Origin of the sequence: Psychrobacillus sp. PGGUH221, assembly GCF_042055255.1 — a bacterium.
Taxonomy (GTDB): domain Bacteria; phylum Bacillota; class Bacilli; order Bacillales_A; family Planococcaceae; genus Psychrobacillus.
Window position 1 is genome coordinate 114,085 of sequence record NZ_JAQMHQ010000006.1, and the last position, 57,671, is coordinate 171,755.

61 protein-coding genes and 1 riboswitch (1 of these 62 running past the window's edge) are annotated in these 57,671 nt (G+C 35.5%); of the genes, 9 read left to right on the forward strand and 52 right to left on the reverse strand.

All coding sequences use genetic code 11. The features are described from left to right. The first annotated feature begins 174 nt into the window (after positions 1 to 174). Positions 175 to 372 carry a hypothetical protein gene (locus PGC35_RS11505; protein ID WP_275785644.1) on the forward strand — a complete coding sequence of 66 codons (198 nt, stop codon included), beginning with the start codon at positions 175 to 177 and terminating at the stop codon, positions 370 to 372. 297 nt (positions 373 to 669) lie between these two features. Here PGC35_RS11505 and PGC35_RS11510 read toward each other — a convergent pair whose 3' ends face one another. The 9 genes from PGC35_RS11510 to PGC35_RS11550 form a co-directional block, all read right to left on the reverse strand. After that, complete coding sequence (locus tag PGC35_RS11510; RefSeq protein WP_375219290.1) at positions 670 to 2,076, reverse strand: YfcC family protein; 1,407 nt, start codon at positions 2,074 to 2,076, stop codon at positions 670 to 672. A 65-nt stretch (positions 2,077 to 2,141) separates the two neighbouring features. After that, positions 2,142 to 3,317, reverse strand: a complete 1,176-nt coding sequence (locus tag PGC35_RS11515; protein WP_375219291.1) for an amidohydrolase — start codon at positions 3,315 to 3,317, stop codon at positions 2,142 to 2,144. 156 nt (positions 3,318 to 3,473) lie between these two features. After that, complete coding sequence (locus PGC35_RS11520) at positions 3,474 to 4,739, reverse strand: helix-turn-helix domain-containing protein (protein ID WP_375219388.1); 1,266 nt, start codon at positions 4,737 to 4,739, stop codon at positions 3,474 to 3,476. 449 nt (positions 4,740 to 5,188) lie between these two features. Next, positions 5,189 to 6,487, reverse strand: a complete 1,299-nt coding sequence (locus PGC35_RS11525; RefSeq protein WP_375219292.1) for a dihydrolipoamide acetyltransferase family protein — start codon at positions 6,485 to 6,487, stop codon at positions 5,189 to 5,191. A gap of 18 nt (positions 6,488 to 6,505) precedes the next feature. Further along, positions 6,506 to 7,489, reverse strand: a complete 984-nt coding sequence (locus tag PGC35_RS11530; protein WP_053588931.1) for an alpha-ketoacid dehydrogenase subunit beta — start codon at positions 7,487 to 7,489, stop codon at positions 6,506 to 6,508. Then, on the reverse strand, positions 7,489 to 8,499 hold the full coding sequence (locus PGC35_RS11535; RefSeq protein WP_053588930.1) for a thiamine pyrophosphate-dependent dehydrogenase E1 component subunit alpha: 1,011 nt from the start codon (positions 8,497 to 8,499) through the stop codon (positions 7,489 to 7,491). The genes PGC35_RS11530 and PGC35_RS11535 overlap by 1 nt, the downstream gene beginning before the upstream one ends. Before the next feature lie 14 nt (positions 8,500 to 8,513). Continuing rightward, positions 8,514 to 9,944: a dihydrolipoyl dehydrogenase gene (gene lpdA, locus PGC35_RS11540; RefSeq protein WP_375219293.1), complete on the reverse strand. Its 1,431-nt coding sequence runs from the start codon at positions 9,942 to 9,944 to the stop codon at positions 8,514 to 8,516. A gap of 91 nt (positions 9,945 to 10,035) precedes the next feature. Continuing rightward, positions 10,036 to 11,130 carry a Leu/Phe/Val dehydrogenase gene (locus PGC35_RS11545; RefSeq protein ID WP_053588928.1) on the reverse strand — a complete coding sequence of 365 codons (1,095 nt, stop codon included), beginning with the start codon at positions 11,128 to 11,130 and terminating at the stop codon, positions 10,036 to 10,038. A gap of 144 nt (positions 11,131 to 11,274) precedes the next feature. After that, positions 11,275 to 13,296 carry a sigma-54-dependent Fis family transcriptional regulator gene (locus tag PGC35_RS11550; protein WP_053588927.1) on the reverse strand — a complete coding sequence of 674 codons (2,022 nt, stop codon included), beginning with the start codon at positions 13,294 to 13,296 and terminating at the stop codon, positions 11,275 to 11,277. A 194-nt stretch (positions 13,297 to 13,490) separates the two neighbouring features. Between PGC35_RS11550 and PGC35_RS11555 the strand changes: the two genes are divergently transcribed. Then, on the forward strand, positions 13,491 to 13,733 hold the full coding sequence (locus PGC35_RS11555) for a DUF2627 domain-containing protein (protein ID WP_053588926.1): 243 nt from the start codon (positions 13,491 to 13,493) through the stop codon (positions 13,731 to 13,733). 29 nt (positions 13,734 to 13,762) lie between these two features. On the opposite strand, the gene PGC35_RS11560 is transcribed toward PGC35_RS11555, so the two are convergent. The 26 genes from PGC35_RS11560 to PGC35_RS11685 all read right to left on the reverse strand — a co-directional run bounded on the left by PGC35_RS11560 (position 13,763) and on the right by PGC35_RS11685 (position 38,971). Continuing rightward, positions 13,763 to 14,482 (reverse strand): glycerophosphodiester phosphodiesterase, encoded by a 720-nt coding sequence (locus tag PGC35_RS11560; protein ID WP_375219294.1) that lies wholly within the window; start codon positions 14,480 to 14,482, stop codon positions 13,763 to 13,765. After that, positions 14,475 to 16,046 (reverse strand): flagellar assembly protein A, encoded by a 1,572-nt coding sequence (locus PGC35_RS11565; RefSeq protein ID WP_375219295.1) that lies wholly within the window; start codon positions 16,044 to 16,046, stop codon positions 14,475 to 14,477. The genes PGC35_RS11560 and PGC35_RS11565 overlap by 8 nt, the downstream gene beginning before the upstream one ends. 136 nt (positions 16,047 to 16,182) lie before the next feature. Then, a complete protein-coding gene (spo0A, locus tag PGC35_RS11570; RefSeq protein WP_053588923.1) occupies positions 16,183 to 16,974 on the reverse strand; it encodes a sporulation transcription factor Spo0A in 792 nt (263 codons plus the stop codon). 228 nt (positions 16,975 to 17,202) lie between these two features. Then, the gene (locus PGC35_RS11575) at positions 17,203 to 18,165 is read right to left on the reverse strand and encodes a SpoIVB peptidase S55 domain-containing protein (RefSeq protein ID WP_375219296.1); all 963 of its coding nucleotides are present in this window, start codon (positions 18,163 to 18,165) and stop codon (positions 17,203 to 17,205) included. A gap of 94 nt (positions 18,166 to 18,259) precedes the next feature. Beyond that, the gene (recN, locus tag PGC35_RS11580) at positions 18,260 to 19,963 is read right to left on the reverse strand and encodes a DNA repair protein RecN (protein ID WP_375219297.1); all 1,704 of its coding nucleotides are present in this window, start codon (positions 19,961 to 19,963) and stop codon (positions 18,260 to 18,262) included. A gap of 79 nt (positions 19,964 to 20,042) precedes the next feature. Further along, positions 20,043 to 20,492, reverse strand: a complete 450-nt coding sequence (gene ahrC / locus PGC35_RS11585; RefSeq protein ID WP_375219298.1) for a transcriptional regulator AhrC/ArgR — start codon at positions 20,490 to 20,492, stop codon at positions 20,043 to 20,045. A gap of 103 nt (positions 20,493 to 20,595) precedes the next feature. Then, positions 20,596 to 21,411, reverse strand: coding sequence for a TlyA family RNA methyltransferase (locus PGC35_RS11590; protein WP_375219299.1), 816 nt, complete (start codon positions 21,409 to 21,411; stop codon positions 20,596 to 20,598). Next, positions 21,408 to 23,303, reverse strand: coding sequence for a 1-deoxy-D-xylulose-5-phosphate synthase (gene dxs, locus PGC35_RS11595; RefSeq protein ID WP_056832104.1), 1,896 nt, complete (start codon positions 23,301 to 23,303; stop codon positions 21,408 to 21,410). The genes PGC35_RS11590 and dxs overlap by 4 nt, the downstream gene beginning before the upstream one ends. Positions 23,304 to 23,392: 89 nt before the next feature. Continuing rightward, positions 23,393 to 24,277, reverse strand: a complete 885-nt coding sequence (locus tag PGC35_RS11600; protein WP_375219300.1) for a polyprenyl synthetase family protein — start codon at positions 24,275 to 24,277, stop codon at positions 23,393 to 23,395. After that, a complete protein-coding gene (gene xseB / locus PGC35_RS11605; RefSeq protein ID WP_053588917.1) occupies positions 24,270 to 24,491 on the reverse strand; it encodes an exodeoxyribonuclease VII small subunit in 222 nt (73 codons plus the stop codon). Before xseB ends, PGC35_RS11600 begins: the two co-directional genes overlap by 8 nt. Positions 24,492 to 24,496: 5 nt before the next feature. After that, the gene (xseA, locus tag PGC35_RS11610) at positions 24,497 to 25,855 is read right to left on the reverse strand and encodes an exodeoxyribonuclease VII large subunit (protein WP_375219301.1); all 1,359 of its coding nucleotides are present in this window, start codon (positions 25,853 to 25,855) and stop codon (positions 24,497 to 24,499) included. A gap of 162 nt (positions 25,856 to 26,017) precedes the next feature. Further along, positions 26,018 to 26,872 carry a bifunctional methylenetetrahydrofolate dehydrogenase/methenyltetrahydrofolate cyclohydrolase FolD gene (gene folD / locus PGC35_RS11615; protein ID WP_375219302.1) on the reverse strand — a complete coding sequence of 285 codons (855 nt, stop codon included), beginning with the start codon at positions 26,870 to 26,872 and terminating at the stop codon, positions 26,018 to 26,020. Between the two features lie 26 nt (positions 26,873 to 26,898). Continuing rightward, positions 26,899 to 27,276, reverse strand: a complete 378-nt coding sequence (gene nusB / locus PGC35_RS11620; RefSeq protein ID WP_275785604.1) for a transcription antitermination factor NusB — start codon at positions 27,274 to 27,276, stop codon at positions 26,899 to 26,901. Positions 27,277 to 27,424: 148 nt separating this feature from the next. Then, positions 27,425 to 27,817 (reverse strand): Asp23/Gls24 family envelope stress response protein, encoded by a 393-nt coding sequence (locus tag PGC35_RS11625; RefSeq protein ID WP_053588913.1) that lies wholly within the window; start codon positions 27,815 to 27,817, stop codon positions 27,425 to 27,427. Positions 27,818 to 27,831: 14 nt separating this feature from the next. After that, positions 27,832 to 29,181, reverse strand: coding sequence for an acetyl-CoA carboxylase biotin carboxylase subunit (gene accC, locus PGC35_RS11630; RefSeq protein ID WP_375219303.1), 1,350 nt, complete (start codon positions 29,179 to 29,181; stop codon positions 27,832 to 27,834). A gap of 82 nt (positions 29,182 to 29,263) precedes the next feature. Then, positions 29,264 to 29,761 (reverse strand): acetyl-CoA carboxylase biotin carboxyl carrier protein, encoded by a 498-nt coding sequence (gene accB / locus PGC35_RS11635; RefSeq protein WP_053588911.1) that lies wholly within the window; start codon positions 29,759 to 29,761, stop codon positions 29,264 to 29,266. A 155-nt stretch (positions 29,762 to 29,916) separates the two neighbouring features. Beyond that, on the reverse strand, positions 29,917 to 30,450 hold the full coding sequence (locus PGC35_RS11640; RefSeq protein ID WP_053588910.1) for a SpoIIIAH-like family protein: 534 nt from the start codon (positions 30,448 to 30,450) through the stop codon (positions 29,917 to 29,919). A 4-nt stretch (positions 30,451 to 30,454) separates the two neighbouring features. After that, the gene (locus tag PGC35_RS11645) at positions 30,455 to 30,787 is read right to left on the reverse strand and encodes a hypothetical protein (RefSeq protein WP_056831738.1); all 333 of its coding nucleotides are present in this window, start codon (positions 30,785 to 30,787) and stop codon (positions 30,455 to 30,457) included. A gap of 300 nt (positions 30,788 to 31,087) precedes the next feature. Next, complete coding sequence (locus PGC35_RS11650) at positions 31,088 to 31,999, reverse strand: stage III sporulation protein AE (protein WP_056831736.1); 912 nt, start codon at positions 31,997 to 31,999, stop codon at positions 31,088 to 31,090. A 14-nt stretch (positions 32,000 to 32,013) separates the two neighbouring features. Next, complete coding sequence (locus PGC35_RS11655) at positions 32,014 to 32,397, reverse strand: hypothetical protein (RefSeq protein WP_053588907.1); 384 nt, start codon at positions 32,395 to 32,397, stop codon at positions 32,014 to 32,016. 3 nt (positions 32,398 to 32,400) lie between these two features. Next, positions 32,401 to 32,610 carry a SpoIIIAC/SpoIIIAD family protein gene (locus PGC35_RS11660; protein ID WP_053588906.1) on the reverse strand — a complete coding sequence of 70 codons (210 nt, stop codon included), beginning with the start codon at positions 32,608 to 32,610 and terminating at the stop codon, positions 32,401 to 32,403. Positions 32,611 to 33,137: 527 nt separating this feature from the next. Beyond that, positions 33,138 to 33,695 carry an elongation factor P gene (gene efp, locus PGC35_RS11665; RefSeq protein WP_056831734.1) on the reverse strand — a complete coding sequence of 186 codons (558 nt, stop codon included), beginning with the start codon at positions 33,693 to 33,695 and terminating at the stop codon, positions 33,138 to 33,140. Between the two features lie 17 nt (positions 33,696 to 33,712). Continuing rightward, a complete protein-coding gene (locus PGC35_RS11670; protein ID WP_082461017.1) occupies positions 33,713 to 34,777 on the reverse strand; it encodes a M24 family metallopeptidase in 1,065 nt (354 codons plus the stop codon). A 70-nt stretch (positions 34,778 to 34,847) separates the two neighbouring features. Further along, positions 34,848 to 35,276, reverse strand: coding sequence for a hypothetical protein (locus tag PGC35_RS11675; RefSeq protein ID WP_375219304.1), 429 nt, complete (start codon positions 35,274 to 35,276; stop codon positions 34,848 to 34,850). A gap of 134 nt (positions 35,277 to 35,410) precedes the next feature. Then, positions 35,411 to 37,975, reverse strand: coding sequence for a vitamin B12-dependent ribonucleotide reductase (locus tag PGC35_RS11680; protein ID WP_053588902.1), 2,565 nt, complete (start codon positions 37,973 to 37,975; stop codon positions 35,411 to 35,413). A 159-nt stretch (positions 37,976 to 38,134) separates the two neighbouring features. Beyond that, positions 38,135 to 38,971 carry a lipoate--protein ligase family protein gene (locus PGC35_RS11685; RefSeq protein ID WP_056831729.1) on the reverse strand — a complete coding sequence of 279 codons (837 nt, stop codon included), beginning with the start codon at positions 38,969 to 38,971 and terminating at the stop codon, positions 38,135 to 38,137. Between the two features lie 111 nt (positions 38,972 to 39,082). Here PGC35_RS11685 and PGC35_RS11690 point away from each other — a divergent pair, with 111 nt between their 5' ends. Together PGC35_RS11690 and PGC35_RS11695 are read left to right on the forward strand one after the other, a co-directional pair. Continuing rightward, complete coding sequence (locus tag PGC35_RS11690; RefSeq protein ID WP_375219389.1) at positions 39,083 to 39,457, forward strand: rhodanese-like domain-containing protein; 375 nt, start codon at positions 39,083 to 39,085, stop codon at positions 39,455 to 39,457. A 73-nt stretch (positions 39,458 to 39,530) separates the two neighbouring features. After that, positions 39,531 to 40,799, forward strand: a complete 1,269-nt coding sequence (locus tag PGC35_RS11695) for an AAA family ATPase (RefSeq protein WP_375219305.1) — start codon at positions 39,531 to 39,533, stop codon at positions 40,797 to 40,799. Positions 40,800 to 41,514: 715 nt separating this feature from the next. Here PGC35_RS11695 and gcvPB read toward each other — a convergent pair. The 11 genes from gcvPB to comGA form a co-directional block, all read right to left on the reverse strand. Then, on the reverse strand, positions 41,515 to 42,975 hold the full coding sequence (gcvPB, locus tag PGC35_RS11700) for an aminomethyl-transferring glycine dehydrogenase subunit GcvPB (RefSeq protein ID WP_375219306.1): 1,461 nt from the start codon (positions 42,973 to 42,975) through the stop codon (positions 41,515 to 41,517). After that, complete coding sequence (gene gcvPA, locus PGC35_RS11705; RefSeq protein WP_375219390.1) at positions 42,968 to 44,314, reverse strand: aminomethyl-transferring glycine dehydrogenase subunit GcvPA; 1,347 nt, start codon at positions 44,312 to 44,314, stop codon at positions 42,968 to 42,970. The genes gcvPB and gcvPA overlap by 8 nt, the downstream gene beginning before the upstream one ends. 24 nt (positions 44,315 to 44,338) lie before the next feature. Then, on the reverse strand, positions 44,339 to 45,442 hold the full coding sequence (gene gcvT / locus PGC35_RS11710; protein WP_053588897.1) for a glycine cleavage system aminomethyltransferase GcvT: 1,104 nt from the start codon (positions 45,440 to 45,442) through the stop codon (positions 44,339 to 44,341). Positions 45,443 to 45,599: 157 nt separating this feature from the next. After that, a riboswitch (glycine riboswitch) is annotated at positions 45,600 to 45,694 on the reverse strand. A gap of 117 nt (positions 45,695 to 45,811) precedes the next feature. Next, the gene (locus PGC35_RS11715; protein WP_375219307.1) at positions 45,812 to 46,324 is read right to left on the reverse strand and encodes a shikimate kinase; all 513 of its coding nucleotides are present in this window, start codon (positions 46,322 to 46,324) and stop codon (positions 45,812 to 45,814) included. Positions 46,325 to 46,350: 26 nt separating this feature from the next. Beyond that, complete coding sequence (locus PGC35_RS11720; protein ID WP_375219308.1) at positions 46,351 to 46,509, reverse strand: hypothetical protein; 159 nt, start codon at positions 46,507 to 46,509, stop codon at positions 46,351 to 46,353. Between the two features lie 13 nt (positions 46,510 to 46,522). Beyond that, positions 46,523 to 46,978, reverse strand: coding sequence for a competence type IV pilus minor pilin ComGF (comGF, locus tag PGC35_RS11725; RefSeq protein WP_375219309.1), 456 nt, complete (start codon positions 46,976 to 46,978; stop codon positions 46,523 to 46,525). Beyond that, positions 46,957 to 47,265 (reverse strand): hypothetical protein, encoded by a 309-nt coding sequence (locus PGC35_RS11730; protein ID WP_375219310.1) that lies wholly within the window; start codon positions 47,263 to 47,265, stop codon positions 46,957 to 46,959. The genes comGF and PGC35_RS11730 overlap by 22 nt, the downstream gene beginning before the upstream one ends. After that, positions 47,258 to 47,695, reverse strand: coding sequence for a competence type IV pilus minor pilin ComGD (comGD, locus tag PGC35_RS11735; RefSeq protein ID WP_375219311.1), 438 nt, complete (start codon positions 47,693 to 47,695; stop codon positions 47,258 to 47,260). Before comGD ends, PGC35_RS11730 begins: the two co-directional genes overlap by 8 nt. Beyond that, a complete protein-coding gene (gene comGC / locus PGC35_RS11740) occupies positions 47,673 to 48,020 on the reverse strand; it encodes a competence type IV pilus major pilin ComGC (protein WP_375219391.1) in 348 nt (115 codons plus the stop codon). The genes comGD and comGC overlap by 23 nt, the downstream gene beginning before the upstream one ends. A gap of 18 nt (positions 48,021 to 48,038) precedes the next feature. Then, entirely contained in the window at positions 48,039 to 49,109 is a 1,071-nt protein-coding gene (comGB, locus tag PGC35_RS11745; RefSeq protein WP_375219312.1) for a competence type IV pilus assembly protein ComGB, read from the reverse strand. After that, positions 49,084 to 50,100, reverse strand: a complete 1,017-nt coding sequence (comGA, locus tag PGC35_RS11750) for a competence type IV pilus ATPase ComGA (RefSeq protein WP_056831708.1) — start codon at positions 50,098 to 50,100, stop codon at positions 49,084 to 49,086. Before comGA ends, comGB begins: the two co-directional genes overlap by 26 nt. Before the next feature lie 192 nt (positions 50,101 to 50,292). Between comGA and PGC35_RS11755 the strand changes: the two genes are divergently transcribed. Both PGC35_RS11755 and PGC35_RS11760 read left to right on the forward strand, forming a co-directional pair. Next, positions 50,293 to 50,973 (forward strand): helix-turn-helix transcriptional regulator, encoded by a 681-nt coding sequence (locus tag PGC35_RS11755; RefSeq protein ID WP_375219313.1) that lies wholly within the window; start codon positions 50,293 to 50,295, stop codon positions 50,971 to 50,973. 187 nt (positions 50,974 to 51,160) lie between these two features. After that, the gene (locus PGC35_RS11760; protein ID WP_053588888.1) at positions 51,161 to 51,403 is read left to right on the forward strand and encodes a DUF2626 domain-containing protein; all 243 of its coding nucleotides are present in this window, start codon (positions 51,161 to 51,163) and stop codon (positions 51,401 to 51,403) included. Between the two features lie 248 nt (positions 51,404 to 51,651). Here PGC35_RS11760 and PGC35_RS11765 read toward each other — a convergent pair whose 3' ends face one another. Beyond that, positions 51,652 to 52,290 (reverse strand): MBL fold metallo-hydrolase, encoded by a 639-nt coding sequence (locus PGC35_RS11765; protein ID WP_375219392.1) that lies wholly within the window; start codon positions 52,288 to 52,290, stop codon positions 51,652 to 51,654. Positions 52,291 to 52,442: 152 nt separating this feature from the next. Between PGC35_RS11765 and PGC35_RS11770 the strand changes: the two genes are divergently transcribed. Beyond that, positions 52,443 to 52,622 (forward strand): DUF2759 domain-containing protein, encoded by a 180-nt coding sequence (locus PGC35_RS11770; RefSeq protein WP_053588887.1) that lies wholly within the window; start codon positions 52,443 to 52,445, stop codon positions 52,620 to 52,622. 46 nt (positions 52,623 to 52,668) lie between these two features. On the opposite strand, the gene PGC35_RS11775 is transcribed toward PGC35_RS11770, so the two are convergent. From PGC35_RS11775 to rpmG, 5 genes are all read right to left on the reverse strand, one after another. After that, positions 52,669 to 53,778, reverse strand: a complete 1,110-nt coding sequence (locus tag PGC35_RS11775; protein WP_375219314.1) for a YqgU-like beta propeller domain-containing protein — start codon at positions 53,776 to 53,778, stop codon at positions 52,669 to 52,671. Positions 53,779 to 53,873: 95 nt separating this feature from the next. Continuing rightward, positions 53,874 to 55,778, reverse strand: a complete 1,905-nt coding sequence (locus PGC35_RS11780) for an LTA synthase family protein (RefSeq protein WP_375219315.1) — start codon at positions 55,776 to 55,778, stop codon at positions 53,874 to 53,876. A gap of 223 nt (positions 55,779 to 56,001) precedes the next feature. Then, the gene (locus tag PGC35_RS11785) at positions 56,002 to 56,193 is read right to left on the reverse strand and encodes a YqgQ family protein (RefSeq protein WP_053588884.1); all 192 of its coding nucleotides are present in this window, start codon (positions 56,191 to 56,193) and stop codon (positions 56,002 to 56,004) included. Then, positions 56,177 to 56,779: a 5-formyltetrahydrofolate cyclo-ligase gene (locus PGC35_RS11790; RefSeq protein WP_375219316.1), complete on the reverse strand. Its 603-nt coding sequence runs from the start codon at positions 56,777 to 56,779 to the stop codon at positions 56,177 to 56,179. Before PGC35_RS11790 ends, PGC35_RS11785 begins: the two co-directional genes overlap by 17 nt. A 63-nt stretch (positions 56,780 to 56,842) precedes the next feature. Beyond that, positions 56,843 to 56,992, reverse strand: a complete 150-nt coding sequence (rpmG, locus tag PGC35_RS11795) for a 50S ribosomal protein L33 (RefSeq protein ID WP_053588882.1) — start codon at positions 56,990 to 56,992, stop codon at positions 56,843 to 56,845. A gap of 176 nt (positions 56,993 to 57,168) precedes the next feature. On the opposite strand from rpmG, the gene PGC35_RS11800 reads away from it, so the two are divergent. Beyond that, the gene (locus PGC35_RS11800) at positions 57,169 to 57,519 is read left to right on the forward strand and encodes a hypothetical protein (RefSeq protein ID WP_053588881.1); all 351 of its coding nucleotides are present in this window, start codon (positions 57,169 to 57,171) and stop codon (positions 57,517 to 57,519) included. A gap of 1 nt (position 57,520) precedes the next feature. Continuing rightward, positions 57,521 to 57,671, forward strand: partial view of a hypothetical protein gene (locus tag PGC35_RS11805; RefSeq protein WP_375219317.1) — the beginning only. It continues 341 nt past the right edge of the window; only the first 151 of its 492 coding nucleotides appear in the window; the start codon lies at positions 57,521 to 57,523; the stop codon falls past the right edge of the window.

Here is a 57,671-nt window from a genome sequence, read left to right on the forward strand (position 1 = left end):
AGCAAGAGATTCTTAATTCATTAAAAATGCTTATTTTAAACGGTAATAATCTATTATACATGATATTACACTTCTAATTAATCTATTTATTCTTTAATTACACTCAATATAAGTTTATAAAATTATTAATGAGGTAGATAAATAGAAAGAACCTAATATTAGGAGGGATAAACAATGAAAAAAAGAACGATTGCATTACCATTAGCACTGTCTTCTATCTTCTTACTCGGAGCATGTGGAGAGGATGACAAAGATGTAGAAGAAATTGAAGTAAACGATCCTTTATTAGAAGATGACGGCCAAAATGACAGTGGTGTTCCAGATGAGAACAAAAAAAATGAGGATTCTGATACGGAAGACTCTGGATCATAATTTATATAAAGCAGAATCATCTCCCCGGTCTGTTACACTAACATTAGAGTAGCAAACGGGGATTTTTCTTTCTTTTTATTTTCAATATACCATTTAGAATGAACTAAATTGCATTAAATTTAACTTTGTAATTAGTTTTTGGACCATTACATTTTATAATTATTTTTTCTTCCAATATGTAAAAAAACTCAAAATCATTTCTAAAATGATTTTGAGTACTTTTTCTAAATTCATTTTTTCTACAGTTTTACCACTTTACTTGTACCATTAAGAAGCATCAATTGTTAAACTAGTATATTAAAATGGTCCCCAATTTATTGAAACCCCAATAATTAACGTTATTACAGCAATCACTACCCAGATAAGGAATAGTGGGAACATCCATTTAAACCATTTTGTATAAGGAATTCCAGCTATCGCAAGACTTGCCATTAACGGCCCCGATGTTGGAATTATACTATTGGTAAATCCATCACCAAACAAATAGGTTTGAACTGCAACCTGTCTCGTAATTCCTATCATATCTGCTAATGGCGTAATGATTGGCATTATAATGACAGCTTGACCACTTCCGGATGGAACTACGATACTTATGATAGTATTGGCAAGGAACATAGCCATTGTAGCCATTATTGGTGAAAGATCTGTAAATAAATTAGATAATCCGTACACAATTGTATCTAAAATTTGACCTTGTTCCAATACAACTAGTATTGCACGTGCTGCACCTACAACAAGAGCTCCATAAACCAACTTTTCAGCACCTTTTATAAAATGAATAATAAACTGGTTGTAATGAATTTTTCCTATTATACCAACCAATATAGAGATACCCAAGAAGTAGGCAGACATGTGATCGAGCGTCCACTTAAACTGTAAAGTCCCATAAACCATAAAAGTAAAAGCAAGTCCAATAAAAATCAAAATAGCCTTATGTTTTTTAGTAAATTCGCTTTGAAGTTCGCTTTCATCTTCATTTTCATCAAAATTTGGATTAGTTAGAATGCTATTATTAGGATCTTTTAATACTTTTTTTGCATAGCGCCATGTGTACCAGATAGTAACAGCAACAATTACAATAAATACAATGATACGGAAGAGTAGACCAGAGAATAACGGTAACTCTGTTATTTTATGAGCTATCCCAACAGAATATGGATTGATAAATCCAACATTAAAACCTGCGAAGGTGGCACCGAATGTGATAGCCACTGCTACAATTGGATCCAATCTTAAAGCCTTCGCTATAATCATTCCAATAGAAACAAATGCAATGACAGAGTTCGCAACGGCCCCAACTGCTCCACCTAAAGCGAAAAGAATAGTAATAACTGCAATTAAAATAAATTCATTTCCTTTTGTTTTATCAATCGCCTTCATTACCCCTGCTTTAATAGAACCAGTCGCCTCAATTACTTCCATTAATCCCCCGATAAACAAAACTAAGAAGATAATACTTCCAGATTCTACCATACCTTTTTGTAAGGATAGAAGAATATCCATCACTCCAACTGTACTTCCCTCTACACTTTGATAAGTCCCTGGTACTACCATCGTTAATCCATCGGCTACTTTTCTCTCAAACTGACCTGAAGGTACTAGGTATGTAGCAAGTGCTGCAAGTAGTAGGATTATAAAGAGTAAAACATAGGTGTCTGGCATTTTTAAAGCAAATCTTTTTAACTTTTGTGTTTTATTTTTCATACGCTCCTCCTTATTTCTAGTTAATCATTTTGATACAATAAACAGTCACATAACTTATATTTTCGTTAATTCAAAAGTTTAAAAGCTGCATGAACAAACATATTAATCCCGTTAGATAAAGCGTTTTCATCAATATTAAAACGAGGATGATGATGTGGATAGTCGGTTCCCTTTTCCTTATTACCAGACCCTGTAAAAAAATAGGTACCCGGAGCCTTTATCTGAAAAGCAGAGAAATCTTCCGCACCCATACTAGGTTTCATCAAAGCTAAAGCTTCGTCTCCCCATAGTTCACAAACTGTCTCTTCAATTACACGAGTCACTTCTTTATCATTAACTACAGGATGAACACCTTCATTATATGTAAGAACATACGAAGCACCATGAGCTTCCACTATCCCTTTTACAATCCGTTCCATGAGTCCATGAATGGTCGGTCGAAGTTCGGTTTTAAAAAGACGAACTGTCCCAGCAATTTCAACGGAACCCGAAATTATATTCATTGCGGAACCACCAGCAAATTTAGTAATTGAAAGAACTAACGTATCTAGTGGATCAACATTTCGAGATACAATGTACTGTAAGTTACTCACAACTTGAGCACCAATAGCAATGGCATCAACAGTTTGATGTGGAAGACCCGCATGTCCACCTTGGCCAGTGATATTAATTGAAAATGTATCTGGAGAGGCCATCACCGGTCCAGTTGCAACACCTATTTTTCCAATTTCGAGAGGTGACCAAAGATGAGTTCCAATGATCATATCTACTCCTTCCATCACACCCGCCTGTACCATTTCAACCGCACCACCAGGGGCTAACTCTTCGGCATGTTGAAATAGGAAGCGAACTTCGCCTTTTATTTGGTCTTGCAAAGTAGATAGAATTTGAGCTGTTCCTAGCAAAATAGCCGTATGACCATCATGGCCGCATGCATGCATGACACCTGGATATATAGAGGAAAACGAAAGTGAATTTTCTTCTTGTATCGGCAATGCATCGATGTCTGCTCGAATTGCTAGTGTTTTACCTGGATGTTTTCCAATTAGACGTGCCATCACACTTGTTTTAGTGGGACGTAAAACTTCTAAATTTTCGAAAGACTGCAGTGTTTCATAAATGAACTGAGCTGTACTTTCTTCTTGAAAAGACAATTCGGGGTATTTGTGAAGATGTCTTCTCCAAGCTATTACATCCTCCTGAATCTCCTTTACTAAATTACTAAACTCAGAATTTTTCATAACTATTTAATCCTCCTAATCTATATATGAACAATTAAAAATATAGATTATATTTTAGGTTCATTTACGGCTATGTCCAAAATTATATATTAATTTAGATATTTTAATCAAGTCCTAATTTTCAAATATTAAAAAATAGAAAAAAAAAAAACAAGATTACTTAGTATCTTGTTTTAAAATGATTTGATATATTTTTCTTGGTCTCCCTCTAGGATGAGGATTATCTTCACCTATGACTTGTGCCAAGCCTTTAGACTCTAATTCTGTCAAGATTCTTCTGGCACTACGCGGCATAATCCTCATATGTTGTGCAAGGTCATGGGCATTTATTTCTGTCTTTCCAGTTTTTCTTAATATTGACTCCAGTTTACTTAAGGTTGCTACACTAAGTGAGGTTTGCTCACTTAGTAATTGGAGATGCTCTGAAGCAAATCCATATTTAATTTGCTCGTGCTGTCCTAGCGGTCCTACAATCGTCTTATCATCAAAAACAACCATCGTAGAACCTTTGCCGAATTCTTTTGAATGGAGCAATGCGTTTCCAGCATTGATTTCAGCCTCATAGGCAGTTTGTCCAATCCCAATACCGCATGTGACTGCGTCATGACCTTTCAACTGAAGAATTGCATAATCAGGAACCATGGTAAAATCTTTGGTCATCTCTCGAAGAATTCCATGTGTAGTAAATATAACATAACGTCCAGGTCCCGCAGATTTAAGGGAACCGTTGATTTTTTTCGTGTATTCAAGCAGCTTTTCAGTCATTTTGATTTCGATTTTATAGATTTCATCAGTTGAAAAGGTATCTTTCGTTAAACTAGAAAAAGAATCGAATTCTATCATCTGTACTGCGATTTGTGTTTCCTTAAAATGCAGAGTTTCATGTGTCTGACGTATGAGTGCCAAAGTAGATACTACGGCTGATTGTGCTGGAAGGACTCGAAAAGCCGGTACGCCAAGCCTGTTAAGTTCATGCTGAGCATTTTTAAGACAAGTTACAGCTGCCATTGTCTTGCCACTTTTCCATAGTTCATAATGATAACGGACTACTTCATCTGTATGGATTTCCTCTTCATAGTGTTTTAAATACAAGGGCCTAGAAGCTATCTCCGATTCAAGAAAAACTCGTTCAAGTTCAGAAGGGTGAAACGTATCGAAGCTTATCTGATCGAAAGGTATCTTTTGATTGTAGGAGATATGCAACAACGTTTTATATAAACTAGATCCAGAAGAAGGAACATAAAACATCGGCTGGGAGATTCCTGCCCATTTTTTTGCAAAACCATACGGAATCTGACCAGAAAAAAGCCACATGTCCACGTCTTTCATGTGCATCGTCAATTTTTCTACAATCTCATCATCATCCCAGTATGAAATAGGTATGCAGCTGAATTCATGGTATTGCAATACTACTGATTCCATTATTTCGATAGAATCTTCCGCACCAAACAAGCCCAATCGAATTTTCTTCAATTTTTCTAATCTGCCTTTCTTTTAATAGTATCCGGTATTGTTATTTTTACATTAATCCATTCATGACATAAGTCTTCTCTACATAGATTGACTTCGGTTAAGCTCAACAACTGAATCCTGTATGATAAATAGTATCCCCGGTACAAATCACAACATTAATTCATTCTAGTTCTGAATTAACAAAGTTTTGTCGGACTTATTTCTCATTCTTACCAAAGTCAAATACTTTTAAGAAGAATATTCCTAGCCCTTATTATACCGATATTATAGATTTTTGCATTGAATCTCACGATTTTTTTAACAGAGCCATTTGTTCGTAAGTTATCTGATTTTATAAATTAGCTTTTGTTACATTAAAAAACTCAAAATCGTATCTTACCGATTTTGAGCCTCTTTTGTTAATAAACAGATGTATTTTCTTTAGAAATATTTTCTAAAATTTCTTTTACTCTAGCTAGGAAGCGACCACAAACTAGACCGTCAAGTACTCGATGATCTAAAGAAAGACAAAGGTTTACCATATCACGCGCTGCAATCATACCGCCATCCATTATTACTGGACGTTTCACGATAGATTCTACTTGAAGAATGGCTGCTTGCGGGTAGTTGATGATTCCCATCGACTGAACAGAACCAAATGACCCTGTGTTGTTTACAGTGAATGTACCACCTTGCATTTCCTCTGATTTTAATTTGCCAGAACGAACTTTTGATGCAAGCTCGTTTACTTCACGAGCTATACCTTTAATCGTTTTTTCATCTGCATTTTTAATAACAGGAACGAAAAGAGCATCTTCAGTTGCTACGGCAATTGATATGTTGATATCTTTTTTCTGTACAATTTTATCTCCTGCCCACATTGAATTCATCATAGGGAATTCTTTTAGCGCTTGTGCAACTGCTTTTACGAAGAACGCAAAATAGGTAACGTTAAAGCCTTCTTTTTGCTTGAACTCATTTTTAATGGAGTCTCGGTAGTTAACTAAACTTGTCACATCCACTTCAATCATTGTCCAAGCATGTGGAGCTTCGTGTTTACTACGAAGCATATTTGCAGCAATAGCTTTACGAACGCCTGTAACAGGAATCTCTATATCACCAACTGCTACAGGAATATTAGCTGGAGCAGATTTTGGTGCTGAAGTAGTTTGCACTGTTTCATGTACCTTTTCTTCTTTAGAGATTTCAGGAGCTGCAACTGGGATTTCTCCACTCTCAATAATTTTCAGTAAATCTTTACGAGTTATACGACCTTCATTACCAGTACCATTTACTAGTGAGAGATCAATACCATGTTCTTGAGATAGTTTTAAAACAGCAGGTGAATAGCGTGCTTTTGCACCTTTTTCCCGTTGAACTGGTGCAGGAGTATCAAGCTTTTGTAATTCAGCCGGTTTAACTGTTTCAGCAGTAGGCTGTTCAGGAGCTGCTTCATTTACTTCTTCTGAAGAGCCACCTTCTGTTTCAATTGTACAGACTACTTCTCCAACAGCAAGTGTATCTCCCTCGTTGGCGATAAGCTCTTTAATAACACCTGTAAAGGAAGAAGGTACTTCAGCTGTTACTTTGTCTGTATTTACTTCTGCAAGTGCATCGTATTTGTTTACGTGATCCCCTGGCTTTACTAACCACTTTTCAATCGTTCCCTCGGTCACACTCTCACCAAGCTGGGGCATTTTAATTTGTTCTAGAGCCATATGAATTACTCCTTCCTGTTAATATTCCGCTAGCTCGCGCATTGCTTTTTCGACTTTGTCTGGATTGATCATGAAGAATTTTTCCATCGTTGGTGCATATGGCATAGCAGGAACATCAGGACCAGCAAGACGCATAATCGGAGCATCTAAATCAAATAAGCAGTTTTCTGCAATGATTGCAGCAACCTCACTGATGATACTACCTTCTTTGTTATCTTCCGTAACAAGTAATACTTTTCCTGTTTTAGATGCGGCTTCTATAATCGCTTCTTTATCTAAAGGATAAATCGTACGTAAATCTAGAATATGAGCAGAAATTCCGTCTTTTTCTAATCGTTCAGCTGCTTGGAGTGCAAAGTGAACAGCTAGACCATACGTAATAACCGTAATATCTTCCCCTTCACGTTTTACATCTGCTTTACCAATTTCAATTGTATAATCGTCTTCTGGCACTTCACCTTTAATTAGACGATATGCACGCTTATGCTCAAAGAACATAACTGGGTCCTCATCACGAATAGCTGCTTTTAGTAATCCCTTTGCATCATATGGAGTAGAAGGAATTACAATTTTTAAACCAGGTTGGTTTGCAAAAACTGCCTCTACTGATTGAGAATGATAGAGTGCACCATGAATACCGCCACCAAAAGGAGCACGAATAACAATTGGACAGGTCCAATCATTATTAGAACGGTAACGAATACGGGATGCTTCGGAAATAATTTGGTTCACTGCTGGCATGATAAAGTCAGCAAATTGCATTTCTGCAATCGGACGTAAACCATACATAGCGGCACCTATTCCAACTCCAGCAATCGCAGATTCAGCAAGTGGTGTATCAAGGACACGGTATTCCCCAAACTCATCATATAGTCCATTTGTTGCTTTGAATACGCCACCTTTACGACCTACGTCTTCACCTAAGATGAAGACACGCTCATCACGAGTCATTTCTTCTTTCATTGCAAGTGTGATTGCATCGATATAAGACATAACTGCCATTATGCATTCCCCCCATCTTTTTCAGCATATACATGCTTCAATGCATCTTCGGGAGCAGCATAAGGCGCATTTTCTGCATAGTCAGTAGCTTCATTTACTTCTTTCATCACACGGTCGTTTATTTCTTTTTCTAAATCCGTTGATAAAATATCAAGATCTCTTAAATATTTAGCAAATGTAATAAGTGGGTCTAGGGCTTTACCTTCTGCTATATCTTCTGCTGTACGATATTGGCGATCATCATCATCTGAAGAATGGGCTGTCAAACGGTATGTTACCGCTTCAATTAAGCTAGGCCCTCCACCATTACGAGCACGATCCGCTGCTTCTTTTACTACTTTATACACTTCAATAGGATCTTTACCATCTACTGTAACACCAGGCATTCCATAACTAATAGCACGGTCTGCTACATTTTTACTTGCCACTTGGCGTTCAAATGGGACAGAAATTGCATATTTGTTGTTCTCAACCATAGTTATGCAAGGTAATTGGTGTACTCCTGCAAAGTTTAACCCTTCGTGAAAGTCTCCTTGGTTCGAAGAGCCTTCTCCAAGAGTTACGAATGTAATAAAATCTTTTTTCTCAATTTTAGCAGCTAATGCTACGCCTACCGCATGTGGTAATTGAGTAGTAACCGGTGATGAGCCAGTTAAAATTCTATTTTTCTTTTGACCAAAATGACCTGGCATCTGACGACCACCAGAGTTTGGATCCTCTGCTTTTGCAAAAGCAGATAACATCAAATCTCTAGGTGTCATACCAAAGTGTAATACTACACCCATATCACGATAATATGGTGCGATATAGTCTTTTGTATTATCAAGCGCATACGCAGCGCCTACTTGTGCAGCTTCTTGACCTTGGCAGGAAATAACGAATGGAATTTTCCCTGCTCGGTTTAATAACCACATACGTTCATCAATACGACGAGCCATTAACATCGTTTCAAACATTTTTAGCACATCTTCATTTGTTAAACCTAATTCTTCATGACGATTTGTTGTCATCAGAACTCCTCCTTTTACATATGAATAGCTTTTCCGTCAACAGCTAATGCCGCTTCACCAATTACTTCGCTAAGCGTTGGGTGTGGATGAATCGTATGTGCTATTTCCCATGGTGTTGCATCAAGAACCATAGCAAGACCAGCTTCAGATATCATATCCGTCACGTGTGGACCAATCATATGAACTCCTAAAATATCATTAGTTTCTTTATCCGCAACAATTTTAACGAAACCATCTGATTCCCCATAAACTAGTGCTTTTCCAATTGCTTTAAATGAGAATTTTCCTATTTTAACATCAAAGCCTTGTTCCTTTGCTTGTTGTTCTGTAATACCAACACTTGAAGCCTCTGGACTAGAATAGATACAACGCGAAACTAATTTATAGTCGATAGGTAATGTGTGGTTACCGGCAATATGTTCAATTGCATTAATACCTTCATGACTTGCAACATGAGCCAGCTGAAGCCCACCAATTACATCACCAATCGCATAAATATGAGATTCTTTCGTTTGAAAAGTTTCAGATACTTGAATAAATCCATTTTCAACAATTATATCCGTATTCTCAATTCCGATGCCCTCAACATTTGCTTGACGTCCGACTGAGACGAGCATTTTTTCAGCAGTAAAAGTTTTAGTTTCTCCATTTAGTTCAGCAGAAATAGTCACCTGATTATCCGCTGTTTGAAGTGTCTCTGGAAGAACCTTAGCACTTGTGGCAAAGGTTACCCCTTTTTTAGATAGAAGTTTTTGCATTTCTTTTGAAATATCTTTATCTTCTGTAGGAATAATACGATCGGCATATTCGATAACCGTCACTTCTACACCAAAATCATTTAACATAGAAGCCCACTCGATTCCAATTACTCCTCCACCAACTATTAAAATTGACTTCGGCAATTCTGTCATAGCTAATGCTTCATCAGAGCTCATAACATATTCCCCATCAATTGTTAATCCTGGTAGGGTACGCGGTCTAGAGCCAGTAGCTATTACTACATTTTTAGGGATAAGCATCTCATTTTCATCGCCGCTATTCATCTCCACTGAGATAGTTCCGCCTGGAGAAGGTGAGAAAATAGATGGCCCTAGCATTCTTCCTGTACCCTCATAGACATCAATTTTCCCTTTTTTCATCAAGCCTTGCACACCTTGATGTAATTGGCTAACAATCGATTCTTTTCTAGATTGAACTCGATTAAAATCAAGCGTAACTTCTGAGGTTTTTACACCAAATTCTGCAGCATGATTTTTCGTTGTAGCGTATACTTCAGCACTTCGGAGTAAAGCTTTACTTGGTATACATCCTTTGTGCAAGCAAGTACCACCTAAATTTCCTTTTTCTACAATTGCTGTTTTCAAACCTAATTGAGCTGAACGAATAGCGGCTACATAACCACCTGTACCGCCACCAATAATGACTACATCATATTCTTTTGCCAACTTTTACATCCCCTTATTAATCCATCTTGAAGGCCGCTTCACTGTTAAGAAAAACGGCCATTCTGTTATTGGATGAATTTAGTTGTTCGACTTATCTTCCTGTGATGATATGTTTTCCGTTTTGTAAGAATTGGCTACGTGATTTGCTTACGCGTGCAATACGCTCTTCTGCTAAACGGTCAGCCGCAACGTAAGTTGGAATACCATCACGTTTAGAAATTTCAAAAATTCGTTCGATTTTATCATAAATACCTGCAACTCGGTTCATTGCACGGTCATGATTATAACCATATAATTCATCTGCAACATTAATCACTCCACCAGAGTTGATAACATAATCAGGTGCATAAGCAATTCCCATTTCGTGGATCAAATCACCGTGCTTTGTATCTTTTAATTGGTTATTTGCAGAACCTGCAATAACTTTAGCTTTTAGCTGTGGAATTGTAGAATCGTTAATAATTGCTCCAAGTGCACATGGTGCAAAAATATCTGCTTCTTGTGAATATATCTCATCCACGCCAACTTGAACTGCTCCAAATGCATTTACAGCACGATCAACCGAAGCTTGGTTGATGTCCGCTATAATTAGTTTAGCACCTTCATTGTGTAAATACTCACATAAAGTGTATGCTACGTTTCCTACACCTTGTACCGCAACTGTTTTTCCTGCTAATGAATCTGAACCAAATGCTTCTTTTGCTGCAGCTTTCATTCCAACATACACACCATAAGCTGTAACTGGAGAAGGATTACCTGACGAACCAAACGCTTCAGAAATTCCAGTCACATAGTTTGTTTCTTCATGAATTAAATCCATATCTGCTACTGTTGTACCAACATCTTCCGCAGTAATATATCGTCCGTTTAAACCTTGAATGAATCGACCAAATGCACGGAACATTTCTTCATTTTTATCTTTCAATGGATCTCCAATAATAACAGTTTTTCCGCCACCTAAGTTTAAGCCCGCTGCTGCATTTTTATAAGTCATTCCCTTTGCCAAACGTAGTGCATCTTCAATCGCTTCTTCTTCTGTTGCGTAGTTCCACATGCGAGTACCTCCAAGTGCAGGTCCTAATGTAGTATCATGAATAGCGATAATCGCTTTTAATCCGGATGTTTTGTCTTGGCAAAATACCAATTGCTCATAATCGTAAGTCTCCATATATTTAAAAATTTCCATCTGTAGTTCCTCCTAGTAGTTAAGTTATTATTTATTTTTTCGAAAATATTATTTTCGTAAAATACATCCCCATGTAATTTTATGTTTGAAACCCCTTTGAAAAAATATCAATGGACATTCCTTTGATTTTACATCCCCATGTCATTAATCTAAATTATATTTTTCTAATTTGTAATATAAAGTACGCAATGAAATATTCAGCTTTTTTGCAGTTTGAGATTTATTTCCTCCACAAACTCGGAGAGCATTAAGTAGTACTTTTTTCTCCATAACATCCATTTGCTCTGCAAGTGTACCTATCTGTACTTCATCTTGTGCGTCATCTGAAATAGACAATATCGATTTAGGTAAATGATGTTCTTCTATTATTCGATCTTGCGCTTCCAGAAAAATCATTGCTCGACTAATAACATTTTCAAGCTCACGTATATTTCCTGGCCAATCATATAACAACAAGCTTTCCATTGCGGATTTTGTAAATCCTTCGATATTTCGACCGAATTCCTTATTTAATTTCACAAGTAAATGATCCGCAATATCTGGTAGGTCTTGTTTTCTCTCTCTTAAAGATGGCACATGGATCGGCATGCGGCTTAACTGAAAATAAAAGTCCTCTCGAAATGTACTTTCACGCATTAACTTTTCCAGATTAAAATAACTCGCTGCTATTATTCGGACATCGACTGGAATAGGTGTGGTACCACCTACTCTTACAATTGCATTTTCTCTAAGTACACGGAGTAACTTCGCTTGTGTTCTAATAGTTAACTCACCGACTTCGTCTAAGAAAATGGTACCCATATTTGCTTCGTCAAAAAGGCCAGGATAGCTAACTTCACCATCATCATAACCAAATAATTCACGCTCTAATAAGTGTTCTTCCTGAGAGCTACAATTTACTCGGATGAATTGCTTAAATTTTCTATTACTGGCACTATGAATTGCATGTGCGAACAATTCTTTACCCGAACCGACTTCTCCCCTTAAAAGCACGGTTACCGGAACACTTGCAGCAAGCTTTGCTTGATTGACTGCAAATTGAATGATTTCAGATTTACCGACAATATCTTCAAATGAAAAGCTAAACTCCAAGTTTCGAATGAGTGTACGTGCTTGATCGAGCTCTTTCATGAGAGATCTCATTTCGGTCATATCGTGTATAACACCTACACTACCTTTAAGTCGGTCATTGACAACAATTGGAGCAACGTTCACAATAACATCTTTTTTCTCCTTACCTACTCTTATATTAACTCCTCGAATAGGCTTGCGTGTTTGGAGAACTTTTAAATGTATACTCTCTCCTTCAGAAATATCCGCTGTCGCAGGTTTCCCTATTACTTCTTCTTCCTTCAATCCAGTAATCCGCGAATATGCAGGATTAATAAGTATCCCTTTTCCATCCTCATCTACTACGGAAATAGCATCATCGCTAGACTGGATAATTGCTTCCAACATCGTTTGTATTTCTGTTAAATTGGTGATTTCTTCTGCAAGTTGGACAACTTCTGTTATATCTTTAAAAACAGCAAATGCACCAATCTTTTGTCCTTCCTCATTAATCATCGGATATCTTGAGGTGACTATTTTGGTACCGCTTTCAAGAATTAGTTCTTTATTTAACTCAGTCTGTCCTGTATCGAATACTCTTGGTAACTCACTTTGAGAAATAACATTATAAATATGCTCTCCTATGGCATCCTCTATAGAGACATTAGTCATTTTTGAGGCGCTTTTATTAAAAAAGTTCACGATGCCATTTTCATCAATACCAATCATACCTTCTTCAACTGAATTAAAAATTAGTTCTTGTATTGTATTTTTGTTATCTAAAATTTGAATAAATTTATTTTTCTCTTCTAATAATGTGACGATTAAATTTGCAATTTCACCTGGAATTAAAACTGCCGTTGCCGGTCTATCTGCTAGAAGTTCTAAAAAAACTTCTTTTTTTCCAGTGACGTCAATAATTATTTGGATATCACCTTTTATAAGATCCTTCCAATCGGTATATGTAGGAATTTGCTGTTTTTTTGCATATTGCATGCCTAGAGCATTTTCGTCAATATCAACTACTGCTTTCACTTGAAGGTAGTCTGCCTCTTCAAATAACTTCAAAAGTGCATATCCGCCTTTACCTGCTCCAACGATTAATATGTTTTGCAAAAATATGCACACCCCCATTTAAACTCTGCAAGTAATTGCACTTCTTCATAATCATAACGTAAGTTCCATGAGTTGACAATAATTTTCTCACATGTAATATTAAATTATAAGTAGAAATGCGGAAGGCGTCTGTCTTAAGGCGACTTTAAATTTTGGACGGCGCATGAAGCTTATAAGATACAGGAGTGATAATGTTGGCTCGTTTAGCTGCTTTGATCGTATTATTGATTCCTGGAATTTTAGCTGCATTTGGGATTAAATTAATGAGAGATACCTTTTTCGGAATACATATTCTCCCTTTTGGTGCTTTATGGTTTCAATTTATTTGCGGAATAGTTTTTACTGTTTTAGGTCTTGGTTTCTTCGCAGGCTTTTTGTTGAACAGAGATCGAAAAAATGGAAAAGTAGCTCCTCGCTTTGAGAAGAAGAAGGACTAGCAATACAAAAAAGACGATGATTAAACAAATCATCGTCTTTTTTGTATGTTTAATACTTTTTCTGGATAGTCAGTAATCCAACCAATAACACATTCATGTGGATTTTGTAAGTATTTTTCATTTCCTTTTATATTGTAAAACCGCATAGGATAACCTGCATTCCAAATGGTGTTCATCAACTTAGTTCCATAAAACTTTTTATTCAAATGAATTGCATTGAACTTTTTTATAGAAAGGACATAATCCCAATCAGAATTTTTTTTCCCAATAAAAGCAGTTTGCACATCTAAATTCATAGCGTGTATCGTTTCTAAAATACTAAATTCAAAAGATGAAAAATGAACATCATTTACTGCCATGCTCTTTTCGACAACTTCACGAATCTTTTCACTTTTTCCTAGAAAGGATTCTTTCAATTCAATATTTAGCTTCATGCCTGTCGGAATGATAAATTGTAGGAATTGATCAAACGTTAAGACTCTACTTCCGAAAAACTTTCGAAAAAAACTACTTCCTAGTTTCAGTTGTAAAACCTCTTCTGCAAGCATGTCCGTAATTCTTCGTTTATTGCCAGCTAAACGGAAAAAATCGATATCATGCGTAACAAATGCAACGCCGTCAGCAGATAATTGCAAATCTAACTCAATGCCATCTACACGAACATCTACAGCTTTTTTAAAAGCATTCAAAGAATTTTCTACTGATTTATTGGAAACACCTCTATGCGCATAAACCGGTATGTTATACATTTAATTCCCCATTTTCAAGCTTAAATTTACCTTTTGTTGATTTTGTTAATAACGATGACTTATTGCTAATTTGAATAATAGTACCTGGACTTGCTTCTTTTGTAATATTAATAAAATAGTCAGTTGTTTGACGAAGCATCTTCAATATACGCTGAATCTCTATATCCAAATCCTTCATATTTGCTTGCAACACATTGTACTTTTGTTTTGTCTGTTCATAGACAGCAATTTGCTCTTTAGACATTGTATCTTTAAATTGTTGTAGCTGACTAACGGTAGCATTTAATTTTGTGGACTCATTTTGTAGCTTCATTAACTCTTCTGCTTTTATCTTTGCATTTTCTGTTAATATTTTTCGATCTATCCCTTGCACAATAAGTTCCGTTTTTCTTTCTAAATTGTTTCCTGAGTATGCAGTAGTGATGGAATTAATAGCAATTGCTTTTCCACCAATAATTTTGCCTTTTCTCTCGTCTAAAATAATTTCATTCCCGAAAACAGTGGAACCTAAACTATAAAGTCCAATATGAACGTTTTCCTTTGCTTCTAAAGAACATTCATTTGCATGTTTGATGAATATATTTCTAAAAGCCTCTACTTTCGTGACATCTTTTCCAAAAATACCACCTTTGATAAAGACATCACCTTCAGTAGACTTAATAAGCTCTGCGGCATTTACCCCATCTTTTGCTTCAATAGAAATATCTCCGGAAGCGACAATCGAATAACCCGGCATCACAGTTCCTTTCACCTGAATCGAACCATCAAATTTTAAGTTTCCGGTTTCTAAACCGACATCTCCATCAATAACTAGATGCTTCTGAACGGTGAGTGCTCCATTTACTTCTCCAATTACTCCATTTGTTTTGGAACGCAAAACGGTCTTCCCAACTTCTTCGACTTCATATGCAGTTTGCGGATCGTATTTTAATGGTAGATCTTCACCCATACTCGCAGCTATTTCTTGTCCAAATATATTTATACCATCTATACCTTTACGTGGTGGAATTTTTTCTCCTAGCCATGATCCTTCTTTTATTTCGACTAAAAAGTTCATATCAAAGTAATCTGCTTTTCCGTCTTCCTTTATTTCAGGTTTCTTTTCTGCCTGTTGTAAGTATGTTATTTGCGCATCAGCACCTTTTTTGGGGTGCAAGCCTGTTGCAACTATGTAAGGTTTTCCTGTCATAACTTTTTGAAAATCAATTGGTACTTGTCCATAAATAATTTGATGATCAGCTAGAAGTTTACGAATTATCGTTTGAATTTCTTGTGTATGCTCTTGAATATAACTTTGGGATTCATAAATTGTTACCAATGCTTGCATTTTATCAGGACTTATTTCCAGTTCAACACTATCAATCCAACTACCAATTTCTATCTGTTCGAGTGACTTTTTATCAACTGCTTTTTTTAAGGCCATAAAATTTGAAATTCTTAATCGAGCATATTTACGAGTCATTTGATCAAACTTTTTCAAATTAAAACTATTATTTTTAATTTCAATGAAAACCCTTCCATTTTCTTCTGAAAGAATAATTTCATCCGTTTCTTCTATTATCATAAATGCTTCACATCCTTCCTCTTACTATTATACTCACTTTTCAAAATATAAGGGCAACAATATAAAAAGTATCTTCATTTATTATAGCAAAGGAAGATACTTTGTAATGTATAACTTTTCAGTTAATTTATGAATTTCAGCTAGCCATATTCTCCATACGAATCTTGTCTGCAATCATTGCGATGAATTCGCTATTAGTTGGCTTGCTTTTCAGATGATGTACCGTATAACCAAACATTTTAGAAATAGTTTCGTAATTTCCGCGGTTCCATGCTACTTCGATGGCATGACGAATCGCTCTTTCTACACGAGATGGCGTTGTTTGGAACTTTTTCGCGATTTCTGGATAAAGAACTTTTGTAATAGAACCAAGTAACTCAATATCCGTGTATACCATTTGAATTGCCTCTCTTAAATATGAATAACCTTTTATATGTGCAGGAACACCAATTTCTTTTATAACATTTGTGATGATGTTGTCAATAACTCGTTTATTTTGCATTGCTTCTCTTTCTGGATTTGCTTTTGCTGGTACTTCTTGTATGCTTTCTTTTCTACCAGCCACTTGTTTGATCTGTGTAACTAAACGGTCAAATTCAAAAGGCTTTAGCATAAAATAAGATGCTCCAAGTTCAGCTGCTTGTTTCATTACATCCTCTTGACCAAAGGCAGTTAACATAATGACTTGAAGATTATTGATTTTGTCATTTTTTTGCAAACTATCCAATACAGCAATACCATCTAAATGAGGCATTATTATATCTAATAGTAGTACGTCAGGTTCAACTGTTTCGAGTAATTCTAAACAAAGTTTCCCATTGACAGCTGTACCAACTACTTCTATTTCCGAATGTTTGTCAAAATATGAATCCATTGTCCGAATTAAATCTTTGTTGTCATCCACTATTACAATTTTTATTTTTTCCATTTTGCCTCATCCACCTTTTGTAATTTTTCACTTAGATAGTATGTATTCGCTCTTTTTTGACTTCTTCCTTTATTTTTGTTAAAAATAAGTCTTTACTAATACGATTTCTTTGAATTACGACAATATGGTAATGGTTTCTACCCTTTTGTCGAATTTTCTTTATTTCATTGTATATGTTGTCATCAAAAAAGGCTACACCTAATTACGGTGTAGCCTTTTACATTTTTATCATGGATTTTTTTTCATCATTTCTTTTATGGACAAAGCTGCACCGTTTTTTGGTTTATCTACATACATATGCGTGACAACACCGATTAGCTTATCTTGCTGTATAATAGGACTTCCACTCATGCCTTGGAGAATTCCTCCTGTTTTTTCTATGAGCGTTTTATCAATTACTGTAAACTGAAAAAGATAGTCCTCAACAGTTGTAATTTCTATTGAAAAGTCCTGTACTTTTTCGCCATCGATTGAAGTTCGCATAATTGCTTTACCTGTCGTTATTGCTTCCTTGTCAGCTACTTCTACTTCTTGCATCGGAATATTTTCAATCGCATTTTTTTCAAGTTTTCCAAAAATACCGTACACATTGTTTTCATTTACTCCTCCGATGGGAGAAGTGTTATTTTGATGTGAGGTAATTTTGTATCCTGGCTTGCCTGGAATACTTTTCTTTATTTGAAGTATGGAAGACAAGTATATCGATCCTTCCGAAAAACTAGGTGTTAAACCGGATGGATGATCCACAATTTGATGTCCTAAGGCACCAAATTCATTCGTTTCCAAATCAAAATACGTTAATGTACCGATTCCTTCTGTAGCATCTTTCAAAAATGGAAGAAGTTTCAGTATTTGGTCAGAAGTGATTTCTTTTGTATACATTTTTTTATTTCGCTCATAATGAATAGTGATTTGTTCTTTCTCTTTTATATGGGTTTTAACGTCTTCCATCGTTCGAACATTTTCGGAATTGACCTGTTTAATTGCGTCACCTGTTCGCAACCAATAATCATCGGTTAGTAAGACATCATTGCCAAGTACCACAGCTCCGTACTGTAGGTCAATTTGAATGGATTGTCCTAATGGGACAACTGAGGAAGTAGTATTTTGTGCAAAAGTGGAGTTGACTGCAAAGAATAAAGTAAAGAAAAGTATTGTAATTAGCGACCATATACGATAGCTTGGCTTCATATTTCACCTCCTATACAAATACTATATCCTGTTGAATAAAGTCTATGTGAGGTAAATAATTGATAAAAAAAGAAGACCTCTATTCGCAAGGTCTTCACGCATGTCTTAACAATTTTTTTCTTTCTTTTGCCAATTTCAGCAGTTCTTTTGAATGCTGCAATGTAGTGCTTGTAATTTCAGCTCCTGACATCATGCGACTTAATTCCTCCGCTCGCTGATCATCAACTACTTCTTCCAGATTCGTGTATGTTCTGTTTTTTGAAACAATCTTTTTTATCATTAAATGCTGATCGGCCATTGCTGCAACTTGTGGTAAATGCGAAATGCATAATACTTGTGAATCTGTTGCAATTCCTGCAATCTTTTCTGCAATTGCTTGGGCTACTCGTCCACTTACCCCAGTATCTACCTCATCAAATATAATGGACGTTATACCTTGATGCTTGGAAAAAATGCTTTTTAATGCAAGCATCATCCTCGATAATTCTCCACCAGATGCGATTTTAGTTAACGCTTTAAGAGGTTCACCTACATTTGTTGATATATAAAATGATAAATCGTCTATACCATTTTCGTTATATGTTGTATTGGCATGCTCATGAAACATAACAGAAAAAGTCGCTTTTTCCATATAGAGTTCTTTTAATTGTTCCATAATAGCTTTACTTAGTTGTTTTGCAGCTATTTTTCGTTTATCCGTTAAATCTTTAGCTTCTAATTCTAAATCTTTTTCTATTTGTTTTATCTTTTCTGCAGTTTTTTGAATTTGCTCATCTCTGTTGACTAACTGCTCGAGACTATTTGATATTTTATTTTTATATTCTAAAATATCTTCAATCGATTGGCCATACTTCCTTTTTAAGGATTGAATAAATGCTAGTCGGTCTTCTACAATTTGAAGTTGATTGCTGTCGTACTCCATTTCGTCTAATTCACTTTTTAATTGGTATGCAGCATCTTGTAAAATGTAAAATGCGGATGATACATTTTCACTTAACTCGAGCATCTTTTTATCAATATCGGAAATATCCTGTAAGTCTGCCATTGCAGTTCCGATATAATCTAACCCTTTAGATTCGGATAGTATCGCTTCATAAGCGCTACTCATTTTGTCAAATACCTTATGAAAATTTTGGAGCTTCTTTTTTTCTTCTTGAAGTTGTTCCTCTTCCCCAACAATTAAATTGGCATCATTTATTTCATCTACTTGAAATGTAAACAGGTCTATTTTATGAGCGATTTGCTGTTCATTCTCAGTTAAAGTCGCTAAATCTTTTTTCAACTTTTTATATTTTGTAAAAAGTTCTTTATATGACTCTTTTACAAGTCTTATTTTTTCCCCTGCAAACTGGTCTAGTAAATAAATATGTGCTTTTTCATCCATTAATTCTTGGCTCTCGTGCTGACCATGTATATCAATGAGAGAGGCTCCAATCTCACGTAATATACCAATGGTTACTAATTTACCGTTTATTCGACATACACTTTTTCCTGAGTCATTAATATCTCTTCTTAAAATGATGGTTTCTTCATCTAAATCTATACCTACATCCGCCATTTTGTTAAAAACTACATGTTTAGGATTCGTGATTATGAATAACCCTTCTAATTCTGCTTTCTTTGTTCCATGTCTTATAAATTCTTGCGAACCTCTTCCACCACACAACAAATGTACAGCATCAATTATTATCGATTTTCCTGCACCTGTCTCTCCAGTTAACACTGTAAGTCCTTCTTCAAAGCTAACTGTTAATTCGTCTATAATTGCAAAATTTTTAATCGACAATTCTTTTAACACTAGCTTTCACCTCATTATAAAATTAACTTTAGGAAACTCCCTCATATTAAAAAATACGAGCTACGCTAAAGACATTATATTATAGCATTTCAAGTAATCGGTTTTTTACTTCTTCGGACTCCGATTCTTGTCTACATAAGATTAAACACGTGTCATCCCCACAAATTGTACCTAATATTTCAGACCAATCCAAATAATCGATCAAAGATCCGATAGCATGTGCATTACCTGGTAACGTTTTCATTACTAAAAAATGACTTGCTCCATCAATACTGACAAATGCATCCGTTAATGCACGACGTAATTTTTGAGTAGGATTGAATCTTTGATCAGCTGGTAAACTGTACTTATAACTTCCATTAGGTAGAGGTACTTTCACTAAATGCAATTCTTTAATATCTCTTGAGACAGTTGCTTGTGTGACATTGTATCCAGCATTCTTCAAAGAATCGACTAAATCATCTTGCGTTTCTATTTCATTATTAGCAATAATATCGCGTATTCTAATATGTCTTTGTCCTTTATTCATTTCTTTCACCTCTTCGTATAATTATACCGGTTAATTAATACATTAGCATTTCATTCCAAAAGGCACAAGAAAAAACGCGACTCTAATTATGAGTCGCGCTTACCTATAATAGAGAATGCGCTTCGTTCACTAGCTGTTTAAAATCTATTTGATGAGGAATTACTTCGCCTTCATTAACATTTACTAAATGAAACAGGAATTCAATATTTCCTTCTCCACCGGTTATAGGAGAATAGGAAGCGTCTTTAAGTTGGTAATGCTGACTTTCTGCAAAATCTGCAATATCGTTCAACACATCAATATGAACTGATTTGTCACGAACGACCCCTTTTTTACCAACTCGATCTTTTCCAGCTTCAAACTGAGGCTTGACTAACGCAATAACATCACCATTTGGAACAAGAATAGTTTTTAAAGTAGGAAAGATTAGTTTAAGAGAGATAAAAGAAACATCGATCGATGCAAATGAAGGTAACCCTTCATGAAAATCAGCAGGCGTTGAATACCGGAAATTTGTCTTTTCCATTACAGTAACTCGTGAATCTTGACGAATTTTCCATGCAAGTTGGTTACTACCAACATCAAGTGCATATGCATGTTTAACACCATTTTGTAATCCACAATCAGTAAAACCACCTGTAGAAGAGCCAATATCTAACATGATTTTGTCTTGAATTATCAGTTCAAATTGTTCTAATGCCTTCTCAAGCTTCAGACCGCCTCTACTGACATATTTCAATACTTGACCCTTCACAGATAAAATAGAGTTAACATCTATTTTTTCGCCTGGCTTATCTATACGTTCTTCTTTAAGATAAATTTGCCCGGCCATTATGGCGCGCTTTGCTTTTTCTCGAGTTTCAAATAAGCCTTGTTCAACTAATAATATATCTACTCGTTCTTTTGAAGACTTCGTCATGATGATATATACCTGTTATTTGACGCGACTGATTTTTCTACTAATTCAACTATATCATCACTCGTGATATTAATTTCTTCTAATAATTGATTGACGTCACCGTGTTCGATAAACATATCTGGAATACCAATACGATTAACATTTGCTTGTAAATTGTTGTCATTGAAGAATTCAAGAACTGCACTTCCGAAACCACCTTCGAGCATGCTTTCTTCTACAGTAATAATTGGTATATTACGTTGTTGTAAAGAACGAAGCATCTCTTCATCTAAAGGCTTAATGAAACGAGCATTGATCACTTCTACTGAAATATTTGCTTGTTCAAGTCGTTCTGCAGCTTGAAGCGCCATTGGAATTGTTGTACCAAAAGTTAAAATCGAAGCTTGAGTGCCTTCTTTCAATACTTCCCAAGTACCTATAGGAATAGACTTTAAATCCTCATCCATTGGTACTCCTAGTCCATTTCCTCGAGGATATCGAAGCGCTATTGGTCCATCTGCATATTCAAATGCAGTTTTAACCATATGCTGCCCTTCATTTTCGTCTTTTGGCATCATTAATACCATATTAGGCATATGACGTAAAAATGGAATATCAAATACACCTTGATGGGTCTCTCCATCTGCACCGACTAATCCTGCCCGATCAATACCAATGACCACATTTAAGTTTTGGCGACAAATATCGTGCAGTACTTGATCGTAAGCACGTTGTAGAAACGTGGAGTAAATGACTAAGAACGGTTTCATACCGTCTACTGCAAGACCCGCAGCCATTGTAGTTGCATGTTGTTCTGCAATACCTACATCAATCATACGATCAGGAAATTCCGAAGCAAATCCCTCGAGTTTAGATCCTACTGGCATCGCAGGTGTAATAGCAACGATACGCTTATCATCCCTTGCCAATTTACGTGCGGTCTCAGCGATTAAACCACTCCAAGATGGTGCTTTTGATGAGGATTTGATAAGGTCACCTGTTTCCATTTTATATGGACCAGTTCCATGCCAAGTTCCTATCTTATCATTTTCAGCTGGTTTGTAGCCTTTACCTTTTTTCGTTATCACATGAAGAAGGACAGGGCCTTTCATCTTTTTGGCATTTTTAAGATTTTCTTCTAATGCTTCAAAGTTATGCCCGTCTATTGGACCTAGATACGTAAATCCTAGTTCTTCAAAAAAGACACCAGATACAAGTAAATATTTTAAACTATCTTTTACACGTTCTGCTGTTCCTGCTAGCTTTCCACCTACTGCAGGTATTTTCTTTAATAAATATTCTAAATCATCTTTAGCTCTGTTATACGTACCATGGGTGCGTAATTTTCCAAGTATATTATGAAGCGCCCCAACGTTTGGAGCTATAGACATTTCATTATCATTTAAAATAACAATCATATCTGTTTTTTCATGCCCAATGTGGTTTAGCGCTTCAAGAGCCATGCCACCAGTAAGTGCTCCGTCCCCAATAATCGGAATAACGAAATTAGATTTTTTTTGTAAATCACGGGACTTTGCCATTCCCATTGCAGCAGAAAGAGACGTAGAACTATGACCTGCTTCCCACACGTCATGTTCGCTTTCTATACGCTTTGGAAATCCACACAATCCTTTAAATTGGCGTAGTGTATCAAACTGATCTGCTCTGCCAGTTAAAATTTTGTGCACATACGCTTGATGTCCTACATCCCACAATAGTTTATCAACCGGACTGTTAAATGCACGATGAAGTGCAATGGTGAGCTCTACTACTCCAAGATTTGGGCCGATATGTCCACCTGTTACAGATAACTTTTCTATTAAAAACGATCGGATGTCTTCACTTAATTCCTTTAATTGTTCGTTATTTAAACTTTTCAAAAAGGATGGGCTAGAAATTGAAGTTAAATCCATTGCCATCACACACCTTCTTTTAGATTTCCTTCGTAATACGTTAGGTAATATCATACCAATAAACTGTTATAAAACAAAATTATTCGCTATCAATTGGCCCTTTTCGTTATATAATTTGCGAGTTCCACTAATAGACCTTGATGTAAATTAATTTCCTGAAGAGCTTGAAAAGCCATATTATATTGGTTTTGCAACTCTTCTTTTGCCCCTTCTAGTGTTAAGATAGATGGGTATGTATTTTTCTCACTCAAAATATCTTTTCCAGCAGTTTTGCCTAATTGTTCAGAAGTTCCTTCTATATCCAGAATATCGTCTTGTATTTGAAATGCTAATCCTATATGGTATGCATATTTCATTAATGCTTCCATTATTTCATCGCTTGCATTAGCTATGATGCCTCCTGCTAAAATACTTATTGTAAGGAGTGCACCAGTTTTATTTACATGAACTTTTTCTAATTCCGCTAGTGTTAAAGATCTTCCTTCTCCTAGCATATCTAGCACCTGCCCACCGACCATTCCTTCTGCACCAGCTGAAAAACTTAACTTGTCAATCAATTTTACTTTTTGTTCTGCAGTAAGATTCGGTAGTCGTGCAATTATCCCGAAAGAAAATGTCACAAGTGCGTCACCTGCTAATATTGCAAGTGCTTCTCCAAAGACTACATGATTCGTCGGTTTACCACGGCGAAGATCATCGTTGTCCATTGCCGGTAGATCATCGTGTATCAGTGAATAAGTATGAATCATTTCAATCGCACTGGCAACAACAAGCGCATCCTCATTATTTGTTTGCAGTTCTTTTAAAACTGCTAATGTGAATAACGGTCTTATTCTTTTACCCCCTGCTTGTAAAGAGTAATCCATTGCATCTTTCAGTTCCTGGGGTGCTTTAAGGTCATTTATTAATATAGACATCTTTTGCTCAATAGTTGGTAAATTTGAATCGATAAAAGAATGCAATAAATTATTCATTACTATTACCTTCTTTTTCCGTATTATCCCCTATATAAGAGACTAGCTGTTTTTCAGCACTTTGTAATTTTTCACTACATAATTTTGATAACTCCATCCCTTTTTGATAGAGTTCGATTGCATTTTCAAGTGGTACGTCGCCTTGCTCCAATTGACGAACGATATTTTCTAATTGCAACATCGCCTCATCAAACGGGATTTCTTTTTTAGCCATGAAAATTAGTCCCCTTTCCCTCTCTTCTCAGCATCTTTTACAATCGCTTCAACTTGGCCATCCGGGAGTGTAACAAAGATGGAATCTCCTTTAGCTACTTCTTCCACCGAATTAACCACTTTTCCATTTTTATACGTAATACTAAAACCTCGATCTATTATTTTCAATGGGTTCAAAGCTTCTAACGTACGAATCGACCCATGAAAATGCTGTCGATGTTTTTCGTATGTAGAAACAGTTGCTTGATTTAGTTGATTTGTTAAGACTTGGACTGACTTATACTGCAAATCAATCAATTTTTTTGGTGAAAGTTGGAGCATTCTTTTTTCTACTTGCGTAAAGTTTCGTTCTTTTTCACGATACAAGCGATTAGTTTCTCTTTGTAATTGCTGCTCCACACGTACGTATCTTTCTATAAAAGGACGATATAGTTTCTCAGGAGTTGCAAGTACAGGAGATTGTATAGCTCGGTTATATCTATTTTTTTCATCCTGTAGCTTCTTAGAAACAAAATTCAAGCAAGCGGATTGGAAGGAAAAAATATTTTTTAATAAATTTTCTTTACTAGGAACAGCCATTTCAGCAGCTGCAGTTGGTGTTGGTGCTCGTAAATCGGCAACAAAATCGGCAATTGTTGTATCCGTCTCATGCCCAACAGCACTTATAATAGGAATAGCACTATTGGAAATAGCCCTTACTACCGCTTCCTCGTTAAATGCCCATAAATCTTCGATAGATCCTCCACCTCGACCAACAATTAAGACATCAATGTTTTGCATATTATTTGCTTGCTCAATTGACTTTACAATGGATGGGGCAGCTTGAGGTCCTTGGACAATAGTTGGAAAAACGACTACCTCACTTATTGGATACCTACGTTCTAACGTTGTCAAAACATCACGAATAGCTGCTCCGGTTTTAGAAGTAACTACACCTATCATTTTAGGAAATATAGGAATCTGTTTTTTACGACTAGGATGGAATAAACCTTCCTGCTCCAGTTTCTTTTTTAATTGTTCAAATGCTAAAAAAAGCTCCCCAATACCATCCGGTTGAATAGTGGAAGCGTATAATTGGTATTGCCCAGCAGCTTCAAAAACGTTAATATCACCACGAACGAGTACATTCATCCCGCTTTCAGGTTTAAACTTTAACGATCTTGCGTGCATGGCAAACATAACGGATGTTAAACGTGCAGTATCGTCTTTTAAAGTGAAGTAAATATGTCCACTACTGTGAACCTTCACATTTGATAGTTCACCTTTTACGTATACGTCTCGTAAGTGAGTATCTGCGTCAAATTTACGTTTTATGTATTTAGTTAAAGCTTTTACCGTTAAGTATGTATGTGTTTGTGCAGTCACAAGAACAACTCCATTATGATTACAAGGTAAAAGCTGCCTTTCTAAACAGATTACAAAGTAGTTATACTTTACTTTTTACCTGTCTAGGCTTCGGCGCCTATGTCCTCTCAAGAAGAATACATAAGTCACTTTTGCTTTTCTAGAAAAACAGCTTATAGCTTATTAATTTTTAGATGTATTTTCGGCTGCTAAGCATGTGTTTTCCATTAGCATAGCAATCGTCATTGGACCTACTCCACCTGGTACTGGGGTAATTTTAGATGCGACTTCTTTTACAGAAGCAAAATTTACATCCCCACATAATTTGTTATTTTCATCTCGGTTAATTCCTACATCAATTACAACTGCACCTTCTTTTACATAGCTAGCATCGATCATTTTAGCACGACCAGTTGCCACTACTAAAATATCCGCTTGTTTTGTAAATGCATGCAGGTCTTTTGTTCTGGAATGACAATATGTAACAGTTGCATCTTTTTGGAGTAAAAGTTGTCCCATTGGCTTACCCACAATATTACTTCTACCAATAATTACAGCATGTTTTCCTGCAACATCAATATTACTGTATTCTAATAATTTTAAAATACCAAATGGGGTACATGGAAGGAAGGTTTGTTGTCCGATCATCATTTTACCAACACTTACGGGGTGAAAACCATCAACATCTTTAAGTGGTGAGATTTTTGCGATCACTCGATCTTCATCAATTTGTTTTGGTAAAGGTAGTTGAACTAGGATTCCATGGATGTTTTCATCGTTGTTTAATAGCTCCACTTGTTTCAATAATTCAGCTTCTGAAACATCCTCGTCCAATTGGATAAGGATTGAATACATCCCTAATCTCTCACAAGTTTTAGTTTTGTTATTTACATATGTTTGAGAAGCAGGATTATTTCCAACTAACACAACAGCCAATCCAGGTGTAATACCTTTTGCTTTTAAAGCTTCTACTCTTTTTTGGACTTTTTCTGTAACTTGTCCAGCAATTTGTTTACCATCAATTAAATTGTCTAACACCATTAACTCTCCTTCACTCCGGACCATTATTGATCTGTATATTTAGATAATACACCATTTACAAATCGGCTAGATTTCTCATCTCCGAAAACCTTACAAATTTCTAAAGCCTCGTTAATAGCTACTTTTGCAGGGGTTTCTTCTGTAAACATTAGTTCAAAAACAGCAATACGTAGAACTGTGCGTTCAATTTTTGGTAGTCGAGAAAGCGACCAATTTTCTAGCTTTTCTGTTAATGAAGCATCAATCTGCTCTTTATGCTCAATCACACCTCTAACTAACATTGTTAGAAAAGTATCTTGTTCATCTGTAACATGACCAATTGCTTCCTCTATAGAAATTTCATGGTTATCTAACTGAAATAGCGCTTGTAATGCTAGCTCTCTTGCTTTTCTTCGTTTCATTATTTAGTTCTCCTTTAAATGTAACTATCTAAACAATCATAGCATATTTCTCTTTAGATTGCGTACTAGAAAGCAGAAAATATAAAGAAAATGCATGGAGAATACATACTAAATATAAAAAGAGCCATCCATGGATGACTCTTTCTTTTTATTCGGCTGAATCGAATTGTACACCTGTAATATGAACATTCACTTCTTTTGGCACTAAACTAGTCATATTTTCAATTGCTTGTCGGATTTGAGATTGCACTTCTCTAGCAACCGTGGGAACGGAAGCACCGTATTTTACAAGGCAATATACATCGATAAACAAACCATCAGCTGTTATTTCTGTCTTAATACCTTTGCCATGCACTTTTTTACCCAGACGCTCTACAACTCCCGAAGCAAGGTTTCCGCGTGTTCCAGCGATACCATCTACTTCATTTGTTGCAATGCCTGCGATTACAGTAATAACTTCAGGTGCAATTTCAATTGTCCCTAAGTCATCTTTTCCTTCAGGAGTCATTTGAACAAATTTTTGTTCGTTTGTTTCTGACATTTTTTTCACTCCTTTTATGAATTGATTACATCGTACTTCTCTAAAAATTTTGTGTCAAAATCTCCAGAAACAAACACTTCGTGATTCATCAATTTTTCGTGGAATAAAATAGTCGTTTCCACACCATCTATGACAAATTCACCTAATGCGCGTTTCATTTTTGCAATTGCTTCTTCACGAGTATCTCCAAACGTAATTAGTTTAGCTACCATCGAATCATAAAATGGTGGAATACTATAACCTGGATACATTGCAGAATCAACACGAACACCATACCCACCTGGAGCAAGATACATGTCAATTCTCCCTGGAGATGGCATGAAGTTTTTAGCTGGATTTTCTGCATTGATACGACATTCAATTGCCCATCCCTTAATTTGAATATCTTTTTGTTCAAAAGCTAATTTTTCTCCAGAAGCAATTTTTAACTGTTGTTGAATCAAATCAATACCAGTAACCATTTCAGTAACTGGATGCTCTACTTGAATACGCGTATTCATTTCCATAAAGTAAAATTTTTGATTGATATGATCAAATATAAATTCTACTGTTCCAGCACTCTTATAGTCTACAGCAAGCGCAGCTTTTACAGCTGCCTCTCCCATTGCAGAACGAATTTCTTCGGATAATGCTGGAGATGGTGCTTCTTCCACGAGCTTTTGCATTCTACGTTGAATAGAACAATCACGCTCACCTAAGTGTACAGCATTTCCTTGTCCATCTGCCAATACTTGGATTTCAACATGTCTAAATTCTTCTATAAATTTCTCTAAGTAAACTCCTGGATTACCAAATGCAGCAGCGGCTTCTTTTTGAGTAATTTTAATTCCTTTTACTAGTTCTTCTTCATCCCTAGCAACACGAATTCCTTTACCGCCGCCTCCAGCAGTTGCTTTAATGATTACTGGAAAACCAATCTCATTAGCAATTTTCAAACCCTCTTCTTCATCTGCGACAATTCCAACAGAACCTGGTACTACTGGTACTCCAGCTTTTCTCATTGTTTCTCTTGCAACGTCCTTAGTACCCATACTAGAGATGGCAGATGAGGATGGTCCGATAAATGTGATAGCACATTCTTCACATAACTCTGCAAAGCTTGCATTTTCTGCCAAAAATCCGTACCCAGGATGAATTCCATCACAACCAGTTAGTTTAGCAACACTAATAATATTAGAAAAATTTAAATATGAATCCTTCGATAATCTCGGACCGATACAATAAGCTTCATCCGCTATCTGAACATGTAACGCGTCGCGATCTGCTTCTGAATATACTGCAACTGTCTCTATATCCATTTCTTTGCAAGCTCGAATGATACGAACCGCAATTTCTCCACGATTGGCTATTAATACTTTTTTCATCAATCTTGCCCCTTCCTCCGTAATTAAAAAGCAAATTTTTTCATTAAACCGAATCTACCTTGTTGAAGATAGCGTCTGCTTTTTAAACTTCTTTTACAAGGAACAAAGGCTGACCATATTCTACTAATTGTCCATCTTTTACAAGGATCTCAACCACTTCTCCATTTACTTCTGCTTCAATTTCATTGAATAACTTCATTGCTTCTACAATGCACACAACAGAATCAGTCGAAATCTTCGTTCCAACTTGAACGTATGCATCAGCATCAGGAGATGATGATTGATAGAAAGTACCTACCATAGGTGATGTGATTTTATGTAATGAAGTTTCTTCTACAACTTCTTCCACTTTTTCCTCCACTTTTTCTTTAGGAGTTTCACTTACCTGTACTTGTTTTTCTTCCACTACTATAGGTTGTTCTGAAACAACAGAACTTTCTAATGCGAATCCAGTAGAAGTTACAGAACCTTTATCATTCTTTTTTAATTTGATTTTAGTTCCTTCTGATTCATATAAAAATTCATCTAGTGTGGACTGATCAATTAATTTAATAATTTCTCTAATTTCTTGGATCTTCATTTTACCTGTCTCCCTTTTGTATACATAATTATACTTACTCTTCTCATTTTAGACGTTTTTATGATAATTTTAAATAGCTAGAGGATAAAACTTCGGAAATAATAAAAAAAAGCGCCAGTATGGCACTTTTTTTTTGACAGAACCTATAATATATGTTATTGACCGTCAAACTTAACTTCTACCTTATAAGCTTGTGGCCACTCTCTTTTTACAGCATAAATGATCTCATCCGCTTTTTGAGAGGACTGCTCATTTGACACAACATCTATTAATACAGATTCATTTTCAATTCTTACTAGCGCATCATCATAACCTAATGATTTGATAATTAGCTCCAGCATAGCCTCTGTTGAATCTATTTTCACTAATTCTTCAATTTGGTTATATGCTTCATCTTTTTCTTCTGCAGTGAAATCGTTACTACCTACTTTAGTCGTTAATTGCTCACGAAGTTGACTTCTTTTCCCTTGAACTTCCATTCTCATTTCTTCAAAGGCATTGCTACTTGAAGTAAATGATTGTTCGTTTGTGGAAGAAGTTTCAACTAGGTCTACATCTTCTATTGTATCATTTGAGAATAATGCTATTCCATCGAATGGCGATGGTCGATCTGTTACATAAAAAACAGTAATAACAGCTACTAAACTAATTAAAGTTAAAAACCAAATAGATCTCTTTTTTACATTCATGTTATTATTCCTCCAATTCCATTTCTTCAATCACAATTCTATGTGGGGATATTTGTAAAACAGATGAAAGTGTTATTACAAGCTTGTTTTGAATGCGTTTATCGCTCGCTCCTTCCGCCACAACTAATACTCCAATTAGCTCCTCCTTGTCCCTTTTGCTGTCACTTGTCCATTGGAAAAATGATACATCACTCTCCGTAGCTTCCTCAGATCCATTTGAATAATGATAATAAACAGCTACTCGACCAACGCCTCTAATTCTTTCAAGAACAGAAGCTAACTCATCTGGTGTTTGAAGTTCTTCTACATTCGTTTCTGTTTTACTAACATTATCCATATTGAGAAGACCTGAAAAAAGTAGACTTATGAAAAGTACTGCTCCTCCTATAACAACAAAACGAAAAGTGGGTTTTTGTTTAAGTGTGATAGTGCTTCACCCTTCTTTTCATTATGGATATAATACTTTATGCATCAAAAACTATTTATATGAAGAGATTAGACAGAATCCAAAATATTATCGCAATTTTTACTATAAAGCTCGATTTCTCTTTATCTACATGTTCTAATAGAATTGAAATAAGCTCCCCAATCACGACAATGATTAATATGCCAAATAAAATTGTTTGAATGATGAGAGTTATCCTTTCCCACTAACTAATAGTTTTGCAAAGAGCATCGTTAATATAATCGTGAAAAAGAACGCAAAAGCAATCAATACCGAAATAATAGATAGTACAAAAAGTGTTCTTCCAATATCATCTAGAAGCCCACTTATCCCTGAATCTAAAAACGGTTCCAAAATTGCAGCTAATAGTCTATATAAAAAAGCTATTAAAATTGTTTGAATCGTTGGAATCGAAACTAAAACTAATACGGAGATTAGTAATGAATTTCCAGTTATAACCGAGGCAGATGAAGAATACGTTTTCATCGTGCTAATACTTTCAGTTAATAAGGACCCTACAAATGGGATAGAGTTTTGTATTAATCGTTTAACAGATTCATTAACCGCTCCTCCTACCGTCCATGTAATCACACCATTGACTGTTATGAAGAAGCTATATAATACAAGGATTACTGACGTAATACCAATTAATGTCATCCTAATGAGATCTGACAGTTTCGAAAAAGAGGTTGCTGGATGTATTCGACTGATCAAATCTAGAAGAAAGGCAGCCATAATTGATGGTATCAATACTTTCTCTGCCATAAATGCTGTAAACGTTGAAAAGAATACTACCGCTGGATTCCATAAAGTTACTAGCAACGCTCCACCAGAAACAGCAATACCTGCGGTTAGTACTGGATACATTCCTAAAAAAAGTGTAACTAACTGGCTAGTAAGGGTTTGAATCATTTCTAGCGTTCGATAAGCAGGTTCTAAACATAAGAAGCAAATAAGATAAATAAATAATAACTTTAACAATCTTTTGCTCTTTGGAATGAGCCATTCTAAGCAAAGAAAAATAAAACCAAATAGCAGGATATACGTAAATGTTTGAATGACTTCTTTTACTGGGAGTAGCAAATTCGTGAGCATTTCATCCATTTTGATTCATTCCTTCAAGAGAGTAGTCCCATTATGGAAAAGAATTTAGAGTAAAATTGTTTCATATGATCGAGCCAGGCAAGTAGCAATATTGCTTTTGTTGTAAAAGTTAGTATAGTTGCAAGGCTTGTATACTCATAATCCGTCAAAAGTTCCTCAATTATTTGAGAAACTATTAAAAGAATGACAGAGAACATAAGTAGCTTAAATACTGGTAAGAGATTAGTTGGTATAACGGAGATAAATTGATTTGTATTAGGGATAATATAAGTCATTAATAAGTATGTTAAGAATAAAAATATAAAAATTGTATAAATAATAGAGTGAAGTCGTGGATAAGTTTCATCAATAAATTGCAGCAAAATGAATGCGATTATAATCGTTATGTATACTATCATTTGCTAACTCGACATAATAAGCCATTCAAGGAATGTGGATATTTCATAAAAAAATACCCTCAGTAAACGAAGCAGCTCAATGGTCATATAAATATATCCTACAAAAAATAAAAAAAAGGCAAACTCTTTTTTTCCGGTTGATTCAAAAAACAAATGAAGTATAGCAATTAATAACCCTATACCAGCAACTCGAAGTACATCGTGAAGTTCCACAATGCCTCCCCCTTCCATATCTTCAGCATATGATACAAGTTCTTCAAATATGAAAAAGAGTCAGGCTTTTGCGTGACTCTTTTATCTTTAGATAAACCTGAAGTTTATTGTTTCTTTTGCATTAAAAATTGAAACTATTGATTTTCGTTCCAGGCGGACGCTTTCCGCGGGCTTGGCTTCAGCCTCCTCGGAGCTACAAAAACATTTGCTCCTGCGGTTACTCGTCGCAAAGACACTGGCCAAATAAAGTTCGGCCAGCGTCTTTCCTGCGGGGTCTTCAGCTCAAGCTAATCCCGCAGGAGTCGCCGCCTTCCGCTCTAATCAACGTAATAGAACTCTATATAAGTGAATATTCGTGTTTTTAGTTACAAGAAGCAATTATGAAATTTATTCATTAAGATATAATTATATGATGCGGCAAAAAAGGCAGTTAGAATGAAATCATTCCAACTGCCTCTATTTCTCATTAAGGAGTCACATTTTTGCATGACTCTTTATTGAAATTAAACTATATAACTATTTTTAAATTAAGCTCTTGATACGTATGATCCTTCATCTGTGTTGATAATTAGTCGATCTCCAACATTGATGAAAAGTGGAACAGTTACAACTAAACCAGTTTCAAGAGTTGCAGTTTTAGAACCACCGCCAGAAGTATCCCCTTTAATACCAGGTTCAGTTTCAGTCACTTCAAGTTCAACTGATTTTGGTAATTCCACTCCAAGTGTTTCTCCTTGGTACTGAATAATATGAATTTCCATGTTTTCACGTAAGTATTTTAATTCGTATTCGATTTGTGTTTCGTTTAATTCAAGTTGCTCATAAGAATCTGTATCCATGAAAATGTGTTGATCTCCACTTGCATATAGATATTGCATTTTTCTGTTATCAATTTGAGCTTTCTCTACTTTTTCACCAGCACGGAAAGTTTTCTCATTTACTGAACCATTTCTAAGGTTTCTAAGTTTAGAGCGAACAAACGCTGCTCCTTTACCTGGTTTAACGTGTTGGAAATCCAGTACACGATAAAGTACTCCATCTACTACTATTGTTAAACCTGTTTTAAAATCATTTACAGAAATCATTATTTTTCCTCCAAATATTAAGATAAAATGAGTAATTCTTTTGTCGAATGCGTAAGTTTTTCTAGACCATTTTCAGTTACAATTGCATCGTCCTCTATACGAACTCCACCGATATTCGGTAAGTAAATTCCCGGCTCAATTGTAATAATCATCCCTGGTTCTAGTGTAATATCAGATCGGAAAGAAAGCCCTGGACCTTCATGTACTTCAAGCCCAATTCCGTGACCTAAAGAGTGACCAAATGCTTCACCATATCCTTTTGAAGCAATATAATCACGTGCAATTGCGTCTGCTTCTTTACCTGTCATTCCTGGTTTTATTTTTTCCAATGCAAGTAATTGTGCATCTAAAACTACTTGATAAATCTCTTTTAATTGGTCACTCGGTTCCCCAACAGCAATTGTTCGAGTCGTATCTGAAATATACCCATTATAAAGTGCACCGAAGTCAAGTGTCACAAAGTCCCCTACTTCAATGACTTTGCTAGTTGCTACGCCATGAGGAAGTGCAGATCTTACACCAGAAGCAACGATCGTATCAAAAGATGAAGACGAGGCACCAAGTTTTCTCATGAAGAATTCAAGCTCATTTGACACTTCAAGCTCTGTCATCCCCGGTTTTATGTATGTAACAATATGGTTAAAAGCCTCATCCGCAATACGACAAGCCGACTTTATAATACTAATCTCTTCCTCAGTCTTAATCAAGCGAATTTTTTCCACTAGTCCTGAAAGTGGTACTAAATCTGCTTGGATAGCTTGTTTATACAATTCATAGCCACTATACGTTAAATCGTCTTTTTCAAATCCAATAGAATTAATGCCCATTTCTGTAACTTGGTTAGCAACTTCTTCTATTAAAGTTTTTGTATGCTGTACAATACGGTAGTCCTTTATCTGACTAGCCGCTTGCTCTGTGTAACGAAAATCTGTAATGAATACTGCATCGTTTTTAGACACAATTGCTACACCAGCTGTACCAGTAAAACCAGTCATATAACGTCTGCTATAACCGTTTGTAATCAGTAAAGCATCCACACCTTGTTCTTCTAAAGCAGCACGTAACTTCTCAAGTTTCATCATTATACCCCATCTCATTTTCTATTTATATCTTCACTTTATTTTATCATAGGAAGAGACGCGGGTAAATTTTTCATTTACTAAGAGGATTATCCTGTGCATGAAAAATAGCAGATTCCATCATAAACCTTACTAACATTACAACGATACAAATAAATGGAATCGACAAATGTTTAATTGTTTTCGCAAGCGTATCCTTATCTAAAAATATCCATTCCATAATAATTGCAAAAATGATTCCAAGTGCCAAGCTAGTAATAGAGGCAGGAATTTTAATAAAAATCAGACTTATATAATAAAATACAAAACAAATAAACCATACTACAATAAAAAGAATGACCCATTTCCCTAGAGGACGGACTGATTCGAACATTTGTAATTTGTCTGCATAACCAATTGGACTCCACTTGATCCAATGAAACAAATCGATCACTTTAAGCAAAAAAGTGCAAATTAATGCAGCTACAAAACTAGTACTAACCGATAATCCCTTTTCTTTCATAATCATCTCTCCTTTTTGCTTCAGTTTGATGCTGAAAGATGAATATTAAACAAAAAGGAATAAAACTTCTAAAAAAACAAAAAAACACATACCGAGGAGTTACTCTCGAGCATGTGTTTTTTTACGCATTTATTTTATAATCCGCACTTTAATTGCGCATTACAATTTGTACATGTGTTACATCCGCCCATTTCTTCCACAGTTCCTTTTCGGCAAACTGGACAAGTATTACCAACTTCAGAACCGATTGTAACATTTGTTGAACGCAAATCCTGAATCGTATCAATTAAAACGATTGGTCGTTTTTCAAATACTTTTTCTTCTTGTCTTTGATCGTCAAGCGTATTTTCTTCTGCTTTCAATGTTAAAACCTGAGAATCTCGACTTCCATCAACATAAACAGTTCCACCTTTAGCTCCGCCACGGTATAGACGTTCATATACACCTTCTACTTGTTCAACCGTATAGCCTCTTGGTGCATTAACTGTTTTAGAGATTGAACTATCAATCCAGCGTTGAATAATACATTGAACATCCGCATGAGCTTCTGGCGCTAACTCCATTGCAGTAACAAACCATTCAGGTAAGTTGTTTTCATCTGCATCATTGTTTGCTTGCAAGTACTCTTGAACGATATCCGCTTTTACTTCAATGAACTTTCCTAAACGTCCACTTCTATAATATGTGAAAGAATAATAAGGTTCTAAACCAGTAGAGACTCCTACCATAGTTCCAGTAGATCCTGTTGGAGCAACTGTTAGTAGATGTGAGTTTCTAATTCCATTTTCAACGATAGAATTTCTGATTTCCTCTGGCATAGATTGCATAAAACCAGTCTCTGTAAATGCTTTCCGTAGACGATTTGTTTCTTCTTCTGTTTCTGCAGTTAAAAATGGGAAGCTTCCTCGTTCAATTGCTAAGTTCGCTGAAGTTTCATAAGCAGCAATTGCAATCGTTTTAAATACCTCGTCAACAAGAATATTTCCTTCCTCAGATCCGTACTCTTTTTCGCAGTAGATTAAAAGATCTGCTAATCCCATAACTCCAAGACCTACGCGTCTTTCACCTAAAGCTTGTACTTTATTTTCTTCTAAGAAATATGGAGTTGCATCTATTACATTATCCTGCATACGAACTCCAACACTCACTGTTTCTTTTAGAGCTTCAAAGTTAACCGTTTTAGTTTCCTTGTTAGCAAATTGAGCTAAATTAACAGCTGCAAGGTTACAAACTGAATATGGAGCAAGCGGCTGTTCCCCACATGGATTCGTAGCAACTACTTTTTGTCCATATGCTTTTGCATTCGTTTTTTCATTCGCATTATCTATAAAGAAAATACCTGGCTCTGCAGAATAAGTAGCACAAATATTAATTAAATTCCATAACTCTTTTGCTTTTACAGTGCGATATGTTCGAACAGCATAACCCATTTTCTCCCATTCACGAACATCTCCAACTTCATGCCAATGTTTGTTATAAAATACCATCTCTTCTGGAGAATAGGTTTCAATCGCTGGGAAACGTAGTTCGAAGTCTGCATCTTCTTCGACAGCTTTCATAAAGTCATCTGTCAACGTTACAGAAATATTTGCACCTGTTAAAAATTCAGGATTGTGAACAGTAAAATTACCACCATCACGAAGTTTTGTTTCTGCTTCACGAATGATATCATCGCTGAAGCCACCTAATCCAGGAATCGCTTTATAATTTACTATTCCCTGGTACATTGCTTCTTCTTGATTGGATAAAGGGGTAAATTTAAGCTTGTCCTTAGCTAATTGTTTAATCGTCTCATCATTCGTATTTTCAATTAAAAAACGAAGAATTCGAGGGTTTTGCATTTTAGAAATGATAAATTCGGCAATATCCGGGTGCCAGTCAGCAAGCATTATCATTTGTGCTCCTCTTCGTGAACCACCTTGCTCAACTAAGTGAGTTAGTTTAGCAATATCATCTAGCCATGATACCGAACCAGAAGATTTACCATTTACACCTCTAGCTAATGTATTACGCGGGCGAAGCGTCGAACCGTTCGTTCCAACACCACCACCACGACTCATAATTTCCATCACTTGCTTACGATGGTCACTGATTCCCTCGCGTGAATCGGGAACAAATGGCATTACGTAGCAGTTAAAGTAAGTTACGTCTGTACCTGTACCCGCTCCATAAAGAACTCGTCCAGCTGGAATAAATTTTAAAGAAACTAATTGTTGGTAGAACTTCTCAAACCATTCCTTGCGTTTTTCCTCTGTTTTTTCAACAGAAGCAAGTCCAGTAGCATTGCGTTTGGCAATTTGCTCATAATACACTTCCAACGGTTTCTCAATAACATTAAGAGAACGTTTTACAATTCCTGATTCAAGTTCATCTTGATCATCAATTGCACTTCTATAGTCTTCTTCAATAAGCACTTCTGCAGTTTTTGTCGATTGGTCGATTGAAACGATATGACCTAAGCCGCGTGCAGGAAATTTCGGGTCAGCTTTTACAGTAAGAACGACAAAATCTCCTGCTTTTAGCGTTTTCTTTTCCGTATCTTTAAATGAATAACGGTCAATCATTACTAGTCGGGAAACACCTTTGTGCGTCAATTTCATGTCTTCTGTAATTGGATGTACTTGTGGAAATAGTTGAATGTCTTTGTTTAACTGATCAATGTTAATGGTTGCATTATTGTTCTGAGATGCTAATACCATCATATTGCCTCCCTTTTATTTAAAAATAAAACACACCATATATGGTGTATGGTTATTTTTAAACCATACTATATGTTGTGTTTTTTTGCAAATATATGAATTTCTTCAAAAGTCATATGTAGCAATGGTCAATGGACTAATTTCCTAAAAAAATAAATTTTATTTTTTAAAATTCCATTGATTATTATCATAACGCTTTTTTTCAAGCGCATTTACGTATAATTCTTGTTCTTCTGATAGGGCAAATTCTACTAATTCAATCTGCAACGCATCTTCAAATCCTTTTTTGAATGCTTTTTTGCACTCGTCGATTGTTACAGGATTTTGACTAATTTTGTTGATGGCCACAGCTTTTTTAGATAAACTTGCTTTTACTCTCTCACGTAGCGCTTCAGAAGAAAATTTAAACGTCTGGATAAGTTTATCTTCATCCAGATCTAATAAGATTGCACCATGCTGTAAAATAACACCTTTTTGACGTGTTTGGGCACTTCCTGCAACTTTCTTTCCTTCTACTACTAATTCATACCAACTTGGCGAATCAAAGCAGACAGCAGTTTTAGGCTTCTTTAGATTTTGCTTTTTCTCTTCTGTGTCTGGAATAGAAAAGTATGCATCTAAACCTAGATTTTGAAATCCAAGCAATAACCCTTCACTTATCACACGATAAGCTTCTGTCACGGTTGCTGGCATATCAGGATAACTTTCAGTCACAATCACGCTATATGTTAGTTCATGCTCATGTAGTACTCCTCTTCCCCCAGTAGGTCTACGAACAAACCCAAGGCCTAAACGATTTACTGCATCTAAATCTATTTCTTTTTCAACAGATTGAAAATAACCGATCGATAGAGTCGCTGGATTCCATTCATAAAAACGAATTACTGGTGGAATCAGCCCTTCACTGTGCCAATCTAGCAAAGCCTCATCAAGCGCCATGTTATAAGATGGACTACAAGGTCCAGAATTAATAAAGTACCATTTTTTCTTTTCCATCAAATCTTCCCCCTAACAACCTTATTCATTTTATCAAATAGATTGAATTGTATCTAGTGAATCTTTTATAATGAATATGGAAACATAGAAAGGGGAAAGACCGTGTTAAATATTTTATACACTCTACTTGTAGTAATTATTGTTTTACTAGTTTATGCTGGTATCCAAGCTCTCCGTTTAAAGAAGACCGTTACAAACCTTAATCAGGAGCAATTTATCGAAGGCTATCGTAAGGCACAATTAATTGATGTGAGAGAACCTAAGGAGTTTGATTCAGGTCATATTCTTGGCGCAAGAAATATCCCTTCCACACAGCTTCGTCAACGTTATAAAGAAATTCGTCCAGATAAACCAGTTTATCTATATGATCAAAACGGCGCAAGAAGTGCACGTGCAGCAATGTTCCTAAAGAAAAAAGGATATACACAATTAAACCAACTTCAAGGCGGATTTAAAACTTGGACAGGTAAAATTAAATCTAAATAATACATAAAGGTTCTTCTTACCGTAGAGGAACCTTTTTTATTTCAACACTCACTAAATTTTCTGGAGGTATGGAATGAAAGAGAAAACGTTATTTTCACATCACGAGGATTTTAGAAATACTCTTCCTAATTATGAGGACTTTGCGCTTGTTTCAAAAAGGATCATTCGGGCCTTAAATGAAAGAAAACAAGGCGATTGGAAAAATATTTCAATTGGAGAAACAATATCTCAACTTGATGCAAACTTATTAGAAATGATGGAGAAGAAATTATTAGCTTATGAAACACTGAGCTATATTTTTGAAACACAGCCTCTAGGTAAAATTATGAGTAAATCTACATTAAATTTAGGCACAGGTTTAGAAATTACGGAAACCTTTGAAAATAAATTGATCTACTTTCCAGAATATGATGTAGGAATGACATTGTCTTTTAACTATTCTTCTAGTCATAGTTGGCCGGAATATCGTTTCTTTTCTACGTCAGCAGAAAAAGCGTTACTATTTTTAAACGAAATCAACGAAAAGTTAAGACAATTACTTATGCAATCGATTACTTATTTAGTTGATACAGAAAATGGAGTCCAACGAAGAAATTATGGCGAGCAAGCTGTTGTGAATCGTGAGGACGTATTATTAGCACATAGCATAAAGCAAGATATATTTCGTTCTATTGATGAATTTTTTAAAGAGGACGGTCATTTTTTCAAAGAATATGGCCTACCCTATAAACGAGGAATTTTACTATATGGTAGTCCTGGGAATGGGAAAACAACTTTAGTTAAGTCTATCACAGGCTCAACGAAAGCACCTGTTGTTTATTGGCAAATTACCGAATTTACTGGAAGTCATTCTATTCAAGAAGTATTCGGTATCGTGACAAGACTTGCTCCTGCAATTCTCGTTATTGAAGATATTGATTCGATGCCTGAATATACGAGATCCGTTTTTTTAAACACGCTAGACGGTGTTCAATCTCGAGAAGGGTTATTTATCATCGGAACGACAAACTATCCGGAAAAAATAGATCAAGCGCTTATAAATCGTGCTGGTCGGTTTGACCGTGCATACGAGATACCATCTCCTTCGGATAAAGTTCGAGAGCAGTACTTACGAAAGTTAGATATTAAACATATTTTTACGGACGAACAATTTACAGATATGGCGAAACGTTCAAAAGGGTTATCTATGTCCCAGCTTAACGAATTGTATATGTCCGTTGCATTAAATTGGCACTATGATGGGAAACTGGCATATGAAGAGCGTATTGAAGAGTTGTTAAAACAAAATAAAAGATCTATGAAAAAAGAATGGGAGAATGACGAACATTCTATTGGATTTTGAATCGAAGAAGTTAATAGCTTTTATTGGCTATTTTAGACTGTGGACAAACGCGAAGAATTTCATGTTTGCTCTACGGTCTTTTTTCTATATATAGTCGGCGGACGCTTTCCGCCGACGGTCCGTGAGCCTCCTCATGCCGACACGCTGTTCCCGCTGGAGTCGCTGCCCTCCGTTCCAATCTACTGAAGGCTCCATGATTATAGAATTGAATAAGCACAACATTCATTGTGATGGGCTATGATGACTAATAAACAAAATTTTGCCTACAGACTTTTTCTAATAAATAACAATATCGTTGTTTCCACTGCGGACGGACGCTTTCCGCGGGCGGTCCGTGAGCCTCCTCGTCGCAAGCTCCTGCGGGGTCTCACATGGACACGCTATTCCCGCTGGAGTCGCCGTCCTCCGTTTCAGTCCACGAATAATACAAACTACACTAATTATAGAAATGAATAAATAGTACTTTCGATTTGAGATTTCTTAATGTTGAAAAACAAGTTACGCGGTATGCAACATTACGAGGTATAAAGAATGACCTGAAAACAATGCTTACTTTTACTCTTACTACATATACAAGGTAAGATTCCCCTGTATATGTAGCAACTCTGCTTTTCTATTAAAATCAAAAAAATGACAAAAGGTATCGAGAGGACATCCTCTTGATACCTTTTGTATATAATTAGAAATGCGATTATCTCGAATCTCTTTTCAAGTTTTATGCTTTTGTATAGCGTAATACTGGATGACGAGCAGCTTTTGTTTCGTCTAAGCGATTGATTACTGTCGTATGTGGTGCGTGTTGAACGATTTCTGGATTTTCTTCTACTTCTTTTGCAATTTGAATCATTGCATCACAGAAAGCATCTAATGTTTCTTTTGATTCTGTTTCTGTTGGTTCGATCATCATACCTTCTTCTACATTTAATGGGAAGTAGATTGTTGGTGGATGATATCCGAAGTCAAGAAGACGTTTTGCCATATCAAGTGTACGGACACCTAATTTCTTTTGACGACGACCGCTAAGTACGAATTCGTGCTTACAATGGCGGTTATATGGTAGATCAAAATATGCTTCTAAACGTCTCATCATATAGTTTGCATTTAGAACTGCGTATTCAGTTACAGCTTTTAGACCATCTGGACCCATTGAACGAATGTATGTGTATGCACGGACGTTAATTCCAAAGTTTCCGTAGAATGGTTTCACACGTCCAATTGTTTGAGGACGATTATAGTCAAATTTATATTGATCATTTTCTTTTACAAGAACTGGGCTTGGTAAGAAAGGAATTAGATCTGCTTTAACTCCAACCGGACCTGAACCTGGACCACCGCCACCATGAGGACCTGTAAATGTTTTATGCAAGTTTAAATGAACGCAGTCAAAGCCCATATCTCCAGGGCGTGCTTTAGACATAACCGCATTTAAGTTAGCGCCATCATAGTATAGTTTTCCACCTACACCGTGAATGATTTCTGCTAATTCTAAAATACTTTCCTCAAATAAACCAAGCGTATTTGGGTTTGTAAGCATTAGAGCTGCTGTATCTGGACCAGCAACGCGACGAAGATCCTCTAAGTCTACTAATCCATTTTCGTCTGATTTTACTGTAATCGTTTCAAAACCTGCAACTGTAGCTGATGCTGGATTTGTACCATGTGCGGAGTCAGGAACAATTACTTTTGTACGCTGAGTATCTCCATTTGCCTCATGGAATGCACGAATCATCATTAATGCAGTCCATTCACCATGGGCACCAGCTGCTGGTTGTAGTGTTACTTCATCCATTCCAGTAATTTCTACTAAATGTTGTTGTAGATCATACATTAATTCCATAGCACCTTGCACAGAAGACTCATCTTGTAATGGGTGAATATTTGCAAATCCAGGGAAACGTGCTACTGATTCATTAATTTTTGGATTGTACTTCATCGTACAAGATCCAAGTGGATAGAAACCAGTATCTACTCCATGGTTACGATTCGATAGAGCTGTATAGTGACGCATAATATCAAGCTCTGATACTTCTGGTAGCTCCGCTTCTTCTTCTCGAAGTAAGCCCTGTGGCAACAAAGAATTAATATCTACTTCTGGAACATCGAGCTCAGGTAGACTATATCCTACTCTACCTTCCTTTGTAATTTCAAAAACTAATGGTTGATTATCCTTATGCATAAAGAGCCCCCATTTCTTGCACGAGTGCATCTATTTCTTCTTTTGTACGTTGCTCTGTAACGGCAATTAATACATGATTTTTAAGGTCAGAGATAACACGACCTAAGTCGAAACCTCCAATAATTCCTTTTTCAAGAAGTGCTTTGTTTGCATATGCTACAGATCCATTTACTTTAACTACAATTTCGTTGAAGTGAGGTCCTTGGAAAGGAACTTCAAATCCAGCTTTTTCAAATGCTTGTTTTGCATAATGAGTCTTTGTGATATTTTGAATCGCCATTTCTTTTACACCTTTTTTACCAAGAGCAGTCATTGCTACTGATGCGGCAAGTGCATTTAACGCTTGGTTTGAACAGATATTTGAAGTTGCTTTGTCACGACGAATATGTTGTTCACGAGCTTGTAATGTTAAAACATACCCACGTCGACCTTCTTCATCTGTTGTTTCCCCTACTAAACGTCCTGGAACTTTACGCATAAGCTTAGATGATACAGCAAAGAAACCACAATGAGGTCCACCAAATGCTTCCGAGATACCAAAAGGTTGAGCATCCCCAACTGTAATATCTACACCAAACTTTCCTGGAGGAGTTAAAGCTCCAAGAGCAAGTGGATTTGCAGATACAACAAATAATGCTTTTTGAGCATGTGTTAGTTGCTCCACTTTTGCTAAATCTTCAATTTGTCCGAAGAAATTAGGATATTGGACTAAAACAGCTGCTGTCTCTTCATCTACTAACTCTTCTAATTTCCCTAAATCAGTTACACCATTGTTAGTAGGAATCGTCACAACTTGAACGTTTTGACCTTTTGCATACATTTTTACTACATCAATATACTCTGGGTGTACAGCTTCCGAAACTAATAGTTTTTTTCTACGCGTGTGACCAGCTGCCAAGTTACCAGCTTCCGCAAGTGCAGTACCACCGTCATACATAGAAGAGTTTGCTAGATCCATTCCAGTAAGCTCACAGATCATTGTTTGAAATTCAAAAATAGCTTGTAGTTCACCTTGAGAGATCTCCGGTTGATAAGGTGTATAAGCAGTGTAAAATTCAGATCTTGAAATAACGTGATCTACGATTATCGGTTTAAAATGATCGTAAACTCCTGCACCAAGAAAGGAAGCATACTTTTTACTATGTGCATTTTTATCAGCAAGTACAGATAATTCTTTTAACAAAGCAGACTCCGCTTTAGCAGGTTTAATATTATACTCACCTTTAAAACGCACTTTCTCCGGAATGTCTGCAAACAATTCATCAACGGAAGAAATGCCTATAACATCAAGCATTTCCTTTTGATCTTGTTCAGTCATTGGTAAATAACGATGCTTTATCAAATGGACAACCTCTTTCTGCGATTATTTTTGTTTTTTATAAAATGGCGTAGCTACTGTGACAGCTTTCAAACGCTTATTTCTAATTTCAACTTCTAATTGCGTGCCGATTTCTGTAAAGTCGGCATCGATCAGTGCAAGGCCAATATTCTTTTTAAGAGTAGGAGATTGTGTTCCAGTAGTTACAAACCCAATTTGTTTTTCACCAGCGAAAACTGGATACCCTGTACGAGGAATTCCTTTATCAATCATTTCAATACCAACGCTTTTTCTCGGTACACCATTCTCTTTTTGTTCAACTAGTACAGATTTACCGTTGAAGTCTTGCTCTTTTTTGAGCTTCACAACAAATCCGATTCCAGCTTCTAATGGAGAAATATCTTTTGAAAGCTCTTGCCCGTATAAAGGAAGACATGCTTCAAAACGTAAAGTATCGCGTGCTCCAAGTCCACAAGGAAGTAATCCTTCCTCTTTACCTGCATTTAAAATGCTGCTCCATAATTCGGAAAGATCCGTACTAGCTGCATAGAGTTCAAATCCATCCTCACCTGTATAACCAGTACGAGAAACAAGAACCGATTTTCCAGCTACTTCGACATGATCTGCAAATCGGAAAAATCCAATTTCCTCTAGATTTTTAGAAGTTAACTTTTGTAAAATACTTTGTGCGAGTGGTCCTTGTAACGCTAACAGTCCATAATCATCTGATTTATTGACAAGTTCTACATCACCAGATGCATTTTGCTTCAGCCATTCAAAATCTTTTTCAATATTAGATGCATTTACGACTAAAAGATAGTGGTTATCTTCCATCTTGTAAACTAATAAATCATCTACTATACCACCGTCTTCATAACACATAGCAGTATACTGAGCTTGGTTATTTACAAGTTTAGAAACATCATTCGTCATCACTTTTTGTAAAAAAGACTCGCTTTGCGAACCGGTTACAAAGATTTCTCCCATATGAGAGACATCAAAAAGTCCTGCTTTCGTTCTTACCGCTTCATGTTCTTCCTTAATACTAGAAAATTGCACGGGTAATTCCCATCCACCAAAATCAATGGTTTTCCCACCATAATTGGCATAGTCTTCATATAGAGGTGTACGCTTCAACTGTTCTGACACAAAATTCTCCCCCTTTATAATTTTCACACAAAAAAAGACAGAGTGACCCCTTTAAAAAAACAGGGGTTCTCTGTCCTGGCACCTGAAAGTTTACCGAAAACGGCTTTCCTCTTTGGTGGCTTTGCGTGATACTCAACGAAAGCACTCTCCAGAGTTGCGTCCTATACGAGTTCTTTTGCCTGAGAGATTCATAAATTTCTTTACTTGCTCCTTCGGCGACGCACTTTAGGCGTTCTCTCCCCGTATCCTCATCCGCTAAATCTGTATTTATCACTCGCTTTGTCTATATCCTAACATTGAACGCAAAAGTAAGCAATCCTTTTTAATAAATTAGTTTAAAGACGAACGTTTTATGTTAATTATATAAAATCATTCGCCTTTCAACCTATTTACTTGATAGCCAGCATATTCTGTCACTTGTCGTAAATGACGATTTTCCGTAAGAATTGTAATGTGTGCAGCTTTCTTATAATTTTTACGTCTTTTCATATATAGTTGCTCTAATTCTTCCCTCGTACTACTTTGAACGACAGGCCTGTTTTTATCATTCTTTACTCTCATCCAAATATCTTGAAAAGTAGCATCTAAATATAAAACCAGTCCCGTCTTACGCATAATTCGAATATTTTCCTCATTCATCGCAACTCCGCCACCAGTGGAAATAATACAGGACTCATTACGAAAATTTTGAAGAAACTCTGTCTCAATCTTACGAAAATAGGCCTCTCCCTCCTGCTCAAATATTTCAGGAATCGACCTTTTTTCTTTTTTCACAAGCTCTTTATCCATATCATAATAGGGCATCTTCAATAAATAGCTCAGTCTTCTACCGACCGCACTTTTTCCACTACCCATAAAACCGACTAAATATACCTTGTACACGATTCACCAACTCACCACTACCAGAATTATTGTTCGATTGTATTAAAAATTTCTATTCTTTTGATAGTAGCATTAATATTGCTCAATTCCAACGAATCATATGTTCGATATTTCGATTGATAAGCAGTAGTGATAGATAAAATAGTTAGAGAAACAAATAACAGAAGTAAAATTGAAGCCGGCAATAGTACACCTCTCTCACTCTGAATTATACGTAACATAGAATGTATGCTCCTTATCTATCCCATTCTCAAATTCTACAGAAAAATATAACAGTTGACCTTCCATACTTACGTTTATAGATTTCACATGGAGTAACATTTGCTCATGTCCTAATCTATTTTTTTGTTTTCGAATCAAATTTTGATAAATTTCTATATCAAACTCATCTTCTTCCTTAATAAAACGTATACCAGTGTTTCTTGTTTGTACCATTATCATATCCAAATCATTCAAATAGTTTTCTACATCTTCTATAAACAAAGCCCACTCTGTTTCGGTAGGATTTGTCACCTGAACCTCCATCAAACTCAACCAACCGATAGTTACAGCGAATATATGAGAAAAAATTAGAAGTACTGAGAGTTGAAATACTGATTCGATCAAGGTATATCCTTGTTCATTATTTTTGTTCAATAAGATATAGGTAGGCAATTCATTTTCTCCTCACTCATTCCTTCATAATTTACACATATTTGTTGATTTTCAATTGTAAACGTATATTCTATCTCATCAATCCACAAGGAACCATGTAGCAAACGTTCTGCAAAGTACATTTTTACACCTTCATTTATTACAATCGAGGAATGATATTGCCTTTTTTTCTCTTCCAGTTGAACTACCATATTACTTAATATAGGCAGTAACATAGTTGCTATTAGAAATATTACACTTAAAGACACGATAGTCTCTGGCCAGGAAAACCCCTTGCTGTTATTCATATTTTAATTTTCCTTTACCTATATAAACGTAAACTTCCTTTAATCCATTGTCTGTTTCAAACAATAGAGTTCCAAATTCTTTGACGGTTCCATTTGGGTGAAAGACTATTTCTTTCAAGTAACTATTTTGAGATAATCGAATTCCTTTTGGCAATTCATATTCCAAATATATTTCATTTGAATATCTTACTTTATATTTTGTCCCATTCTCAAAAAAGTTTAAATGAGTATAGATTCCATCTGCCAAAGCAATACTCTGAAGACTTTGTACATCCAAGTGAAACTGTTTGAAAAAACGCTTCTCTTCCATCTTCTCAAACTTAGAAGAGGTAACAAAAATTATAGAGACCGACATTATCATTACTATAGCCAGAACAAGAAGCATTTCGATAAAAGTAAATCCTTTTTCATGTAAGAAATATCGTTTCATTTCTAGCAGCTACGTCTCCAGTAATCGTTACACTTCCATCATTCTCATCAATGATGATGTCTGTTCCATTAGGGCAACTCTCAATTCCTTTAAGATATCCCTCTTTTGTTAAATCCTCTACTTTTGGAATCTTTTTAAACTCTATTTTGTACGCTTGAATTTGTCCTTCCACCATTTTAGCAAAAGCCTTGCAACCCTTATCATCTATGGAGGCTGAATGCTTCGTCACATTTGGTATTGTTATTAAAATCAGAATAGAAATAATTAGTAACACTATCATCATTTCTATCAAAGTAAATCCTTTGTTGTTCCTTATCAGTTTTATCAATAGTTCCTTCTCCTTTTATACAATATTGATCATTTTATAAATTGGTAACAAGATTGCCAAGTATGCGCCAATGATAAAAATAGCCAGTATTAAGAAAAGTGTAGGTTGAAGAATACTTAAGTATTTGGATAGCTTTTCTTCTATTCTTTCTGTTACGAATTCGCTATACAGGCTCAACTCTCTACCTAGGTAACCACTTATTTCCCCGTGAATAACAAATTGATGGAAGTCTTTAGTAAAATGATTTAGCAACAATAAAGCATCTGAAAAAGACTCTCCATGTATTATTTTCTCTTTCATTTGAATCGAGATATATTGAAGTGTTTTATGTTCTTCCTGTTTGATCAACGAATCAAATGCTTGCTGAAGTGACATGCCGCTATCTATCAGCACTCCCATTTCTCTAGAAAATACTCTTGTCAAAAAGAGTCGATACCATTTATTTACTAACGGAATTTTTAAATAGAAAGCTATCTGAAACTCTATTTTCTTATTACGTATCATTTTTATAAGAACTAACATAGCAAAACAAAGAAATAGGAAACCAATCAAGAAATAATTAGGCAATTGCAGTAGTATACTCGTCCAAATTAAAGAATTGTCAGTATCTCCAGAAGATCTTGTATGTAGCAACGATTCCATATTTGGCAGGAAATAAATCTTAAATACAGTAAAAAGTAGGAAAATTACTACAAACAAAAATAATGGATACATCAATAAACTATTTAATCTTTTTCTAGCCCTTTCAAAAATAGACGCTTGGACACTTAGTACAAATATAGTATCTTGAAGTTTCCCGTGGTTTGTTGCCAAATCGATTGGAAGCAATAGCCTATTAGGAAAGCCTAATAATCTAAAAACTTCCGTAACACTTAAACCGTTTTTGTGCACTTCCGTCATTTTTTTAATTACCAAATCAGAATTTTTCACATGAAATGGTAGCAACATAGAAACAGATTCATGAAAGGTATAACCTTCTTGTAATAGTTCGCTAAGTCTTTTTAAGAAGGAAGGTTGTATATGCGATGGGATCGTTTCCCGTTTACGCGTACAATAGTCATTAATTTTTTTGAATAACACCTTCACGCACACCTCTCTCTATTTGATAAGAAAGTGTTAACGAATGAGGAATCTTAAAATCCGTTCCAGATATTAATGAGTTTAATGCTTCCATCAAAAGGTCTTCGGAAATAATTTCAAATATTGCCGATAAATCTGGCTGTTTCGTGAAGGAAACCGTCACTAGTCTCTGCGCAACTATACCAATTACTGTTTGCTTTAATTCCTCAGCCGACACTCCAAGATCCATCAACCGATATAATGAACCTACAGCATTTTTGGCATGAATAGTTGAAACGACCAAATGACCTGTCAAAGCAGCTTGAATAGCAGCTTTTGCAGTATCTTCATCACGTATCTCGCCGATCATAATGACGTCTGGTGAATGCCTTAATATCGCTTTCAATCCTGCTGCATACGTGACGCCTGAGCGTTCATTCACTTGAATTTGCAATAAGTGAGATTGACTATTTTCAACAGGATCTTCTAGCGAGATTACATGTCGATTTAAATTCTCCGAACAATACTTAGTGAGTGAATACATCGTTGTAGATTTGCCTGAACCAGTAGGACCAACAAAAAGGACTAATCCTTGACGATTAGTAGCAAGCTCCATTATTTTGTCCGAAGCATCTTGAAATAAGGATAAGGAATGCAATAGTTTCGCATTATCGTGTTGTTGGAGTCGAATAACTAATGACTCTCTTCCGAAAATGGATGGTAATGTAGAAACACGAAATGAAAATTTTTGAGAGTTAAAGATTTGTTGAAAGGAACCACTTTGTGGTTTTCTTTTTTCGCTGATATCAAGAGAGGATAAAAATTTGAAGAATGAAATAAACCGTTCTCCCATGTTTAGGGGAAGCTTCCCTGCTTCAAACATTTGAGAATTTTTCTTAAAGTAGTAATAGTAATTTTCTTCGTTTGGAATCATGTGCAAATCTGAAGCACCAAAACCATGAGCCTTCTTAAGTAGCTGAAAGCATTTTTGTTCGATAATATTTTCTAATTGCTGCATGCATCTTTCCTTTCTCCAGTTACAAGTTGTGACCGCAAAACAGCTTGTACAAAACTAGTATACTTGGAAATAAATTAAAAAGATAGATATATTATAGAATTTTCTAATAATTATATCGAATTAGTGAAACTCCTTTGGTAATTACAAAAGATTTATTATAATAGAGACAACATGTAGAAAAGAGGGAAAAAGATGCCGAATACATTACAGCTTACTAGTACGTTAGCCGATGAAACAAGGTATTCTATTTATCAATATATTGTAAAAGAAGCAAAAGTAGTTTCGGTACAGGAAATAGCCGATCAATTTGGTATACATCCGAATGTTGCGAGATTGCACCTATCTAAACTAAATGATTCCAATTTTTTGCGTTCTGAGCTTATCAAGAACAGGAAAGGTGGAAGACCTGCAAGAATTTATAGTCTTGCTGAAAATCCTGTATATTTAAGCTTTCCAAAGCAAGAGGATCATCTTCTTTTACAGTGGTTAATAGATCTTGTAAGTTCTCTTGGTGAGCAAGCTATTGTAAAAGGAAAAGAAATTGCATATGAAAATGGGAAAAAGCTAACGAGCAGTAAACTCACCTCTCCAGCGTCCTTTGAGGAAAAAATACAAATATTAACGGCAAATGCGGCATCTATCGGTTATTTTCCGACTATACAAGAGAAAAATCATAAAAAAGTGATTACGTTCGCCATTTATAATTGCCCGTACAAAAATCATTTGAAAAGTCAATCCGAATTAATTTGTGCATTACATGAATCCTTTTTAAGAGGACAATTTGATGCATTATTTCCAACAAATGATTTTATTCAATTGGAAAGCATGCAAGATCAATGTCAAAATTGCTTATATCACATAGAAGTTTTATAATGAGAATTAATGAACGAACATGTAACACTCAAAGTTACTTCTTTTAAAAACTTATAAATGGAACATATTTGTGACAAAATAAAGTGGAATACAAAGAAGAAATATTTTATACGGTTTACATGCGCGAACACTTTCATTTATAATGAATATGAGAATATTTGTGTCGTTGCAAAAGGAGGGACTACAAATGGGCAATATGTATAAAGTAATGGCTTTCTGGACAGGGATTTTTGCAGTTATGTTTTATTTAGGTGATATGACAGAAGCTTCTTTACTATTTTTAGCAAATACGGGGATTTTCCTTCTTTTAGGGTTCTTAAACCTTTCTGAACGTATGTATATGTACATCTTTGGAGCTTACCTAATGTTCTTCTTCGCTGGTTTTACATACTACACAACGTTTATTCACGTACCAGGAGCTGGACATTAATAATGTTCACAAAAAAGGCAGTTAGAATGATTTCATTCTAACTGCCTTTTAATATGGATTTTGCTTATGGTTTACCATTAACTTGTTGGAGCGTTCGCTCGACTCCTTAGGGGTTCATGTAATAAAGGGTAAGAACGCCACATCCTCATGCTATACAATACAACATCGTGTTTGCCCCAGTGGCTCTGCGCTCGCCCACGGAAAGCGAGTGGTTAGCTTCGAAACTGTCTACTTTTCTATTGTTTCAGTCAAAAACCATTTAAAAATGGATTGGATTCCATTTCATTTTCTGGAGTTGTCTCTGGACCATGACCAGGGTATAAAATCGTTGTTTCTGGCAAGGTTAATAATTTTGTATGAATAGACTTCATTAATTCTGCGTTGTTTCCTCCGGCCAAGTCCGTTCTTCCTACACTATTTTGAAAGAGTGTATCGCCTACAATTGCAAACGACTCACTTTCAAAATAATACGTTAAACTACCTGGTGAATGGCCAGGTGTATGAAAAAGCTGAATGGAGAAATCCTCTATTTCTAAAATGGATTCGTTTGACAATATAACATCCGCTTCTTTGCATGTAATAGATGTAATTTCAGCATATTTACCAGAACCGTTTTTGGAAGGGTCCATTAACCATTTCTTTTCAGCATTATGTATATAGACAGGAACCTTAAAAGCATCTCTTACATGGTCTACCGCACCTATATGATCAAAATGGGCGTGTGTTAACAAAATTGCGACTGGTTTTAAATTCAATCGTTTTAGTTCACTTATTAATTTTTCCGCATCACCACCTGGATCAAATACTAAGCATTGCTTAGATGCGTTTGATACGATATAACAGTTTGTTTGTATATATCCTAATGGATAAGATCTAACATTTAATATAATTATCACCTCTTTCCTATTCTAATCGTTTCTAATTCTTTGTTCAATTATTCGCCACTTTTATCTCTCGACAAAAATGGCGAATACAATTACAATAGAAGAGGAATATGTAAAGCGACATTCATTTTCTGATGTCGAAAGGAGTGTCTTTCATGAACTTATTAATGGTTATTTTTGGACTCGTTACAGTTTTAGCTGTAATCGGCACTTTCCAAGCTTTCAAAGAAAAGAATGTGCTAGGAGTTCTATTTAACTTTGGTACATTTGCTGTTTTTGGCTTCTTTACAGTCATGACAATCGTGAACCAAGGTTTTCCACCAAGCTTACACTAAAATGTTATGAAAAAAGCTGTTGTACAAGTTGTACAGCAGCTTTTTTCTATTCTTCTAGTTGTAACCATCGCTGTTCTTTAAAAGGATTTGTCTGAATCCAATGATCTTTCTCGTATCCTGCAAGACAGGTTTCTCCGTTTGGTGAACAATCAATTGGTTGAGCGTTTACCTCTCCCAACTCTTTCTCGCCTTCCAATGAATAAATTGAAAGAACTCCTCTTTGATCAATCTCATCCATATTCCCTGCTTCCACCGGTTTAATAAGAAATAATGAATTTGTATCTACAATAGAAATGGTTGGAATAACCCATTCCGAATAATTGCTAATAGCAGGCGTTGTCCATTCAAAGGAATTTTCATGATTTTTATCTTGCAAGCGATATTCAAATATATTTTTCAGTTCATTGATTTGAATATATAACATACTTTCACCTAAATTTTGAACATCCACTAAATGAGTTTCCCCTGTTTCTTTCAGTGTCTTCTCTTGAACAGAATATAGCATTAATTCATATCCATCTAAACCACTTTCAGACCCTCTAAACACCATCAAATGCTCATCATCATACCATTTAACGAATGGATTTTCTACCTCAATTGATTGTAATTGTTGAGTAGACCCATCATAAACAAATGTATTAAACGTCCAATCATCATAAAAAGCCGTGAATACTATTAGATCTTGATTTGTTGGATGCCAATCCATATATAATTCATCTGATTCAAAAGTTAAACTTTGTACTAAGAAACCATTCTTATGTATAATTTGCACTTCTGCTGAAGAAGAATTATTTGATGTATGTAATAATATCAATTCTTTGTTTGGATGTATGGTTGCTTGAATAATTGGTAGTGTAGAAGTATAAATAACCTTCCATGTATTTTTTGAAACTGAATAAGATTGCACAGTCCATTTTCCTTTATCTATAAGTACAAAAGCAATCTCGTCATTAGAAAGCCAACCAATCACACTGTGAAAGTTTGAGGAAGCCATTGAAATGGAAGGGATTTCTTGAGAAGGTGATATGGACGTATTTTCTGGAACTGAAATTTCATCTGTAACTGGGGTTTTAACTTCTTCTCCCCCGGGAATATTGATCTCTGTACAAGCTTGAAGCAATAGAACAAAAACAATAAGAATACCGATTCTCTTCAACTGACTCCCCCCTTCACCTTTATAATATTAGACGCACGAGTTGCCCTTTTGTTTCATACGAAAAGCACAGACTTTAATTTGTCTGTGCTTCTTTACTACTGCTCTTCTTTTTCAGCTTCATCAATTAATAGGTTTCCTGTTTTCAAATCGTAGAAACGGAGTAAATCTCCATTAATAATTTGATCAGAATAGCCTAGTTCTTGTGTTGCTCGATCTATATAAGGCTGGCAGCTAGCTATATCAGTTTCTTCTCCTGTTTCATTGTCAAAACAAGTGTTTCCAGCGTAAACCAATTTATCTGTAACAAATCCACCGTCTCGGAAAATAACAAAATCCTCATGGTCGTCAGAGAATACATCTGCTCCTAATTGCATATCTTTAGCAGTTTCTACACCAAGTAAATGCAATACTGTAGGTCTAATATCAATTTGACCAGCTGTTTCTGTTACTTCTTTTCCAACTCCACTATTAGGAATGTGAACAAAGAATGGTACTCTTTGAAGTTTTGCAGATTCATATGGTGTAATTTCTTTTCCTAAATATTGAGACATTGCAGCATTATGGTTTTCAGAAATACCATAATGATCCCCATACATTACAATGATTGAATTGTCATACAATCCTTGTGCTTTTAAATCTTCAAAGAACAACTTCAAGGCCTCATCCATGTAACGTACGGATTGGAAATACTTGTTTAATGTACGTGAATTAGAATTATATGGAGGGATGAGTTGATCCTCTTCATCTAAATCAAATGGATGATGGTTTGTTAATGTAATTAGTCTAGAATAGAACGGCTGTGGCATTTGTGCCATATGATCAACTGATTGTTCAAAGAATGGAATATCCTTCATACCCCAGTTAACAGCATCGCCTTCTTTTACTTCATAACTATTTACATCATAAAATTTTTGAATAGAAAGTGCTTGATACATCATATCACGATTCCAGAAGCTTTTGTTATTAGGATGCATTACGTTTGTGTAATAGCCTTCTTCGTTTAAGCTTTCTGCCATGGAATGAAACTTATTTCCTCCATGGGTAAAGAATACAGCTCCACCACCAAGTCCGTAGAGTGAATTCTCCACAATAAACTCTGAGTCTGATGTTTTACCTAGACCAGTTTGATGATAAAAGTTAGAGAAGTAAAACGTATCTTTATCTTTAGTCAAAGAATTTAAGAATGGGGTAACTTCATATCCATTCATATCATTATTAATAACAAAGTTTTGTAATGACTCCATGGAGACTACGATTAAATTACGACCATCTGCAAGCCCAAACATTTCAGCCTTAGGTTCTGCTTGGTTAGATCGTACATAGTTATTTACTTCTACAAGTTCACTACCATCAGCAAGTGCTCGCTGTGCATGAGACTTAGACTGAATATATATATCATATAAATGATAATTGTAAGGTCCTAGATTTTTCACTAACATTTCACGGTCAAAGCTTCTTGTAAGAAGCTGAGGTCTTTCTATTTCAGCTAATCCCAAATTTAAAAACAACACTGCAGCAGAAAGTACAAAGTATGCTTTTCTTTGTGCAGGTTTTACAATCGATATTTTGTCACCAATTTTCAACCATTTTAAAGCAGCTATAATGATTACCACATCTGTAAAGAAGAATATATCTGTTATGTAGATACTTTCCACAGCAGATGAACCTAAATCACCAAAATTACTTGTTTGGAATAATACTGGTAACGTTATAAAGTCTGTAAAGAAACGATAGAATACAGCGTTTGCATACAGAATAATTGCAAGTATTAAATTTGTAATGACAATATATCTATTTCTTGCTTTTGGACTTTTAAAGAAAAGTGATAGCCCATATACAAATAAAAGAAAACTTAACGGGCTTATAAATAGTATCGCTTGTTGCATCATATTCTCGATTTTCATATCAAAGCTAGTATGGTAAACCACATATGTTTTAATCCATGTTGCCACAATAGCTATAACAAGAATAGAATGTGTCGGCCAATTTTTTTTCTTCATGCCTACATCCTCCCCTTTTGTACTCTTAATAGTAGGAATAAAAGTAACAAAATATATCTTAATCCTTTCTTAACAATAAATCAATATAAATGATATTTACATTTGATATAATTTTATAGGTCCATAATTTTGCTACCCTCTATTAAACGTATTAAAACCAAAAAAGTTTCCTTTTTTAGTAAAAAATATAAAAAAGCGATTAATTTACGTAAATTAATCGGCTTTATTTCTGTCTATTATGTTCTTGTCGAAGTATGAGCAGTGCAAGTTGAAAGTCTTGTGCTTCAATCATTTGCATTTTATATAGTTCTTTTATTTCGTCTTCCATTAGTTCAAGATCTGCCAATCGATCTTTTGTATAAATGTACGTACCGAATCGTTTTAATAACTGCATAACATCATATACTGTCTTCATATTGTCCATCCTCATCCCGGTATAAATGACATTTTATCATTTGCTCATTAGTAATAATCAAATCTACTGGGAGGTCAAAATGCTCCTTTTCCAAGTCATCCCTTAATTGAAAATCAAACGCTAACGAAACTTTATGCCCTTTATAATTCATTAAAAAGCGATCATAATATCCTCCACCATATCCTATTCGATAACCAGATAGGCTATAAACAATTCCAGGAACAACTAAAAGATCAATGTTAGTTGGAGCTACTGGAGTTGTTAACAATGGATTTGGCTCTAATAATTGCATATACACGGTTTCTAATTGATCGAAGTTCTCTATCTTATAAAAGGTCATTGTCCGATCTTTTGGGGAGCATTTTGGCACAACAACGGTTTTACCCTTTTCCCATAATGCACGGATAATCCCTTCGGTATCCACTTCTGGAAAAGCCGAGATGGTTATTCCTATAGTAGATGCTTGTTGTACAGTTCCTAGTGTGAAAAAGCGACTCATGATTTGCTCTGATAATGTATGATAGGAGGACTGCTCTAAAGACGAAAGCTGTTGTTTCATTTCTGCTCTTAACTCTTTCTTTTTCATGCCATTTCCCTCCAATTTCACATAGAAAAAAACCAAAACCGAAGTTGGTTTTGGCTTAGGTTATTATTTAGTTTCTCTATGAAGAGTCATTTTCTTTTCACGTGAGCAATATTTTTTAAGTTCAAGACGTTCTGGATTGTTACGCTTGTTTTTCTTAGAAATATAGTTGCGCTCTCCGCAATCTGTACAAGCTAATGTAATATTAACGCGCATGGTTGTCCCTCCCACTCTTTTACAGGATGAAATATAAATTCTGAGCATGATTTATACGACTAACCCATTATAGCATATTATCCAAGAAAATCTACTATTTAATAAAAGAATTAATTCAAAGTTTTTTGGTATATGTTAGTATTATAAGAAGAAGTAATAATTTTGAGGTGAATTAGATGAGCTATACAATTATTATCATGATTATCGGAATTTTACTAATCATCGTTTCCTTTTTTCTTAAGGATTCCACGAAAAAAATGGAGTCAGAAGTAGAGGAACTCTCCATTACATTATATCAAGAAACAAGCGCTATTAAACGGAGACTAAAAATAGTAGAAGAGGAATTATTACTAGAAGGTTCTAAAATAACGGTTCCCAAAAAGCAAAAAACAAAACCTGTTATACACGAAATCATTAGAAGCCAAGTGCTTGAGCTGCATAAACAGGGCTATTCTCTACCAGAGATAAGTAAAAGGTCTTCCCTATCTATAGAAGATGTTAAATATGTAATTGGCGGTGGAAAATAAGATGAAAAGGACATCCATCCGTTCATTTGGTATCGGTTTGTTTATAGCAGGTGCTGTTCTCCAATTACAACATTTAACGCAAGAGGATGAAATCACATCGAAGCGCTCCATCACGGAGGAAGCATATGAAAAGTCACAAACAGAACTAAAAA

Excerpts from the sequence above, each read along its gene's own strand:
- PGC35_RS11505 (WP_275785644.1), top strand. The coding sequence starts at position 175 with ATGAAAAAAAGAACGATTGCATTACCATTAGCACTGTCTTCTATCTTC.
- PGC35_RS11510 (WP_375219290.1), bottom strand. The coding sequence starts at position 2,076 with ATGAAAAATAAAACACAAAAGTTAAAAAGATTTGCTTTAAAAATGCCA.
- PGC35_RS11515 (WP_375219291.1), bottom strand. The coding sequence starts at position 3,317 with ATGAAAAATTCTGAGTTTAGTAATTTAGTAAAGGAGATTCAGGAGGAT.
- PGC35_RS11520 (WP_375219388.1), bottom strand. The coding sequence starts at position 4,739 with ATGGAATCAGTAGTATTGCAATACCATGAATTCAGCTGCATACCTATT.
- PGC35_RS11525 (WP_375219292.1), bottom strand. The coding sequence starts at position 6,487 with ATGGCTCTAGAACAAATTAAAATGCCCCAGCTTGGTGAGAGTGTGACC.
- PGC35_RS11530 (WP_053588931.1), bottom strand. The coding sequence starts at position 7,489 with ATGGCAGTTATGTCTTATATCGATGCAATCACACTTGCAATGAAAGAA.
- PGC35_RS11535 (WP_053588930.1), bottom strand. The coding sequence starts at position 8,499 with ATGACAACAAATCGTCATGAAGAATTAGGTTTAACAAATGAAGATGTG.
- PGC35_RS11545 (WP_053588928.1), bottom strand. The coding sequence starts at position 11,130 with ATGGAAATTTTTAAATATATGGAGACTTACGATTATGAGCAATTGGTA.
- PGC35_RS11560 (WP_375219294.1), bottom strand. The coding sequence starts at position 14,482 with ATGTATAACATACCGGTTTATGCGCATAGAGGTGTTTCCAATAAATCA.
- PGC35_RS11565 (WP_375219295.1), bottom strand. The coding sequence starts at position 16,046 with ATGATAATAGAAGAAACGGATGAAATTATTCTTTCAGAAGAAAATGGA.
- spo0A (WP_053588923.1), bottom strand. The coding sequence starts at position 16,974 with ATGGAAAAAATAAAAATTGTAATAGTGGATGACAACAAAGATTTAATT.
- PGC35_RS11575 (WP_375219296.1), bottom strand. The coding sequence starts at position 18,165 with ATGAAGCCAAGCTATCGTATATGGTCGCTAATTACAATACTTTTCTTT.
- ahrC (WP_375219298.1), bottom strand. The coding sequence starts at position 20,492 with ATGAATAAAGGACAAAGACATATTAGAATACGCGATATTATTGCTAAT.
- PGC35_RS11590 (WP_375219299.1), bottom strand. The coding sequence starts at position 21,411 with ATGACGAAGTCTTCAAAAGAACGAGTAGATATATTATTAGTTGAACAA.
- dxs (WP_056832104.1), bottom strand. The coding sequence starts at position 23,303 with ATGGATTTAACTTCAATTTCTAGCCCATCCTTTTTGAAAAGTTTAAAT.
- PGC35_RS11600 (WP_375219300.1), bottom strand. The coding sequence starts at position 24,277 with ATGAATAATTTATTGCATTCTTTTATCGATTCAAATTTACCAACTATT.
- xseB (WP_053588917.1), bottom strand. The coding sequence starts at position 24,491 with ATGGCTAAAAAAGAAATCCCGTTTGATGAGGCGATGTTGCAATTAGAA.
- nusB (WP_275785604.1), bottom strand. The coding sequence starts at position 27,276 with ATGAAACGAAGAAAAGCAAGAGAGCTAGCATTACAAGCGCTATTTCAG.
- PGC35_RS11625 (WP_053588913.1), bottom strand. The coding sequence starts at position 27,817 with ATGTCAGAAACAAACGAACAAAAATTTGTTCAAATGACTCCTGAAGGA.
- accC (WP_375219303.1), bottom strand. The coding sequence starts at position 29,181 with ATGAAAAAAGTATTAATAGCCAATCGTGGAGAAATTGCGGTTCGTATC.
- accB (WP_053588911.1), bottom strand. The coding sequence starts at position 29,761 with ATGAAGATCCAAGAAATTAGAGAAATTATTAAATTAATTGATCAGTCC.
- PGC35_RS11640 (WP_053588910.1), bottom strand. The coding sequence starts at position 30,450 with ATGAATGTAAAAAAGAGATCTATTTGGTTTTTAACTTTAATTAGTTTA.
- PGC35_RS11645 (WP_056831738.1), bottom strand. The coding sequence starts at position 30,787 with ATGGATAATGTTAGTAAAACAGAAACGAATGTAGAAGAACTTCAAACA.
- PGC35_RS11650 (WP_056831736.1), bottom strand. The coding sequence starts at position 31,999 with ATGGATGAAATGCTCACGAATTTGCTACTCCCAGTAAAAGAAGTCATT.
- PGC35_RS11655 (WP_053588907.1), bottom strand. The coding sequence starts at position 32,397 with ATGATAGTATACATAACGATTATAATCGCATTCATTTTGCTGCAATTT.
- efp (WP_056831734.1), bottom strand. The coding sequence starts at position 33,695 with ATGATTTCTGTAAATGATTTTAAAACAGGTTTAACAATAGTAGTAGAT.
- PGC35_RS11670 (WP_082461017.1), bottom strand. The coding sequence starts at position 34,777 with ATGATGAAACTTGAGAAGTTACGTGCTGCTTTAGAAGAACAAGGTGTG.
- PGC35_RS11675 (WP_375219304.1), bottom strand. The coding sequence starts at position 35,276 with ATGAAAGAAAAGGGATTATCGGTTAGTACTAGTTTTGTAGCTGCATTA.
- PGC35_RS11680 (WP_053588902.1), bottom strand. The coding sequence starts at position 37,975 with ATGGTATTAGCATCTCAGAACAATAATGCAACCATTAACATTGATCAG.
- PGC35_RS11685 (WP_056831729.1), bottom strand. The coding sequence starts at position 38,971 with ATGGAAAAGAAAAAATGGTACTTTATTAATTCTGGACCTTGTAGTCCA.
- PGC35_RS11695 (WP_375219305.1), top strand. The coding sequence starts at position 39,531 with ATGAAAGAGAAAACGTTATTTTCACATCACGAGGATTTTAGAAATACT.
- gcvPB (WP_375219306.1), bottom strand. The coding sequence starts at position 42,975 with ATGCATAAGGATAATCAACCATTAGTTTTTGAAATTACAAAGGAAGGT.
- PGC35_RS11730 (WP_375219310.1), bottom strand. The coding sequence starts at position 47,265 with ATGAATAACAGCAAGGGGTTTTCCTGGCCAGAGACTATCGTGTCTTTA.
- comGD (WP_375219311.1), bottom strand. The coding sequence starts at position 47,695 with ATGAAACGATATTTCTTACATGAAAAAGGATTTACTTTTATCGAAATG.
- comGA (WP_056831708.1), bottom strand. The coding sequence starts at position 50,100 with ATGCAGCAATTAGAAAATATTATCGAACAAAAATGCTTTCAGCTACTT.
- PGC35_RS11755 (WP_375219313.1), top strand. The coding sequence starts at position 50,293 with ATGCCGAATACATTACAGCTTACTAGTACGTTAGCCGATGAAACAAGG.
- PGC35_RS11760 (WP_053588888.1), top strand. The coding sequence starts at position 51,161 with ATGGGCAATATGTATAAAGTAATGGCTTTCTGGACAGGGATTTTTGCA.
- PGC35_RS11770 (WP_053588887.1), top strand. The coding sequence starts at position 52,443 with ATGAACTTATTAATGGTTATTTTTGGACTCGTTACAGTTTTAGCTGTA.
- PGC35_RS11780 (WP_375219315.1), bottom strand. The coding sequence starts at position 55,778 with ATGAAGAAAAAAAATTGGCCGACACATTCTATTCTTGTTATAGCTATT.
- PGC35_RS11785 (WP_053588884.1), bottom strand. The coding sequence starts at position 56,193 with ATGAAGACAGTATATGATGTTATGCAGTTATTAAAACGATTCGGTACG.
- PGC35_RS11790 (WP_375219316.1), bottom strand. The coding sequence starts at position 56,779 with ATGAAAAAGAAAGAGTTAAGAGCAGAAATGAAACAACAGCTTTCGTCT.
- rpmG (WP_053588882.1), bottom strand. The coding sequence starts at position 56,992 with ATGCGCGTTAATATTACATTAGCTTGTACAGATTGCGGAGAGCGCAAC.
- PGC35_RS11800 (WP_053588881.1), top strand. The coding sequence starts at position 57,169 with ATGAGCTATACAATTATTATCATGATTATCGGAATTTTACTAATCATC.